The sequence below is a fragment of the Staphylococcus sp. aM genome, from assembly GCF_052975125.1.
Genome location: NZ_CP121447.1, coordinates 1,153,430 through 1,211,100 on the forward strand (window position 1 = coordinate 1,153,430; position 57,671 = coordinate 1,211,100).

Sequence of the window (57,671 nt, forward strand, 5' to 3'; positions counted from 1 at the left end):
GACATGGAGTGCATTAATTCTTCAAGATTTATAATAATTGAGGTGCAAATTAAATGTCAGATATCATCCCATTCCCATTATCTGAGAAAAAGCTAAAAGAAGATATTAGAAAAGCTGAATTAAAACAAGACTTTGACAAAATGTATGAATTATTTGAACAATTTGAAAGCCAGTTTGAGTTAGATGAAGCACTCTCAATTAAAAAGTGCGATATGCTATATCAAATGGGAGCATTTTTGGAATTGAGAGAAGAAGCTATCATTTTGCTTAAACAAGGTTTAAACAAGTACGATGAGTTAATGATATTTTATGTTAAAAGTTTAAATGGCTTAGAACAGTACTATGAATCAGTAGAAGTGATTAATCAAATTATTGATGAAGTACGAGATCATAAAACCAGAATGGAATTATTCCCGTTAAAAGAATACGCACAATCTAAACTAGATTCAAATCGAGAACAATTGACTCATTCATTAGCTCAATTCAATCAATTAAATACAAGAGAACAAACGCATGTTCTACTTCAACTCATCGATAATGGGCATTATGATTTCAAAGAAACAATTCATTATTTATTAAGTCATGCTAATGTAGAAAATAACATTATAAGTTTGATGTTAGAATACTTAAGATTTGCACAGTCTGAAACTAGCGTCACAATTACCAAATATGGTACAACAGTTGACATTATTCCTAAAGATTTAAGTGGGCTAGAACACACGACTTTAAAATCGATTGTATTGCCAAAAGTGATTGAGAATCTTGAAAATGGCGCCATACATATTGTTGATGAAGCAAGCCATATCATGAATAATCATTCTATATTGCTATATCCCCTTAATATTGAAACGCTATTTCCAATAGAAGATTGGATTGTCGCGTATGATGTTTATTTTAAATCAATGTTAGGTATAGATGATAGTATTGCGAAACAAGAAATTTTATCATATATCTATCAATTAGATAAGCAATGATAACCCCAATTTCTTGCAAATAATGCATAAATCGTTTAACGTAAATTTTAATTGAAATTAGTAATAAATAATTTCGCAAACGTTGCAATTTCAATGTTTGTGTACACAAATGACCTATGCTATAATAGGGAAGTTGAAAAAATAAAATAGTTATTCATGGAGGTATTTATACATGACAGCAACTTGGGAAAAAAAGGAAGGTAACGAAGGATTATTAACTGTTACTGTTCCATCAGAAAAAGTAGATAAAGCATTAGATCAAGCATTTAAAAAAGTAGTTAAACAAATTAATGTACCTGGATTCCGTAAAGGTAAAGTGCCTCGTCCAATTTTTGAACAACGCTTTGGCGTTGAAGCATTATATCAAGATGCAGTAGACATTTTATTACCAGAAGCTTACGGTGAAGCTATTGATGAAACTGGTATTAATCCAGTTGCTCAACCAGAAGTTAACGTAACTCAAATTGAAAAAGGTAAAGATTTCATTTTTGAAGCTACTGTAACTGTTGAACCAGAAGTTAAATTAGGTGACTACAAAGGTTTAGAAATTGAAAAACAAGATTCTGAACTAACAGATGAAGAATTAGAAGAATCAATTAACCATAGTTTAGGCCACATGGCTGAAATGGTAGTCAAAAAAGAAGACGGCGCTGTTGAAAATGGCGACACAGTTAATATTGATTTCAGTGGTTCAGTTGATGGTGAAGAATTCGAAGGTGGACAAGCTGAAGGTTACGACTTAGAAGTTGGTTCAGGTTCATTCATCCCAGGTTTTGAAGAACAATTAGAAGGCATGAAAACTGGAGAAGAAAAAGACGTTGTTGTTACATTCCCAGAAGAGTATCATGCTGAAGAATTAGCTGGAAAAGAAGCTACTTTCAAAACAAAAGTAAATGAAATCAAATATAAAGATGTTCCAGAATTAAATGATGAAATTGCTAATGAGTTAGATGCAGAAGCTAATTCAGTTGATGAATATAAAGAAAACTTACGTAAACGTCTTGCTGAACAAAAAGCGACTGAAGCTGAAAACACTGAAAAAGAAGAAGCAATTAAAAAAGCAACAGACAATGCTACAATCGACATTCCTCAAGCAATGATCGATACTGAATTAGATCGTATGGTTCAAGAATTTGGTCAAAGAATCCAACAACAAGGGTTAGATTTACAAACATATTTCCAAATTTCTGGACAAGATGAGTCTCAATTAAGAGAACAAATGAAAGACGATGCAGAACAACGTGTTAAAACAAACTTAACATTAACTGCTATTGCTGATGCTGAAAATATCGAAGTTTCAGACGAAGATATTGATAAAGAACTTGAAAAAATGAGTGAACAATTCAACATTTCAGTTGAAGATATCAAAAACACATTAGGTAATACTGATATCGTTAAAAATGATGTTCGCATCCAAAAAGTTATCGATTTATTAAAAGACAATGCTAAATTAGTAGAAGGTAGCAAAGAAGACTAATACTATTCTATTAAGCGATATTCAATTTGATATTGTATTGTTTTAATAACATTGATAGGTAGGATGAATAAGATATATTATCTTGTGGGGTGGGGCCATGAGTTCAATCTGTTATAGTTTGAATTCAGTCCCACTCCTTCCTATTTTCAAGCAAATCAATTGAAATGTTATTATGTTGCATTATAGAATGCTATCTAGTATAGTCTTTATGGAATAGGGGTGTAAAAAAGAATGTTCAAATTCAATGAAGATGAAGAAAATTTAAAATGCTCTTTCTGTGGTAAAGATCAAGATCAAGTTAAGAAATTAGTTGCAGGAAGTGGCGTATATATTTGTAATGAGTGTATTGAATTATGCTCAGAAATCGTTGAAGAAGAGTTAGCACAAAATTCTTCAGAGGAATTAACTGAATTACCAACTCCTAAAGAAATTATGGATCATTTGAATGAATATGTTATCGGTCAAGAAAAAGCTAAAAAAGCTTTATCTGTAGCTGTTTATAATCACTATAAACGTATTCAACAATTAGGTCCTAATGAAGATGATGTAGAATTACAAAAAAGTAACATTGCATTAATCGGACCAACAGGTAGTGGTAAGACATTATTAGCACAAACATTAGCTAAAACATTAAATGTACCATTTGCAATCGCAGATGCTACAAGTTTAACAGAAGCTGGCTATGTTGGTGATGACGTAGAAAATATCTTATTACGTTTAATTCAAGCGGCAGATTTTGATATTGATAAAGCTGAAAAAGGTATTATTTATGTAGATGAAATTGATAAGATTGCAAGAAAATCTGAAAATACATCTATAACACGTGATGTTTCAGGTGAAGGTGTGCAACAAGCATTACTTAAAATATTAGAAGGTACTACTGCAAGTGTGCCTCCTCAAGGTGGACGTAAACATCCAAACCAAGAATTGATACAAATTGATACAACAAATATTTTATTCATCCTTGGTGGTGCCTTTGATGGAATTGATGAAGTTATCAAACGTCGTTTAGGTGAGAAAGTCATTGGTTTCGCTAGTAATGAAGCTGATAAATATGATGAAGAAGCGTTATTAGAGCAAATTAGACCAGAAGATTTACAATCTTACGGATTGATTCCTGAGTTTATTGGACGTGTACCAATTGTTGCTAATTTAGAAACTTTAGATGTAGATGCGCTTAAAAATATTTTAACGCAACCTAAAAATGCGCTAGTTAAACAATATACTAAAATGTTAGAACTCGATAACGTCGAGTTAGTATTTAGTGAGGAAGCATTGTCTGCTATTAGTGAAAAAGCTATTGCACGTAAGACAGGTGCTAGAGGACTTCGTTCTATTATTGAAGAAGCGCTAATTGATATAATGTATGATGTACCTTCATCAGAAGATGTAACTAAGGTAGTGATTACAGAACAAACGATCAATGATGAAGTCGAACCTGAATTATATGATTCAGAAGGTAATTTAATCAATGATAGTAAAACATCTGCATAATTTAATATTTATGGTACAGAGCCACATGTTATTGTGGCTCTTTTTTTATGTATTTATCATTCAACATTTGTATTTCTTAAAACTAGGATGACATAGAGATAAAAGTAATGGTAAAGTGTTAATGTGAGAAATAAGAAAAGTGAGGATCACCAATGAAAATTAATCCTAATAATATAGATTTAATTATAAGTGCTGTACAAGAAGCACAATATCCAGAAACAGATGTACCTGAAGTAGCATTAAGTGGTCGTTCAAATGTTGGTAAATCATCATTTATCAATAGTATGATTGGGCGAAAAAACATGGCTCGTACTTCACAACAACCGGGTAAAACACAGACGTTGAATTTCTTTAATATTGATGACCAATTAGTATTTGTAGATGTACCAGGTTATGGTTATGCTAAAGTAAGTAAAGTTCAACGAGAAAAGTTTGGAAAAATGATCGAAGAGTATTTAACAACACGTCAAAAATTACAATTGGTCATTCAACTCGTTGATTTGAGACATAATCCAACTGAAGATGATGTACTTATGTATAATTATTTAAAACATTTTGATATTCCAACTTTAATCATTTGTACCAAAGAAGATAAAATACCAAAAGGGAAAGTACAAAAGCATTTAAATAATATCAAAAACAAATTAGATTTAGAAGAAGGAGATACTATAGTTAGCTATTCTTCTATAAAAAATAATAAACAACAACAAATATGGGATTTGATAGAGTCTTATTTATAATCATTTTAATTATTCATAATAATTTTTCTGATATTCTAGACTAAATCTTCATATATAAATTCAAATTTAACAAATTTGACAAAAAATTGAAGTTAGATTAGAATCTTTCTAATTTATTTGAGCAATGAACTTAATAATCAATGCAAATGTGTTATACTAAGGTTATTGTAAGTATATGGAGGGCGTTATAAATGCATTTTATTGCAATAAGCATAAATCATCGAACTGCTAATGTAGCACTAAGAGAGCAAGTTGCTTTTAGAGATGATGCCTTACGATTAGCCCATGAAGATTTATATGAAACTAAAGCCATCTTAGAAAACGTCATCTTATCTACATGTAATCGTACCGAAGTATACGCCGTTGTTGATCAAATTCATACCGGACGTTATTACGTTCAAAGATTTTTAGCACGTAAATTTGGATTTGAAGTAGATGACATTAAAGACATGTCAGAAGTCAAAGTGGGGGACGAAGCTGTAGAACATCTATTGCGCGTCACTTCTGGTTTAGATTCCATTGTACTTGGAGAAACACAAATACTTGGGCAAATGCGCGACGCATTTTTCTTAGCTCAAGAAACGGGTACAACTGGTACTATCTTTAATCATTTATTTAAACAGGCAATTACTTTTGCTAAAAGAGCACATAGTGAAACAGATATTGCAGATAATGCAGTTAGTGTTTCATATGCTGCAGTTGAATTAGCTAAAAAGGTATTCGGAAAACTAAAATATAAACAAGCTGTCATTATTGGTGCAGGGGAAATGAGTGAATTATCACTCTTAAATCTGTTAGGGTCAGGTATTACAAATATAACAATTGTTAATAGAACAGTAGGTAAAGCTAAAGTATTAGCTGAAAAACATCAAGTTAAATTTGATTCACTAGATGCATTACCAGTTTTATTACAACAAGCTGATATTGTAATTAGTTCTACAAGTTCAGAGTCGTATATTATTACTAATGATTTAGTTGAATCTATAGCTAATCAACGAAAATTAGACGCTTTATTATTAGTTGATATTGCAGTTCCAAGAGATATTGAGCCTGGTATTGATGCAATCAACAATATATTTAATTACGATGTTGATGACTTGAAAGGTTTGGTTGATGCGAATTTAAGAGAGCGTCAATTAGCAGCACAAACAATTGCTGATCAAATACCTAGTGAAATAGATACTCATAATGATTGGGTAAATATGTTAGGTGTTGTACCAGTCATTAGAGCTTTACGTGAAAAAGCAATGAATATTCAATCTGAAACAATGGATAGTATTGATAGAAAATTACCAGATTTATCAGAGAGAGAAAGAAAGATTATTTCTAAACATACTAAAAGTATAATCAATCAAATGTTAAAAGACCCTATTAAGCAGGCTAAAGAATTAAGTAGTGATAAGAAAAGTAACGAAAAATTAGAGCTCTTTCAAAGCATTTTTGACATAGAAGCTGATAACCCTTATGAACAAGCGAGACAACACAAAGAAAATAAAGCTAAGGAAATTTCAGCACGTCGAATTTTTAGTTTTGAATAAGCATATTAATATGGTGATGATATGCAAGAAAACCTGTTTATTCGATTTCATGAAATAATATTAATCATTTATCTAATTAGCATTGTTTGCTATTTTCTAGATTTTGTGCGTAAAAGTCATCAAATTAGAGTTTTGGGTATATATACATTGGGGATTGTTTGGGTTTTACAAACAATCTCTTTATCTGTTTTTATTATACAAACGAAACACGCACCATTAGGATCGCTATTTGATGTATTTTTCTCACTGACATGGATTATTATATCTTTATCACTCATTTTGAATGTGATAAAAACTTTGAATTTTTCTGTGTTCTTTTTAAATTTAATTGGTTTTGTATTAATGGCAATGAACACATTTCAACCTGACCGTTATCATAGCCAAGTACAACAAGTGGCAGTTATTAATGAATTGTTACTTGTCCATATTGGTTTAGCAATTTTGAGCTATGCATTCTTTGCTTTAGCATTCGTAAATTGTTTACTTTATATCATTCAATATCGTAATTTAAAAGAGAAGAATTTTGATCAGAAATATTTTAGAATAGCTAGCGTAGCTACTTTAGAAGCTATTGTTTTTTTTACCACTTTGGCAGGATGGATTATACTAATTTTTAGTATTATTCTAGGTGCACAATGGGGTGTATTTTCAGTAGGTCAGCGCATATTTATTGATCCTAAGGTTATTTTTTCTACCGTCATTACGTTATTGTATGGTATTTATTTAATATTTAGAGTGAAAAAGATTATCAATCAAAAGAACCTAATATATTTTAATATTATTTTATTCTGTTTATGTATGTTCAACCTATTTTTCACTACCCATTTTTCGTAAAATGGCTTGTAAAATTATTTATAGGTTGGATAAGAGAACGAGTGTTTTTCTAGGAGGCAGCAGAACATGCGCAAGTTAGTAGTTGGATCAAGAAGAAGTAAACTAGCTTTAACTCAGAGCCAACAATTTATTGATAAATTGAAACAGGTACGTCCAGAATTGGATATTGAGATTAAAGAAATAGTTACGAAAGGCGATCGAATAGTAGATAAGCAATTATCTAAAGTCGGCGGAAAAGGTTTATTTGTTAAAGAAATTCAAAACGAATTGTTTGAAAAACAAATTGATATGGCTATTCATTCTTTAAAAGATGTACCTAGTGTGATACCTGAAGGACTAACATTGGGTTGTATTCCTGATAGAGAGGTTCCTTTTGATGCTTATATTTCCAAAAATCATACACCTTTAAGAGAATTACCTGAAGGCAGTATTATTGGAACAAGCTCTTTAAGAAGAGGGGCTCAAATTTTATCTAAGTATCCTCATTTAGAAATCAAATGGATACGAGGTAATATTGATACGAGATTACAAAAGCTTGAAACAGAAGACTATGATGCCATTATTTTAGCAGCAGCTGGTTTAAGACGAATGGGTTGGTCTGACGATATTGTAACAACCTATTTAGATAAAGATGTTTTACTTCCAGCTATTGGTCAAGGTGCACTTGGCATTGAGTGCAGAAGTGATGATAAAGAATTATTAGACCTATTGCAAGAAGTTCATAATAAAGATGTTGAAAAATGCGTTACTGCAGAAAGAACATTTTTAGCCGAAATGGATGGAAGTTGCCAAGTACCAATTGGTGGATATGCAACTATTAATAGCCAACAACAAATTGAATTTACTGGGCTAATTATGACACCTGACGGTACAGAACGATATGAACATACAGCTATTGGCGAATCTCCAACAGAATTAGGTAAAGAAGTGAGTCGTGTTCTAAAAGAACAAGGCGCTTATGAAATTATTAGAAAATTAAATGAAGAACAATAATCTTCGAGGTGACTTTTTAAAATGAAACCAGTTGTAGTTATGACACAAACAAGTGAAATTCAAAGTGATTTGGTTACAATTATTCACAAACCATTTATAGATATAAAACCACTTGAATTTGATTTGCGTTTGTTAAAAGATAACTATGACTGGCTTATTTTTTCGTCTAAAAATGCAGTTAAATATTTTTTGCCTTATCTATATTTGGTAAATTACAAAAAAATCGCAGTTGTTGGTGTAAAAACTGCTCAATATTGTCGTGAATTAAAAATCCCTGTAGATTTAATTCCACAGGATTACTCACAAGAAGGATTAATTAGTGAATTTCAAAAATATAATCAAAATATCCTCATACCTTCTAGTAAACAAGCACGTCCATTATTAAAAGAAACATTAGCTCGAAATAATGATGTTGTTAAAATTGATTTGTACGAGCCAGTACCACATTATCAACATATAAATGAAGTTAAATCATTAATTTTTAATCAAGAAATTGATGCTTTAACATTTTCAAGTTCATCTTCAGTACGTTATTATTTTAATGAAGACCCAATACCTAAGTTTGATCACTATTTTGCAATTGGCAAGCAAACGGCAAATACGATACATTCATATAATCAACCAGTCATTGTTGCAGATAAACAAACTTTAGAGGCATTGATAGATAAAGTAGTAGAAAGTAGGGACTAAAATGAAATTTGATAGACATAGAAGACTACGTTCTTCTCAAACAATGAGAGATATGGTTCGCGAAACACATGTAAGAAAAGAAGATTTAATTTACCCAATTTTTGTAGTTGAAAAAGATGATATTAAAACTGAAATTAAGTCATTACCAGGTGTATATCAAATCAGTTTAAATTTATTACACGAAGAAATAAAAGAAGCGTATGACCTAGGTATTAGAGCAATTATGTTCTTTGGTGTGCCAAACGATAAAGATGATGTTGGTTCTGGTGCATATGATCATAATGGCGTTGTACAAGAAGCAACACGTATTGCTAAAAAAATGTATAGTGACTTATTAATTGTTGCTGATACATGTCTATGTGAATATACAGATCACGGGCATTGCGGTGTCATTGACGATCACACACATGATGTAGACAATGATAAATCATTACCATTACTTGTTAAAACTGCAATTTCTCAAGTTGAGGCGGGTGCAGATATTATTGCACCAAGTAATATGATGGATGGATTTGTTGCTGAAATTAGACAAGGACTAGATGATGCTGGTTATCAAAATGTACCAATTATGAGTTATGGTATTAAATATGCATCAAGTTTCTTTGGACCATTCAGAGACGCTGCTGATTCAGCCCCTTCATTTGGCGACCGTAAAACATATCAAATGGATCCTGCTAATCGTTTAGAGGCATTGAGAGAACTTGAAAGTGACTTAAAAGAGGGATGTGACATGATGATTGTTAAACCTGCTTTAAGTTATTTAGATATAGTTAGAGATGTTAAAAATCATACTAATGTGCCTGTTGTTGCATACAATGTAAGTGGCGAATATAGTATGACTAAAGCCGCTGCCTTAAATGGATGGATCGATGAAGAAAAGATTGTTATGGAACAAATGGTTTCAATGAAACGTGCTGGAGCAGATATGATTATTACTTATTTTGCTAAAGATATTTGTCAATATCTAGATAAATAACAAAGAGATTAATTATGAGGAGGCAACATTTATGGGATATGAAAAATCAATAAAAGCAATGGAAATTGCTGAAGATTTAATGCCTGGCGGTGTAAATAGTCCAGTGCGTGCTTTTAAATCTGTGGATACACCTGCAATTTTTATGGATCATGCAGAAGGTTCGAAAATATATGATATTGACGGTAATGAATACATTGATTATGTTTTAAGTTGGGGACCGCTTATTTTAGGTCATAAAAATAAACAAGTTATCGAAAATCTTCACAAAGCAGTAGATAACGGCACTAGTTTTGGTGCTTCTACACTACAAGAAAATAAACTAGCTCAATTGGTTATTGATAGAGTACCTTCTATTGAGAAAGTTAGGATGGTATCTTCAGGTACGGAAGCTACATTAGATACATTAAGATTAGCGCGCGGTTATACTGGACGCAATAAAATTGTTAAATTTGAAGGTTGTTATCACGGTCATAGTGACTCATTATTAATTAAGGCTGGATCTGGAGTAGCAACATTAGGTTTACCCGATTCACCAGGTGTACCAGAAGGTATTGCAAAAAATACCATTACTGTACCATATAATGATTTAGATTCATTACGTCTAGCATTTGAAAAATATGGGGATGATATTTCTGGAGTTATAGTTGAACCAGTTGCTGGTAATATGGGTGTAGTTCCTCCCGTAGAAGGCTTTTTACAAGGATTAAGAGATATTACTAATGAATATGGTTCATTGTTAATATTTGATGAAGTTATGACTGGTTTTAGAGTTGGTTATAACTGTGCGCAGGGCTATTTTGGAGTGACACCAGATTTAACTTGTTTAGGTAAAGTTATAGGTGGAGGTTTACCTGTCGGAGCGTTTGGTGGTAAAAAAGAGATCATGGATCACATCGCACCAGTAGGAAATATTTATCAAGCAGGTACTTTATCAGGTAATCCATTAGCAATGACAAGTGGTTATGAAACACTAAGTCAATTAACACCTGAATCATATGACTATTTTAATGAACTAGGAGATTTACTTGAAAAAGGGCTTAAAGAAGTCTTTGCTAAGCATCAGGTACCTATAACAGTAAATAGAGCTGGATCAATGATAGGTTATTTCTTAAATGAAGGTCCTGTGACTAATTTTGAACAAGCCAATAAAAGTGATTTGAAATTATTTAGTGAGATGTATAGAGAAATGGCAAAAGAAGGTGTATTCCTGCCACCATCTCAATTTGAAGGGACTTTCTTATCAACAGCACATACTAAAGAAGATATTGAAAAAACAATACAAGCATTTGATAATTCATTAAGTCGTATTGTAAAATAAAAGGAAAATTAATTACATTTTTAGCCTGGGATATTATACCCAGGCTATTAATATATAATGAAATTATTTGAATGAGTATGTTTGAAATAACTGAGTTTTTACCATTTCACACATTTATAAAAGGTAGTGTGCGTATGAAGATAATAAATAGAAATAACCTAATTATATTAGCATTATCCATTATCATAAGTTTGCTATTAAAGATATCACATATATTATTACCTTTTATGTTTGGCCCCATTATAGCAGCTATTTTATGTATAAAAGTACTTAAATTAGATATTAAATGGCCGTTTTGGATTAGCCAAATTGGTCTGATTTGTTTAGGTGTTCAAATAGGAACTACATTTACTAGAACTGTTATAAAAGATATTCAAGCAAGTTGGTTAACAATTATTCTTGTTTCAGTTCTTTTGCTCGTGTTAGCACTTTTAATCGCATTATTATTTAAGAAAATAGCAGACGTAAATACCGAAACAGCCATTCTAAGTGTAATACCTGGTGCTTTAAGCCAAATGTTAGTTATGGCAGAGGAAGATAAAAATGCTAATATTTTAGTTGTGAGTTTAACACAAACATCTAGAATTATATTCGTTGTGATTTTAGTGCCATTAATTTCATATTTTTTCCAAAATAATCAAAGTAGTGGAGAAACTATAGTTAAAGCAAAACCTTTAACTGATGTTTTAAATATTTGGCAATTTATATTTATTGTATTGGCAATCGTTGTAGTTTATTGGATAATGGCTAAGATAAATTTTCCAACAAAACAATTATTGGCACCAATTGTGGTTCTAATCATCTGGAATATTACGACTGATGTGACATTTGCATTAGATAATTGGTTACTAGCAACAGCACAAGTGGTGTATATGATTCGAATAGGCCTACAAATAGCTCGTTTGCTTTCAGACTTGAAAGGTAGAATAGCCGTAGCGATTGCGTTTCAAAATATTATGCTTATATTAAGTGCTTTCATAATGGTTTGTATCTTACATTTCTTTACACATGATTCAATCAATGAGTTGTTTTTAGGTGCAGCGCCAGGAGGCATGAGCCAAATTGTATTAGTTGCAATTGAAACAGGAGCAGATGTGGCTATGATATCTAGTTATCATATATTTAGAATCTTCTTTATATTATTTTTAATCGCTCCATTAATTAATTATTTCTTGAAATATAGATCAAAGCGATCGTAAAAAAGTTTAATAGAATTAATAAAAAAGGCGTATATCAAAAGCTTATTTTGTAAGCTAAGATATACGTCTTTAAAGTTTAATCATGTTTAGGTTTTTGAGGACAATCTTGCAAATGTGAATCATATAATCCAGCTGCCTCTAAAAATGAAAATACTGTTACTGGACCTAGGAATTTAAAACCATACTTTTTTAAATCTTTGGACAATGCTTTAGCACGATCATCAACCGTAATACGATCTTCAGGCTTTACATATCCCATGTCGATGGGTTTACCATTCACATAAGACCATAAAAACGTACTAAAGCTACCGTAATCCTTCTCAATTTCTAAATAACCTTTCGCTTGTGCAATAATAGCTTCTAATTTCTTTCTATGATGAACAATATTGGGAAATGTCATTAAGTTGTCGACATCTTGATCGGTCATTGCCGCTACCTTTTTAGGATCGAATTGATAAAATGCCTCTTCATAAGCGGATTTCTTCTTTAGTATCGTAAGCCAAGATAGACCAGCATGTTGAGATTCTAATGCCAATAGTTTAAATAAATCTTTACTATCATACATAGGTTGACCCCAAACTTGATCATGATATTCTATATAAATTGGATCTTTGGTACCGAAGGCACAAGGGTTCATAAAATTCCTCCTAATAGATTGACTTATGTGAATTTCCATTATACTATAATTAAGTAAATGAATATAATATTTGGGAAGAGTATGTTTTAATTACTTTTTAGAGAGTGTATGGTTGGTGAAAATACATAGTAATTACTACTGAAGGTAGCCCACTTAGTCCTTTTGCTGAATGAACGAAGTAAAGAGTAGGCAGAAGCGTGTTTGAGCGTTAATCAAATTCTAGAGTGCTCGAAAGTAGAAGGTTGATTTATTTACAATCTAACTACTTTCTTGAATATAGGTGGTACCACGGAACATCCGTCCTATGTATATAGGATGGGTGTTTTTTATTTTTTTGAGGAGGATTTACTTTATGGAAATGAAACCGAAATATAATCCACGCGAAGTAGAAGCGGGAAGATATGATGAATGGGTAAAAAATGGTTATTTCAAACCATCAGAAGATAGTAATAAAGAAACATATACAATCGTTATTCCACCACCAAATGTAACAGGTAAATTACATTTAGGCCATGCTTGGGATACAACATTACAAGATATTATTACTCGTATGAAGCGTATGCAAGGTTATGATACTTTATATCTACCTGGTATGGATCATGCTGGTATTGCTACACAAGCTAAAGTAGAAGCTAAACTAAATGAACAAGGTATTTCACGTCATGATATTGGTCGTGAAAAATTCTTAGAACAAGCTTGGGATTGGAAAGAAGAATATGCAAGCTTCATCCGTAAACAATGGGCTAAATTAGGATTAGGATTAGATTATAGTAGAGAACGTTTTACTTTGGATGACGGTTTAAGTAAAGCTGTTAAAAAAGTGTTTGTTGACCTTTATAACAAAGGCATTATTTATAGAGGCGAACGTATCATCAACTGGGATCCTCAAGCTCGTACCGCTTTATCTGATATAGAAGTGATTCATGAAGATGTACAAGGTGCATTTTATCACTTTAAATACCCATATGCTGATGGGGATGGATATATTGAAATCGCTACAACACGTCCAGAAACGATGTTAGGTGATACAGCTATTGTTGTTAACCCGAATGACGAGAGATATAAAGACGTAATTGGCAAAAAGGTTATATTACCAATAGTTGGTAGAGAATTACCAATATTAGCTGATGAATACGTAGATATCGAATTTGGTTCTGGTGCTATGAAAGTAACGCCAGCTCATGACCCTAATGACTTTGAAATTGGTCAACGTCATCAATTAGAAAATATTATAGTAATGGATGAAAAAGGACACATGAATCATCATGCTGGTAAATATGAAGGCCTTGAGCGTTTTGAATGTCGTAAACAGTTAGTTGAAGACTTAAAAGAACAAGATTTAGTCATTAAGATTGAGGAACATATGCATTCTGTTGGTCACTCTGAACGTTCTGGTGCAGTAGTAGAACCATATTTATCTACACAATGGTTTGTTAAAATGAAACCTTTAGCCAAACGTGCTTTAGATAATCAAAAAACAGATGATCGTATTGATTTTTATCCACCTCGATTTGAAAATACATTTAATCGTTGGATGGAAGAAATTAGAGATTGGACTATTTCAAGACAGCTTTGGTGGGGCCATCAAATTCCTGCATGGTATCACAATGAAACTGGAGAAGTTTATGTAGGAGAAAATGCACCAGAAGATATTGAAAATTGGACTCAAGATGAAGATGTTTTAGATACTTGGTTTTCTAGTGCATTATGGCCATTCTCAACTTTAGGTTGGCCAGACGTTGAAGCAGAAGATTTTAAACGTCATTTCCCAACTAATGCATTAGTGACAGGTTATGACATTATTTTCTTCTGGGTTGCACGTATGATTTTCCAAGGGTTAGAGTTCACAGACCGTAGACCATTTAATGATGTATTGTTACATGGCTTAGTTAGAGCAGAAGACGGTAGAAAAATGAGTAAATCATTAGGCAATGGTGTAGATCCTATGGATGTTATTGATGAATATGGTGCAGATAGTTTAAGATACTTCCTTGCCACAGGTTCTGCACCAGGTCAAGATTTACGTTATTCAACTGAAAAGGTTGAATCAGTATGGAATTTCATTAATAAAATATGGAATGCCGCAAGATTTAGTTTAATGAATATTGGTGAAGACTTTAAAGTTGAAGATATTGATTTATCAGGAAATTTATCTTTAGCAGATAAATGGATATTAACGCGTCTAAATGAAACAATCGCTACAGTTACAGATTTAAGTGATAAATATGAGTTTGGTGAAGTAGGTCGAGCGTTATATAATTTCATTTGGGATGAATTCTGCGATTGGTATATTGAAATGAGTAAGATACCTATGAATGGCGAAGATGAAGATCAAAAACAAACGACACGTTCTGTATTAAGTTATGTGTTAGATCGCATTATGAGAATGCTACATCCATTTATGCCATTTGTTACAGAAAAAATTTGGCAAAGCTTACCTCATGATGGAGAAACAATTGTTCAAGCATCTTGGCCAACTGTAAATGAGGAACTCATGTTTGATGATAGTAAGCAAACGATGCAACAATTAGTTGAAATTATAAAATCAATAAGACAATCTCGATTAGAAGTAAATACACCACTATCTAAAGCTATTCCAATTATGATTCAGGCTAAAGATAATAATATTCAATCTACACTAACAGAAAATGCTGACTATATAGAAAGATTCTGTCATCCAAGTGAATTGACAATCAATGTTGATATCGACATCCCAGAGAAAGCAATGACGTCTGTTGTATTAGCGGGTAAAGTCATCTTACCTTTAGAAGGTTTAATTGATATGGATAAAGAGATTGCACGTTTAGAAAAAGAATTAGATAAACTACAAAGTGAATTAGATCGCGTCGATAAAAAATTGGCCAATGAAAACTTTGTCAATAAAGCACCTGAAAAAATTATTAATGAAGAAAAAGAAAAGCAAAAGCATTACCAAGAAAAATATGATGGTGTAAAAGCAAGAATTGAACAATTAAAAGCATAGGAGTATGTATCATGAATTACCTAGATAGCTTGTATTGGATACATGAAAGAACTAAGTTTGGCATCAAACCAGGCGTTAAACGTGTGGAATGGATGCTTGAAAAACTAAATAACCCACAACAACGTATTAAAGGCATACACGTAGGCGGTACAAATGGAAAAGGATCGACAGTGGCATATTTAAGAGCAGCTTTGGTTGAAAATAACTATGAAGTTGGTACTTTTACATCTCCATTTATTGAAACTTTTAATGAACGTATTAGTTTAAATGGATATCCTATTTCAAATGATGAAATTATTGAGTTAGTTACTCGTGTTAAACCAATAAGTGAAGCGTTAGAAGTTGAAACAGAGTTAGGCAATGCAACTGAATTTGAAATTATTACTACAATGATGTTTTTATACTTTGGTGAAGTACACCCAGTTGATTTTGTTATTGTTGAAGCGGGTTTAGGTATTAAAAACGATTCAACCAATGTATTTAATCCAATTATGTCTATTTTAACGAGCATAGGTTTAGATCATACTGACATCTTAGGCAACACTTATTTAGATATAGCCAAAGACAAGGGAGATATCATTAAACCTAATACACCAGTAATTTATTCTGTGAAAAATGAAGATGCATTAAAATATATTAGAGACTATGCAGTTGAACAAAATGCAACACCTATTGAGCTTGATAGAGAAATTATTGTAGTTTCTCAAGATGATGAATTTACTTATAGATATAAAGATTACGAACTTGAAACAATTATTTTAAATATGTTGGGTGAACATCAAAAAGAAAATGCATCATTAGCTATAACGGCATTAATTGAATTAAATGAATCAGGAATCATAGAACTTGATTTTAATAAAATGATTGATGGTATTGAATCAGTCAATTGGATCGGTAGAATTGAACAAGTTAAAGAACATCCATTAATGATTATTGATGGTGCGCATAATAATGAAAGTGTAGATGCTTTGATTGATACTATTAAACAATATTATGGTCGTGATCAAATTGATATTTTATTCTCAGCGATTAAAGGAAAACCAATTTGTGATATGTTAAACAAATTAGAAGACATTGCATCTCACTTTTATATCACCGATTTTGATTTTCCCAAAGCTTTATCAAAAGAAGAAATTGCTGAAAATATCAATAGAAATAATGTTGAGCTAATAGATGATTATGTAGAATTTTTAGAGAATTATGATGGAAAAGGTTTAATTATTACAGGTAGCTTATATTTTATAAGCGAAGTTAAATCTAAAACAAAATTTGATTAAAATATAATTTTTATATAAATAAAGCCAAGGTTTCTAAATTTTATAGAAATCTTGGCTTCTTTATTAATTTTGGATCGAGGTACAACCATTTTTATATAAAATTGATAATATGTTTTTGTTTTATTATTGTGATATAATCTTTTTGAAAGGAGTAGTCATGTTGATTTACACATATGTATCCTCAGTACTATTTAGCTTCTTATATCAGCTTTCAACTAATGATAATTTTAATAAAAGATACCTAATATTAAGGTCCCAATGTGATTTTTGTCAAAGTAAATTAAAATATTATGATTTAATTCCAATTATAAGCTTCCTTATTTTAAAAGGTAAGTCGAGATGTTGTAAGCAATCATTAAACTATAGTTACTTGATAGGTGAGTTACTTGCATTACTACCAATCTTGCTTGTCTATTACCAACTAATCAATATTAATCCTCAACTTTATTTAATTTCCTTTCTGTTTTTATTAGTTATGTCAATCAATGATATAGAAGATTATTCTATTAATTTATATTTTTTAATTATCTTCACAACTGTTTTATTATTTACGACTCAGATTTTCCTAAATACTTTTATCCTTACATTTATAATTAGTCACTTATTCTATATATTTATGAATCATTATATTGGCTATGGAGATATTCTTCTATTTAATATTCTATCTTTATTCTTATCAATGAACTTCATGTTTTACCTTATTCTTTTCACTTTTATGATAGGTGGTTTGATAACCATAATCATTAAAACCTTTTTTAATCACAACATTAAATATATCCCTCTTATTCCATTTATCTTTTTATCGTTTATTTTTGTTTCTAGTTTTTATCCTTATTTAATCGAACTATTTGGAGGTGTTCCTTTTTGAGAATCAAAGAAATGGCTAATTCAGAGAAACCGCGTGAGCGATTAGTAAATAATGGTGCTGCATCATTATCCAACTCAGAATTGTTAGCAATACTTATTAATACAGGTAGAAAGGGCTGCTCTAGTATTGAAATTGCAAATGAATTATTAAGTGGTATAAAATCGTTGAAAGAATTGAAAAAGTTCTCAATCAACGATTTAATCAAAGTCAAAGGTATTGGTTATCATAAAGCTATAACCTTAAAAGCTGCATTTGAGATAGGGGAGCGAATAAATAGTGTATCTCAACACGAAGTAATTAAAATTACTTGTCCTGCAGATGTTGCAGATTTAATGATGTCGAAGCTTAAAGATTTACAACAAGAACATTTTTATGTTCTTTTATTGAATTCCAAAAATATTGTTATTAAACAAAAATGTATTTTTGTAGGAACACTAAATAGTTCTATTATTCACCCTAGAGAAATTTTTAATGTTGCAATTAAAGAATCATGTAATTCAATGATAGTGGTTCATAATCACCCGTCTGGTGATGTTACACCTTCTGAAGAAGATATTAATACAACTATTAGATTAAGAGATTGTGGAATGATTTTAGGTATTAATGTATTGGACCATATTATTATTGGAGATAATCAGTTTACGAGTTTAGTAGAATGTGGTTACTTTGATAATGAATAGTTTAAATCTAGAATAAATAGAAATGGAATAGTATAATAGATAAAAAGAGACACCAGGAGGTCATTAAATTGACTATATTTCTTATTATTGGGGTACTTATTCCAATTGTTTTTATCATGCGATTAAATGCTAAAAATCAAAAAATGACAATAAAACTATTTTTATACACAATAGGATTGTCTATATTAGGTATTGTAGTGACAACTGTCATCGGAACGATAGTAGCTCATTCACATTCATCAATTGGTTTAGTTGTAATAGGTTCAATTATTGTAGGTGCTATTTGGGGTATTTTATTAGGTTTAAGTTACATTTGCTTTAGATTTTTATCTACTACATTTAAAAAGTGATTTTACTTAAAAAAGCTATGAGGAATTAATGCAATGTTGTGCATTGATTCTCATAGCTTTTAAATTATTGAATATATGCGATTAATTTATCATAGTTATCCATTAACCAAATAATGCCTTGATAAGCAAGATAAATACATAATAGTATTATACCTGCAGATATTAAAAAGCGGATGATTGATATACCTACTCTAAACAATAAAATAACAAGTAATACAATTAATATAATCGATAATAAACTCATTATGGAAAACCTCCTAACGACACGAAACTCATATTAATATTATACTCAAATTGATAGTTAAATACATCCGTCTATAGGTACATCTAGGATACTTCCTTAGACCTATATATTTTTTACTAATAATTTAATATAATGACTTAAATGGTAAAGGAGGATATATTATGAGGTTCATATTCAGTATAATAAAAAATATTATAGCAGTTATAGCTATTTTAATCATTATCTATATCGCGTTAAAGTATGCGCCTTTTTTAAGGGACCAAGAGTGGAATCCAATTAGTAATCCTCCAAATCAGACTGAGCAAAATATGGATAACCCAAATAATAATACAAAACAACCGCAACATGGTAAAAGATATTCAATAGAAGACAATGATATAATCAAGAACGTACCTACAAGTCAAATCAAAAATGTATTTAATATGATCAATAAAAAAGAATTTATGTCAGTATCAGGAATCGGAAGAATGGGATATAATGATGAATATTTAGCTGGTCAAAGAGGCGATGAATTTATTATTTATAAATTCGGTTCTGATTCAATTCGAGTATATAATAATGAGTTTGAAATGCAACAAGATTTACATGAGTTGGGACAAAATATTGAATTAAAAAATGAACAGGCATTTGAAAATAATTAGTTTCTCATGTTTGAAATCCTTTTTCAAATAAGTTAGCCTTTATATAGAGAGTAAAAAGATAAAGGTTGGTGTGGACAATGGTTGAAAAATCAAAAGAAAAGCGTGCCAACGAACAAGCTAAAGCTCAAAACCTATTTGCACGTTGGAGAAAAGAAGAGACGCTTTATAGCGAAGATGAGAAAAAAGAAAGAAAAAAACAAGAAAAACAACAAAAAGAGAATAAATAACGTGATACATTTAAGACTACTAACTTATGACAAGTTGGTAGTTTTTTAATTATTCTTCAAAATATTAGTGGATGATTCACACATTAAAATTGTTAAAATGCAGGTAGTTTTCTTCAATAGTGAGTGATTATAATATAAAATGATTTTATTAAGCGTTAGTGCTTTATTTCATTTCAGCAGTAATATAGAATAGTGAGGAAGAATAAATTTTAAAGTTTTATAAGAGGTGTTCTGGGTGCTTAAATTTTTCAAAAATAACAAACTCATTGTTGTTTTATGTGCAATTATTGTTTTTATTGCATTAATTGGTTTGTCTATTCGCTCTCAATCTCAATCACCTCCCGAGCAATATGTAGGAGATTCTGTTTCATTTGGTCAACGAGTGATGAGTTATCCTGTAAATTTTGTTACTGGAGCAATTGGTAATATTTTTAATATGGGTGAATCGAAAGAAACTAAAAACAAAGTCAAACAATTAGAAGCTAAAAATCAACGATTAGAGGCTGAAAACAAGAAGTATAAAAAGGAATTAGATATGAAAGATATATCTAAATATGATCCGATTTCTACTACTGTTATAGCAAGAAATCCAGACCAATGGATGAATACTATAGTCATTGATAAAGGTTCTAAAGCTGGTATCAAAAATAATATGGCTGTCATGACATCTGAAGGATTAATTGGAAGAACTACTAAAGTAAATCAATTTTCTTCACAAGTGGATTTAATTTCTACGAATACAAGAGCAGGTAAATTATCAGTTAATATACAGCATAAATCTAAAAATGTATTTGGATTAATAGATCATTATGATGCGAAAAATGAAGAATTAGTTATTAGCGATATCAATAATAAAGATAGTATTTCCAAAGGCGATAAAGTTGTAACGAGTGGTTTAGCAGATCAACTTCCAAGCAGTTTATACATAGGTGAAGTGACAAGTGTAGAGAATGATCAATATGGTTTAGCTAAGGAAGTAAGAGTGAAAACAGGTGCAGATTTATCAGATTTAAATCATGTATATGTTGCTAAGCGAGACGCTGCTTCACTTCCTAAAGATGAAAGCGGGGATAACTAATGCGAGGAATATATTATTTCTTGATTGGTATTCTACTTTTTTATATTGATACTATTATTGGTTTAGTCATTCCTATGCACTTCGGTAAAATTGATGTCATTTTTGTACCACACTTAACTTTAATGTATTTATTAATTTTAACCATTTATCGCAGTTTTGGTGTGGCTTTAATATTAGCAATATTTTTTGGTTTAATAACTGATTTATATTTTGGAAGTATTTATGGTCTGTACATGTTTGGTTATATATTAGCTGTAGTGGTTATGGATAGATTTTTTAAAATATTCTATAAGGATAAAGTCATGATATTTATTATTATTTTGGTAAGTACTCTCTTAATAGAAATATACGTGGCATTAATTTATGGATTAATTGGATTTATACAATTTAATCTGTTAGAGTTCTTATTACTTAGATTATTACCAACGTTTATCCTCAATATAATCCTATTAACAATTCTATATCCTATCATGTTAAAATTTTTGAGGAAAATACAAATCAAGATTGACAGTAGGATATAAGTAATGGTAAGATGCAGTAGTTGAGTAGTTTCAGGCTACATACAACCGCTCAAACATAGGTCAAAGTACAAATTGTATTTTAATTAATGATAATTTTAATTAAAATGCCGATATGTCACCTATATATGGCGTGACTTATAATATAGGAGGTGCAAAGTATGTTTGCTATTATTGAAACAGGTGGAAAACAAATCAAAGTAGAAGAAGGACAAGAAATTTACGTTGAAAAATTAGACGTAAACGAAGGTGATTCTTTCACATTTGATAAAGTATTATTTGTAGGTGGAGATTCAGTTAAAGTTGGTGCGCCAACAGTTGAAGGTGCTACTGTTACTGCAACTGTTAATAAAAACGGTCGTGGTAAAAAAATCACTGTATTCACATACAAACGTCGTAAGGACTCTAAACGTAAAAAAGGCCATCGTCAACCATATACAAAATTAACTATCGATAAAATTAACGTGTAATAATGATTACTGTTGATATTACAGTTAATGATGAAGGCAAAGTAACAGATGTCGTTATGGATGGTCATGCTAATCACGGTGAATATGGTCATGACATAGTCTGTGCTGGTGCCTCAGCCGTATTATTTGGTAGTGTTAATGCAATTATGGGATTGACGTCAGAAAAACCGGATATCGATTATAGTGATGACGGCGGTCATTTTCATATAAGAAGTGTTGATACAAATAACGATGAAGCTCAATTAATTCTTAAAGCAATGCTTGTATCTTTACAAACTATTGAAGAAGAATATAATGAAAATATCAGATTAAATTATAAGTGAGGTGTATCCCGATGTTAAAATTAAACTTACAGTTCTTCGCATCTAAAAAAGGGGTAAGTTCTACAAAAAACGGACGTGACTCTGAATCTAAACGTTTAGGTGCTAAACGTGCTGACGGTCAATACGTAACAGGTGGTTCAATTCTTTATCGCCAACGTGGTACTAAAATTTACCCTGGTGAAAATGTAGGTCGTGGTGGCGATGATACATTATTCGCTAAAATCGACGGCGTTGTTAAATTTGAACGCAAAGGTCGCGACAAAAAACAAGTTTCTGTATATGCAGTAGCTGAATAATTTTGTCTAGTTAACACCAGAAGTGAAGGCTTCTGGTGTTTTCTTTTGTTTAAAATCTTATTCTAAAGGAAACAAATTATCAGATTGAATCAAGTAGATACCTTAAGATTCAATTTAAGAATTAAAATTTTTCTACAAATGGACTTAATGATATAATTAAACAGATCATGAATACAAAAATGAGTAAAAGAGGTGAGATATATGTTTGTCGATCAAGTGAAAATATCTCTTAAAGCAGGAGATGGTGGTAATGGTATTACCGCATACAGAAGAGAAAAATATGTACCATTCGGTGGACCAGCTGGTGGCGATGGTGGTAAAGGTGCATCAGTAATATTTGAAGTAGATGAAGGTCTACGTACATTATTAGATTTTAGATATCAAACGCACTTTAAAGCTAAAAAAGGAGAAAATGGGCAAAGTAGTAACATGCATGGAAGAAATGCAGAAGACTTAGTATTAAAAGTACCACCCGGCACAATTGTTAAAAGTGTTGAAACTGAAGAAGTCCTTGCAGACTTAGTTGAAGATGGTCAACGCGCTATAGTAGCAAAAGGTGGTCGTGGAGGTCGTGGTAACTCACGTTTTGCGACACCTAGAAACCCTGCACCAGACTTCAGTGAAAATGGTGAGCCAGGTGAAGAAATCGATGTCACACTTGAATTAAAATTATTAGCGGATGTAGGTTTAGTAGGTTTTCCTAGTGTAGGTAAATCAACTTTATTATCAATCGTTTCTAAAGCTAAACCTAAAATTGGAGCGTATCATTTTACAACAATCAAACCAAATTTAGGAGTAGTTTCTACACCCGATAATAGAAGTTTTGTTATGGCTGACTTACCAGGTTTAATTGAAGGTGCATCAGACGGCGTAGGTTTAGGCCATCAATTTTTACGACATGTTGAACGTACAAAAGTAATTGTACATATGATTGATATGAGTGGTTCAGAAGGGCGTGATCCTATCGATGATTATCACGTCATTAATAAAGAATTAGTGGCATATAAGCAACGTTTAGAAGATCGACCACAAATTATAGTAGCAAATAAAATGGATATGCCAGATGCAGAAGAGAATTTAGAATTATTCAAGGAAGAAATCGGTGACGACCATATTATTATTCCGTTATCTGCAGTGTCAAGAGATAATATTGATCAATTATTATATACAATTGCTGATCAACTTGAAAAAGTAAAAGACATTGATTTCTCTGTTGAAGAAGATGAAAATGTTGGTGTTAACCGTGTTGTATACAAACACACACCATCTCAAGATACATTCACAATTACAAGAGATGATGATGGTGCATATGTTGTGAGTGGTAATGCAATCGAAAGAACATTCAAGATGACAGACTTTAATAGTGATCCAGCGGTACGTCGTTTCGCAAGACAAATGCGTTCAATGGGTATTGATGATGCCTTAAGAGCTAGAGGCTGTAGCAACGGAGATATCGTAAGAATTCTTGGTGGAGAATTCGAATTTATAGAATAGGAGTGTGAAAGATGGACAATAAAGAATATAAGAAGTTTTATCTTATACGTGAAGATGTTTTACCTGAATCTGTAATTAAAACATTAAAAATAAAAGATGCATTAAAAAATAATTCTGAGTTGTCCATCTATGAGGCCGTAAAACAATACGGCTTGTCAAGAAGCGCTTTTTATAAATATAGAGAAACTATATTTCCTGTAGATGAAAAATTATTAGACCATCGTGAATTCACTTTAATTCTATATGTCAATGATATTGTAGGTATGTTGGCTCAAGTATTAAATACAATTTCTCAATTACATTTATCTGTACTTACAATACATCAAAGTGTACCGATGAATGATAAAGCAACGATTACCTTATCGTTAAATGCTTCATCTTCTGATTTAATGATAGATGATGTAGTAATTGCCTTAAGAGAAATTGAACATGTGTCTAAAGTAGAGTTAATAAGCATGAGTATGTAAATGAGGATGTGCTAAAATGTACGCGTATATTAAAGGTAAGCTAACACAATTGTTTCCTACACACGTCGTGGTAGACGTTAATGGTGTTGGATACGAAATTCAGACACCTAATTCATATCGTTTTCAAAAATATTTGGATAAAGAAGTTCAAATATTTACATCATTAATTGTTAGAGAAGATGCACAACTACTTTATGGTTTTATTAATGAAGAAGAAAAAGATATGTTTTTAAGTTTAATTAAAGTTACGGGAATAGGACCAAAGTCAGCATTGGCTATACTTGCAACAAGTACACCAAATGAAGTAAAACAAGCCATTGAGAATGAAAACGATGCATATCTAACTAAATTCCCAGGTATCGGTAAGAAAACTGCACGACAAATAGTACTAGATTTAAAAGGCAAAGTTCAAATTACGGAAGAAAATACTGACACACTTTTAAATGTTATGAATGAATCAAATGCCAATGAATCTATGATTAAGGAAGCGATGTTAGCTTTAGAAGCATTAGGTTATTCAAAACGTGAGTTATCTAAAGTTGAAAAGGTTCTAAAACAATCCAATATGGAATCAGTGGATGAAGCTGTTAAAATCGGATTACAAACATTAGTGTCATAATAACCTAACATCAAAATGAAAGGGGGAGATATTATGGATGAAAGAATGGTCGATCAATCTGCACATAATGAAGAATCTGACTTCGAATTATCTTTACGACCTACTAAATTAAAGCAGTATATCGGTCAATCTTCTATTAAAAGTAATTTAGAAGTATTCATTAAAGCAGCTAAACTGAGAGAAGAACCTTTAGATCACGTTCTCTTATATGGTCCCCCAGGGTTAGGTAAAACAACATTATCTAATATTATAGCCAATGAAATGGACGTTAATATTAGAACAGTATCTGGACCTTCATTAGAACGTCCTGGAGATTTAGCAGCAATTTTATCTGGATTACAACCAGGAGATGTATTGTTCATTGATGAAATACATCGTTTAAGTAGTGTTGTTGAAGAAGTATTATATCCTGCGATGGAAGATTTTTTCTTAGATATTATTATAGGTAAAGGTGATGAAGCACGAAGTATTCGTATTGATTTACCACCTTTTACACTTGTTGGTGCTACAACACGAGCAGGCAGTTTAACTGGCCCTTTAAGAGATCGATTTGGCGTCCACTTACGATTGGAATATTATAATGAAGCAGATTTAAAAGAAATTATTATAAGAACTGCGGAAGTACTAGGAACTGGTATAGATGAAGAAAGTGCTATAGAATTAGCAAAACGTTCTAGAGGAACGCCACGTGTAGCGAATCGTTTATTAAAAAGAGTGAGAGACTTTCAACAAGTTAATGAAGATGATCAAATTTATATTGAAACTACGAAGCGCGCATTAAAACTATTACAAGTAGACGATTATGGTTTAGATTATATTGATCATAAGATGATGAATTGTATATTGAATCAATATAAAGGTGGTCCTGTTGGACTTGATACCATTGCCGTGTCAATTGGTGAAGAACGTGTAACTATTGAAGACGTTTATGAACCTTTCTTGATTCAAAAAGGTTTCTTAGAACGTACACCTCGAGGAAGAAAAGCGACACCGTTAGCGCATGAACATTTTGGCAATTCTAATGAAATGAGGGAGTAAGTTGAATATTGAAGATTTTGACTATGATTTACCTGAATCTCTAATCGCGCAAACACCTTTAAAAAATAGAGACCAAAGTAGATTGTTAGTATTAAATAGAAAAAATGGAAATATGGAACATCTACATTTTAAAGATGTTATTAATTATTTTAATCCTGGTGATACGTTAGTTTTAAACGATACTAGAGTAATGCCAGCAAGACTTTTTGGATTAAAAGAAGAAACTGGCGCTAAAGTTGAGATGCTTATGTTAACTCAAATTGAAGGTAATGACTGGGAAGTATTGTTAAAGCCGGCTAAACGTATTAAAGTTGGAAATCAATTGAACTTCGGTGATGGAAAAATAATCGCTGAATGTATTGAGGAGTTAGATCAAGGCGGTAGAATTATGCGCTTGCACTATGAGGGTATACTCCAAGAACGACTTGATGAACTAGGTGAGATGCCATTACCACCATATATTAAAGAAAGATTAGACGATCCTGATCGTTATCAAACTGTTTATGCTAAAGAAAGTGGATCTGCTGCAGCACCAACTGCAGGACTACATTTTACAGATGAACTTCTAGAGTCAATTAAAGCTAAAGGCGTGAATATCGCTTTTATTACATTACATGTTGGTCTTGGTACATTTAGACCAGTAAGTGTAGATAATATTGATGATCATGAGATGCATAGTGAATATTATCAAATGATGCAAGAAACTGCAGATTTATTAAATAAGACAAGAAAAAATGGTCATCGAATTATTTCAGTAGGTACGACATCAACCAGAACACTAGAGACAATACGCAGAGATCATTCGGAATTTGTTGAAAAAAGTGGTTGGACAGATATCTTTATCTATCCAGGTTTTGAATATAAAGCTATCGATGGCTTGATTACTAACTTCCATCTTCCTAAGTCAACGTTAGTAATGTTAGTGTCAGCGTTTAGTAGCAGAGAATATATTTTAAATGCATATCAAAAAGCTGTTGAAATGGAGTATAGATTCTTTAGTTTTGGAGATGCAATGTTAATTATATAAAAGAATGTGAGGATTATAAATATGCCTGCAGTAACATATGAACATATTAAAACTTGTAAACAATCAGGTGCACGTTTAGGAATTGTACATACACCACATGGTTCGTTTGAAACACCAATGTTTATGCCGGTTGGAACTAAAGCAACTGTTAAAACAATGAGTCCTGAAGAATTGCGTCAGATTGAGGCTAAGATCATTTTGGGAAATACATATCATTTGTGGTTGCAACCTGGAAATGATATTATCAAACACGCTGGGGGACTGCATAAATTCATGAATTGGAACGGACCCATTCTAACCGATTCTGGAGGATTTCAAGTATTTAGTTTAAGTAATCTACGTAAAATCTCAGAAGAAGGTGTCGAATTTAGACATCATACGAATGGTTCAAAATTATTTTTAAGTCCAGAGAAATCAATGGAAATACAAAATGATTTAGGTTCAGACATTATGATGGCATTTGATGAATGTCCACCTATGCCATCTGAATATAAGTATGTCAAAGATTCAATTGAGAGAACAACTCGTTGGGCAGAAAGATGTTTAAAAGCGCATGCCCGTCCTGAAGATCAAGCGTTGTTTGGCATTATTCAAGGTGGCGAATATAAAGATTTACGTGAACAAAGTGCGAAAGAGCTTGTTGAGTTAGATTTTCCTGGATATGCAATTGGTGGACTTTCAGTAGGAGAGCCTAAACCTGTAATGTACGAAATGGTTGAACATACTGAACAATTTATGCCGAAAGATAAACCTAGATATTTAATGGGTGTCGGATCTCCCGATGCATTAATCGAATGTAGTATCCGAGGCATGGATATGTTTGATTGTGTATTACCTACTCGTATTGCTAGAAATGGTACATGTATGACTTCTAATGGACGTTTAGTAATCAAAAATGCCAAGTTTGCGGATGATTTAAGACCATTAGATGAAAATTGTGATTGCTATACATGTAAAAATTATTCTAGAGCATACATTAGACACTTGATCAAAGCAGAAGAAACCTTTGGTATCCGTCTTACTACTATTCATAATTTACATTTTCTGCTAAAATTAATGGAAGATATTAGACAAGCCATTCGAGAAGATAGACTTTTAGACTTTAAAGCTGAATTCTTCGAACAGTATGGATTAAATGTAGATAACCCTAAAAACTTTTAAAGAGGAGAATGTAACATGCAATTTACATCATTGATATTACCGATCTTATTGTTGGTTCTAATGTATTTCTTCTTAATTAGACCACAACAAAAACGTGCCAAAGAGCATCGTGAAATGATTAGTCGTGTAGAAGCTGGTCAAAAAATCACTACAATTGGTGGTATTAAAGGTACAGTTAAAGCAGTTGATGAAACAACAGTAGTTGTTACTGTTAATGGTCACGGCACAGAAATGACTTTTGAAAAACCAGCTATTAAACAAGTAGACCCTTCATAGTAGTATGTTATTGAAGCCTGAGGCATTATTGTCTCAGGCTTCAATTATATTTACCTGTAGCTAAATAAACGTGACTAGATAACTTTAAGTTAAAATATATTCTTCTTTATCAAATTGAGAATTGTTTCCAGTAATTAAATAATGCTAGTGATGACTTAGTATCAGTATTTTTGTTATAGTTTTGTATTAATTTAATTGAAAAAGTTATCAATAATTTCACTATAAAGTGTAGTATGTTAATATAGATAGGTCATAGGAGTTATTCATTTGACTCCGACTTGCAAATATAAGGATTAATCGAGTATTCTAGTATCATAAGTAAATAATGAGGTGTTCATGTGAAGAAAAGTAGTAGATTGATTGCATTCTTACTACTGGTGATCCTTCTGTTCGCAGGTATGGGTCTTACATATAAGAATGTGATTAAGAATGTTAACTTAGGCCTTGATTTACAGGGTGGATTCGAAGTGCTTTATCAAGTTGATCCGTTACATAAAGGTGACAAAATTGATAAAAATGCGTTGCAATCTACAGCGCAAACACTAGAAAATCGTGTTAACGTTTTAGGTGTTTCTGAACCTAAAATCCAAGTTGAAGATCCAAATAGAATTAGGGTTCAACTTGCTGGTGTGAAAGATCAGAAAGAGGCAAGAAAGATTTTATCATCACAAGCTAATTTAACCATTCGTGATGCGGATGACAAAGTTAAATTAAGTGGTGCTGATATTAAACAAGGATCAGCGAAACAAGAATTTAAACAGAATACGAATGATCCTACAGTTACATTTAAAGTAAAAGATAAAAATAAATTTAAAAAAGTAACTGAAGAAATATCTAAAAAGCAAAATAATGTTATGGTCGTTTGGTTAGATTTCAAAAAAGGCGACAGCTATAAGAAAGAAACCGACAAGAAAGATCCTAAGTTTGTATCTGCGGCAAATGTTGATCAACCAATCAATTCAGATAGCGTAGAAATTTCTGGTGGATTCCATGGTCAAGAAGGCGTTAAAAAAGCAAAACAAATTGCTGAATTATTAAACGCAGGTTCTTTACCAGTAGATCTTAAAGAAATTTATTCAAACTCAGTTGGTGCTGAATTTGGTCAAGATGCACTTGATAAAACAATCTTTGCATCAGTTTTAGGTGTAGCAGTAATCTATCTATTTATGTTAGGTTTCTACAGATTACCAGGACTTGTAGCCATCATTGCATTAACAACATATATATATCTAACACTTGTAGCCTTTAACTTTATTTCAGGTGTACTTACACTACCTGGTTTAGCTGCCTTAGTGTTAGGTGTAGGTATGGCAGTAGATGCCAATATTATTATGTATGAACGGATTAAAGATGAGTTGAGAATTGGTAGGACACTTAAACAGGCATATTCTAAAGCCAATAAAAGTTCTTTCTTAACTATCTTTGACTCTAACTTAACAACCGTGATTGCTGCTGCAGTACTGTTCTTCTTTGGTGAAAGTTCAGTAAAAGGTTTCGCAACAATGTTGTTATTAGGTATTTTAATGATATTTGTAACTGCAGTGTTCTTATCTAGATTACTATTATCATTATTAGTTTATTCCAATTTATTTAAGAAAAAATATTGGTTATTTGGTGTTAAAAAATCAGATAGACATGATATTAGTGAAGGTAAAGATGTCCATGACTTAAAAACATCATTTGAAAAATGGAATTTCGTTAAACTAGCTAAGCCGTTAATTTCATTAAGTATTTTGATTGTAGTAGTAGGACTAGTTATTCTTTACATTTTCAAATTGAATTTAGGTATAGATTTCTCTGCTGGTACGCGAGTAGACTTACAATCTAAAGAATCACTTTCTCAATCTAAAGTTGAAAAAGTAGTGAAAGATGTTGGATTAGAACCAGATCAAATTCAAATAAATGGTTCAGGTAATAAAAATGCTACTGTTCAGTTTAAACAAGATTTATCACAAGCTAAAGATAATCAATTAAGTGATAAAATGAAATCTGAATTTGGTAACTCACCACAAATTAATACAGTTTCACCATTAATTGGACAAGAATTAGCTAAAAACGCAATGCTTGCGTTAGTATATGCAGCGCTGGGTATTATTATCTATGTATCATTACGTTTCGAATGGAGAATGGGATTATCCTCTGTCTTAGCTTTATTACACGACGTATTCATTATAGTCGCTGTGTTCAGTTTACTTCGATTAGAAGTTGATTTAACGTTTATCGCTGCTATCTTAACTATTGTTGGTTATTCTATTAACGATACCATCGTTACATTTGACCGAGTTCGGGAAAACTTGCATAAGATAAAAGTGATTACATCAACTGAACAAATTGATGACATCGTTAACAGATCAATTAGACAAACAATGACACGTTCTATTAATACAGTTTTAACAGTTGTTGTCGTTGTTGTTGCAATTCTATTATTTGGGGCACCAACAATCTTCAACTTCTCATTAGCTTTATTAATCGGTTTAATTTCAGGCGTGTTCTCTTCAATCTTTATAGCCGTCCCATTATGGGGAATTATGAAGAAACGTCAATTGAAAAAATCATCTAATCACAAATTAGTTGTATTTAAAGAGAAAAAATCAAATGACGAAAAAATCGTAGTTTAATAACCTAAAGGTTGAGCATTGATGTTGTAATGTCTTTAAAAGATTTTGCAGCAAAGTGCTCAACCTTTTTATTTTTTTCGATTTTCGATATAATGGCATTTGGAAATGAGGAAGGTTACTTATGATTAAATCTAAATATAATTGGAATTTGAATAACCCAACTGAATATATATCTGATAGTATTGCACAACGTTTAAAATTATCTCCTATTATCAAAAAGATATTAGAAAGTAAAAATATTATTGAAGAAGAAGATATACAACGTACTTTAAATGGCGTAGATATTAATCATGATAGTTCTTTACTTAGCGACATTGATAAAGCAATAGAACGTATAAATCAGGCAATTGATAAAAACGAGCGTATTTTAGTTTATGGCGATTATGATGCTGATGGTGTGACATCAACGACAATATTAGTACATACATTACAAAAATTAGGAGCCCAAGTTGGATGGTATATCCCGAACCGTTTTACAGAAGGTTATGGACCAAACGAATTGGCCTTTCAAAATGCATATGATGAAGGGGTTTCATTAATCATTACTGTGGATAATGGCATACAAGGGCATGCTGAAATTAAAATGGCTCAAGATTTAGGTGTAGATGTCATCGTCACTGATCACCACGAAATAGGCAGAACATTACCTGAAGCGTATGCAATCGTACACCCAATGCATCCAGAATTTGATTATCCTTTTAAATATTTGTGTGGTGCTGGTGTAGCCTATAAATTAGCACAAGCATTATTAGAAAATGTGCCTAATTATTTTAAAGCATATGCAGCTATAGGAACGATTGCAGATTTAGTATCTTTAACTGATGAAAATCGTTCGATTGTACAACATGGTTTAAAAGTTATGAATGATAGTTGTCCAGTACCCGTTAAAGCTTTACTAAATCAAGCTAGTTATAACGATGAAATTACCGAAGAAACAATAGGTTTTATTATAGGCCCTAGATTAAATGCAGTTGGACGCTTGGAAGATGCCTCTTTAGCTGCTGAATTATTAATGTCTGATAGCGAAGATGAAGCTGAATTTTTAGCAGAACAGGTTGAGCATTTCAACCAAGAGCGTAAAGATATCGTAGCTCAAATTACTGAAGAAGCATTGGCAATGGCTGAGAATTATGTTTCTCAAGGACATCAATTTCTACTATTAGCCAAAGAAGATTGGCATGAAGGCGTATTAGGGATTGTAGCTTCGAAAATAGTAGAGACATATAGTTTACCAACATTAATTTTAAATATTGATTATGAACAGAATCATGCCAAAGGTTCTGCTAGATCAATTGAACAAGTTTCTATGTTTGAAATTTTAAATGCACATCAAGATTTAATTAGTAAATTCGGTGGACACCATATGGCAGCTGGAATGACTATGGATATTGATAATGTAGAGGCATTACGAGATGGATTAAATGAATGGATGGCAAGACTAAGTGAAACGACCTCACTTGAACCTAGTAAAAAAATAGATGTGTTATTGGATGAATCCGATATTACGATCAAAAATATTAAAGACATTCAGAAATTAAGACCATTTGGCACAGATTTTAATTCACCATTATTTGAAATTCAAAATATGACTATTAATTCATTAAAGGCCATAGGTAAAGAACAAAATCATTTGAAGATGACGTTAGGTGATTCTACTTTACCAGCTTTATTTTGGCAAAATGGTGCATATGCAACACAATTAGATAACGGTCAAACGGTAAACTTAATAGGTAACTTGCAAATCAATGAATGGAATGGTAATCAAACGCCGCAGTTCATTGTTCAAGATATAGCTATGGATACAATGCAAATATTAGATTATCGAAGTAAAAGTAAGAACACAAATTTCTTAAATAATGATCAATCAACAGCTTTTGTCATTCATTCAAAAGTTCATAAATCAAATGACAATGAGTTCTACTATGGAGAAGTTATACCTGTTGAATATGATAAAATAGTATTTAGAGATTTACCGAATACACTTGATGAATTAAAAAGTACATTACAACAAACACAAATATCTCAAATTTATCTTGTATTTCAACATAAAATGTCTATTTATTTTGAAGGTATGCCAAGTATCAGTTTATTTAAACAATGTTATAAAGCATTAATTAATAAAAAGGAAACGAATTTAGCAACTGAAGGTATGATGTTGTGTGACTTTCTCAATATTAAAGCGAATTCATTAAAATTTATGCTAAAAGTATTTTTAGAATTAGGATTTATTAACGAAGATGATGGTATAATAACGATTGCGAGTCAACCAAGTAAACAAGATATTGAAACAAGTCAATTGTATCAGGCTAGATTGTCTAGAATAGAGGTCGAAAAGCTTTTATTATATGATGATTTCAATCATTTAAAATTATGGATTAAAACTCAATTGGGATATAGTAATTAGGAGGAAATAATAAGATGGATTTAAAACAATATGTTTCTGAGGTACAAGACTGGCCAAAACCAGGGGTTAGCTTTAAAGATATCACTACAATTATGGACAATGCTGAAGCATACGGCTATGCTACAGACCAAATTGTTGAATATGCAAGAGAAAAAGATGTTGACGTAGTTGTAGGACCAGAAGCACGAGGATTTATTATTGGTTGCCCAGTAGCTTATTCTATGGGCATAGGGTTCGCACCTGTACGTAAAGAAGGTAAATTACCTCGTGAAGTTATTAGATACGAATATAATTTAGAATATGGCACTAATGTTTTAACAATGCATAAAGATGCTATTAAACCTGGTCAACGTGTTTTAATTACGGACGATTTATTAGCGACAGGTGGGACAATTGAAGCGGCAATTAAACTCGTTGAAAAGTTAGGCGGTATCGTTGTAGGCATTGCTTTTATTATTGAATTGAAATATTTAAATGGAATTGAAAAGATAAAAGACTATGATGTGATGAGTTTAATTTCTTATGATGAATAATTTTCAAAACCAAATTAACTAATAAAAATAAGTCATGATGAGCTAGTTCTCAAAACTAATTAACAATAATGTTGTTAATACAGTTTAAATAGAGAACTAGTTTTTATTTACAAAAAAATAGTATTGATAGAGTTACAATCTAATTGTGATTCATTTATTTATTCCAAAAATTGTAGTATCATGTAACTAATATTTAATTTTAATTCATCAATGTTAGCTTATCAGAGACATTAAAATTTGATAAACTATATACAATTAAAATTGATTTCACATTGAAACATCTATCAATTTTGTAATAATACAGGGTGTATAAGCTAATAAAATGCTAATAAGTGTCTATAAACCTTCTAAAATAATGGGTGTAATACATAACGGAAGTAAATAAATTAAAACGTGTAATTATAATCAATGAGTGGGGTGTCATATATTGAACAACGAGTATCCTTATAGTGCTGACGAGGTACTTTACAAAGCAAAGTCCTATTTAAGTGAAAGTGAATATCAATATGTTTTAAAGAGTTATCATATTGCATATGAAGCTCACCAAGGACAATTTAGGAAGAATGGTTTGCCATATATCATGCATCCAATTCAAGTAGCTGGAATTCTAACTGAGATGCGTTTAGACGGACCCACAATCGTTGCAGGCTTTTTACATGATGTCATAGAAGATACAGCATATACATTTGATGATGTTAAAAATATGTTTAACGAGGAAGTAGCAAGAATCGTAGACGGTGTTACTAAACTTAAAAAAGTAAAATATCGTTCGAAAGAAGAACAACAAGCTGAAAATCATCGTAAATTATTTATAGCTATTGCTAAAGATGTCCGTGTTATTTTAGTTAAATTAGCTGACCGATTACATAATATGAGAACATTAAAAGCTATGCCAAGAGAGAAACAAATACGTATTTCTAAAGAAACGTTAGAAATATATGCACCTTTAGCACATAGACTTGGTATCAATACTATAAAATGGGAATTAGAAGACACGGCTTTAAGATATATTGATAGTGTGCAATATTTCCGTATTGTTAATTTGATGAAGAAAAAGAGAAGTGAACGTGAAGCTTATATTGACAATGCTATTGGCCAGATAGAAACTGAAATGGATAAAATGAATATTGTTGGCGAAATAAATGGTCGACCTAAACACATCTATAGTATTTATAGAAAAATGATGAAACAAAAAAAGCAGTTTGATCAAATATTTGATTTACTTGCTATCCGAATCATCGTTAATACAATCAATGATTGTTATGCGATATTAGGTTTGGTACATACATTATGGAAACCGATGCCAGGTCGTTTTAAAGACTATATTGCAATGCCGAAACAAAATATGTATCAATCTCTCCATACAACAGTTGTAGGTCCAAATGGGGATCCACTTGAAATTCAAATACGTACGTATGAAATGCATGAAATTGCAGAACATGGTGTAGCTGCGCACTGGGCTTATAAAGAAGGCAAAACTGTAAACGAAAAAACACAAGATTTCCAAAATAAATTAAATTGGTTAAAAGACTTAGCTGAAACAGATCATACGTCCTCAGATGCACAAGAATTTATGGAATCACTCAAATACGATTTACAAAGTGATAAAGTATATGCATTTACACCAGCGAGTGATGTCATAGAGTTACCGTATGGTGCTGTACCTATTGATTTTGCATATGCTATCCATAGTGAAGTAGGTAATAAAATGATAGGGGCTAAAGTCAACGGGAAAATAGTGCCTATTGACTATATATTACAAACCGGTGATATCATTGAAATAAGAACAAGTAAACATTCATACGGACCAAGTAGAGATTGGTTAAAAATCGTTAAATCATCTAGTGCGAAAAGTAAAATTAAAAGTTTCTTTAAAAAGCAAGATCGATCTTCAAATATTGAAAAAGGTAAATTTATGGTTGAAGCTGAAATTAAAGAGCAAGGTTTTAGAGTTGACGATATTCTTACCGAAAAAAATATCGATGTAGTGAATGAAAAATATCATTTTGCTAATGAAGATGATTTATATGCTGCTGTTGGTTTCGGTGGTGTTACGGCTATTCAAATCGTTAATAAGTTAACAGAGCGTCAAAGAATTTTGGATAAGCAAAAGGCTTTAAATGAAGCACAGGAAGTGACAAAATCAGTTCCAATCAAAGAAGATATTATTACTGATAGTGGTGTATACGTAGAAGGTTTAGAAAATGTACTGATTAAACTATCAAAATGTTGTAATCCTATACCTGGTGATGATATTGTAGGTTATATCACCAAAGGTCATGGTATAAAAGTACATAGAACCGATTGTCCTAATATAAAAAATGAGACAGAACGCTTAATATCGGTTGAATGGGTGAAATCTAAAGACTCAACACAACGTTATCAAGTCGATTTAGAAGTCACTGCATATGATCGTAATGGACTATTAAATGAAGTCCTACAAGCTGTAAATTCAACAGCAGGAAGTCTAATTAAAGTATCAGGTCGATCCGATATCGATAAAAATGCTGTCATTAATATTAGTGTCATGGTAAAAAATGTAAACGATGTATACCGTGTAGTTGAAAAAATCAAACAGTTAGGTGATGTATATACTGTTACAAGAGTTTGGAACTAGAACTTAAGAGGTGCAAAGAAAAATGAGAGTAGTTGTACAAAGAGTTTCAGAAGCTTCTGTTTCAAATAACAACATTCACAATGCTATTCAAAAAGGCTATTGTTTACTAGTAGGTGTCGGTAAAAATTCTACAGAAGCTGATGTACAAGCAGTAGCTAAAAAAATCGCGAATGCAAGATTATTTGAAGACGAAAATGACAAATTGAACTATAATATTCAACAAATTGAAGGAGAAATATTATCAATTTCTCAATTTACATTGTACGCCGATGTAAAAAAAGGTAATCGCCCTGGTTTTTCTGATTCAATGCCACCTGAGGCAGCAGATGAATTATATGAATCGTTTAACGAAGCACTTCGATCATATGGTTTGAATGTTAAAACAGGTGAATTTGGTACACATATGAATGTAGACATTCATAATGATGGTCCTGTAACAATCATTTATGAGAGTCAGGATGGCAAAATGATATGAATAAAGTAAATACATGGTTAACCAAACATGGTCTTATGAATCGACTTACATTGATCGTAGTTATTTGTTTCGTACTATTTCTCATATTATTATTTATGTTTTTAAATTATAATGATGAAGATAATGGTACAATCACGATAACAGAAAACGCAGAGTTGAGAACTGGACCTAATGCAGCTTATCCTGTTATTTATAAGATTGAAAAGGGAGATACTTTCGAGAAGATTGATAAATCTGGTAAGTGGATCGAAGTAAAGAATAAAGCTGGAGATGAAAAAGGTTGGGTTGCTGGTTGGCACACAAACTTAAATATCCATGCTGAGAATTCTAAGAAATCCGCTCCTTTAAAAGGTAAAACAATTGTACTTGATCCTGGTCACGGTGGACGTGATCAGGGTGCTTCAAGTAATACGTCCTCAAAGAGTTTAGAAAAAGTATATACATTAAAAACTGCTAAAGAGTTAAAGACTTTACTTGAAAAAGAAGGTGCTCATGTTAAAATGACGCGTTCTAATGATACATATGTGTCTTTGGATGATAGGAATATCAAAGGAGACGCTTTTATAAGCATACATAATGACTCACTAGATTCCCCAAATGCGAATGGTGTAACTGTGTATTGGTTACAAGATAATCAAGAAGCATTAGCACAAACGCTTAGCAGTAGCATCCAAAAGAAATCCCTCCTAACAAATAAAGAAGCCAGACAACAAAATTATCAAGTCTTGAGACAAACGAATATACCAGCAGTATTATTAGAACTTGGTTATATTAGTAATCCAACAGATGAAGGAATGGTACGAGACCAACTACATAGACAAGTTGTGGAGGAAGCTATCGTTGATGGCTTAAAACAATATTTCTCATCATAGAACTTGCAAATCAAATGAAAACTCGTTATCATTATAATTGAATTATAAATAGTAAACCGATTGTATTCTTGAAAGAATAAATGAAAGAGGTAGTATATTTTAATATACGTAGAAATGTAATCCATGAGGCTGAAAGATTACGCTGAGTAGTTTATTACTTTGAACACAAGAAGAGGTGCTTTATTCAAAAGTAAAGCCGGCTAACGTACGTTAAACGTTTTGAGTGGATTTGTGACGTTAATTATGTCCAAATCAATTAGGGTGGCAACACGGATTTTCGTCCCTTGTATAGTATTTAATGCTATGCAAGGGCTTTTTTATTCACATTTTTAAAATGAAAAAGAGATGAAAAGCCTTGAGTATTAGTAAAGGAGATAAAATATGATAAAAATTCCAAGAGGAACGCAAGATATATTACCAGAAGATTCAATCAAGTGGCGTTACATTGAAAATAAATTAGATCAATTAATGGAAATTTACAATTATCAAGAAATACGAACACCTATCTTTGAGAGTACTGAACTTTTTGCTAGAGGTGTTGGTGATTCTACAGATGTAGTTCAAAAGGAAATGTATACATTTAAGGATAAAGGCGATCGTAGTCTGACATTAAGACCAGAGGGTACTGCTAGTGTAGTTCGATCTTATATCGAACATAAAATGCAGGGAAATCCAAATCAACCAGTAAAGTTATATTATAATGGGCCAATGTTTAGATATGAACGTAAACAAAAAGGTAGATATCGTCAATTTAATCAATTTGGTGTTGAAGCTATTGGTTCTGAAAACCCAAGCATTGATGCTGAAATATTAGCGATGGTAATGCATATCTATCAATCATTTGGGCTAAAACACTTAAAATTAGTGATTAATAGTATTGGAGATAGTGATTCTCGTAAAGAATACAATAAAGCATTGGTTAAACACTTTGAACCAGTGATTGATAATTTCTGCCAAGATTGTCAGTCTAGACTACACACTAATCCGATGAGAATTTTAGATTGTAAAGTCGATAGAGACAAAGAAGCTGTCAAAAATGCACCACGTATTACGGACTTCTTAAACGAAGATTCTAAAGCATACTACGAACAAGTAAAACAACATTTAGATGATTTAGAAATTCCATATGTAGAAGATCCTAATCTTGTTCGTGGATTAGATTATTACACACATACTGCATTTGAATTAATGATGGATAATCCAAATTACGATGGTGCAATAACAACCTTGTGTGGTGGTGGTCGTTATAATGGTCTACTTGAACTGTTAGATGGACCTAGCCAAACAGGTATCGGTTTTGCATTAAGTATCGAAAGATTATTGTTAGCTTTAGAAGAAGAAGGTATTGAATTAGATATTAAAAATGACTTTGACCTATTTATCGTTACTATGGGAGAAAAAGCGGATCGTTATGCAGTTAAATTACTTAACGAATTACGTAAAAATGGCGTAAAAGCTGATAAAGATTATCTTAATAGAAAAATTAAAGGTCAAATGAAACAAGCAGATCGTCTAAATGCAAACTATACAATCGTAATTGGTGATCAAGAATTAGAAAACAATCAAATTGATATTAAAAATATGGAAACTGGTGAATCTGAATCAATTCAATTAGATCAAATAGTTGATTATTTTCACAAATAGAGAGGAAGTTTTGAAATGAGTAAAAGAACGACATACTGTGGTTTAGTCACAGAAGATTTATTAAATGAAAAAGTAACGTTAAAAGGTTGGGTACACAACAGACGTGACTTAGGCGGATTAATTTTCATCGATTTAAGAGATAGAGAAGGTATTGTACAAATTGTTTTTAATCCTGATTTTTCACAAGAAGCATTAAATATTGCTGAAACTGTAAGATCTGAATATATTGTTGAAGTTCAAGGTGTAGTAACTAAACGTGATGCTGAAACAGTTAATCCTAAAATTAAAACAGGGCAAGTAGAAGTGCAAGTTTCAAATATTGAAATTATCAATAAATCAGAAACACCACCATTTTCAATAAATGAAGAAAATACAAATGTAGATGAAAATATAAGATTAAAATATAGATATTTAGATTTACGTCGCCAAGAACTAGCACAAACATTCAAAATGAGACATCAAACAACACGTTCAATTCGACAATATTTAGATGACAATGGATTTTATGATATTGAAACGCCAGTATTAACTAAATCAACGCCAGAAGGTGCAAGAGACTATTTAGTACCTTCACGTGTTCATGATGGTGAATTTTATGCATTGCCACAATCACCACAATTATTTAAACAATTGCTAATGATTAGTGGATTTGATAAATACTATCAAATCGTTAAATGTTTCCGTGATGAAGACTTACGTGCTGATCGTCAACCAGAATTTACTCAAGTCGATATTGAAATGAGCTTTGTAGACCAAGAAGATGTTATGGCAATGGGTGAAGAAATGTTACGCAAAGTCGTTAAAGATGTAAAAGGTATCGATGTACCTGGTCCATTCCCACGAATGACTTATGCTGAAGCAATGAGTCGTTATGGTTCTGACAAACCTGATACACGTTTTGACATGGAATTGATTAACGTATCTCAATTAGGTCATGAAATGGACTTTAAAGTATTCAAAGATACAGTTGAAAATAATGGAGAAATTAAAGCAATCGTAGCTAAAGGTGCTGCAGATCAATATACACGTAAAGACATGGATGCGTTAACTGAATTTGTAAATATATATGGAGCTAAAGGTTTAGCATGGGTTAAGGTTACTGATGAAGGTTTAACTGGTCCAATTGCTCGCTTCTTTGAAGATAAAGATGCAGAACAATTAAAATCATTAACAGAGGCATCAGCTGGGGATTTAGTAATGTTTGTTGCTGATAAACCAGAAGTCGTAGCACAAAGTTTAGGCGCATTACGTATTAAACTAGCTAAAGAATTAGGCTTAATTGATGAATCTAAATTAAACTTCTTATGGGTAACAGATTGGCCATTATTAGAATATGATGATGAAAGTAAACGCTATGTAGCTGCACATCATCCATTCACATCACCTAAAAAAGAAGATATTGATAAATTAGATTCAGAGCCTGAAAATGCACAAGCGAATGCCTATGATATCGTATTAAATGGTTATGAATTAGGTGGGGGCTCAATCAGAATGCATAATGGTGAATTACAAGAAAAAATGTTTGAAGTACTAGGATTTACTAAAGAACAAGCACAAGAACAATTTGGTTTCTTATTAGATGCGTTCAAATATGGTGCACCACCACATGGCGGTATCGCATTAGGATTAGATAGATTAGTTATGTTATTAACTAATCGTACAAACTTAAGAGATACAATTGCATTCCCTAAAACTGCATCAGCTACTTGTTTGTTAACTGATGCGCCAGGTGAAGTTTCTGAAAAACAATTAGAAGAATTATCGTTAAGAATTAGACATTAATTAACTCGTAACTTTAATTTCTTGCGATTATGTCTAAATGTTGTCTGAATAAAAAGGAATTAAAATATACAAAGTTGTTTAATTCCTTTCTTTCGAAGTTTATGGTATTATAATGACATAAGATAGTCATCTGTGATGTTCGTATGTTTGCTTTTTATTTGGGCCTAACACTCTTTGATCAGGGAGCCCAATAGGTTTTCATGCAGCGCACACGCCTCAATAGGAGGACTTGCAAAACATGAAACAGGGCACCCACCTGTATATAGCAGGCCGAATGATCAAGCTATTTATAACTACGGCATCTACGGACTCTATCGGTACGCAAGACTTAGGTCTTGCGTATTTTTATTTTTAAATTAAAATAATACTTAAAATACATATTGATTTGGATTGTTTAGTTAAAGGAGATTAAAATGAAACATCAATTTTCTAGAAATGAGTTAGCAATCGGACAAGAGGGACTTGATTTATTAAAAAATAAAACTGTAGCTGTGTTAGGTGTCGGTGGCGTTGGATCTTTTGCTGCTGAAGCATTAGCTAGAACGAATATAGGTCATATCATTTTAATAGATAAAGACGATGTTGATATTACAAATGTTAACCGTCAAATCCATGCCTTAACTTCTACTATCGGACAAAGTAAAGTGACGTTAATGGAAGAAAGAATAAAACAAATTAATCCAGACTGTAAAGTAACGCCATTACATATGTTTTATACTGAAGAGACATACGAAGAGATATTTAATAACTATGATATTGATTATTTTATCGATGCGAGTGATACCATTATTTATAAAGTACATTTAATGAAAGAATGCTTAGAACGTGGTATCGATATGATTTCCAGTATGGGGGCAGCTAATAAAATAGATCCTACTCGATTCCAAATTGCTGATATCTCAAAAACGCATACTGATCCAATGGCTAAGGTCATTCGTAATAGATTAAAACGTGTAGGTATTCGAAAAGGGGTTAAAGTTGTATTTTCAGATGAAAGTCCAATTGTAATTAGAGAAGATGTAAAAGAAACAGTAGGCGACAAAAATGCTATTAATAGAAAAGGACAAATGCCACCATCTTCCAATGCATATGTACCAAGTGTAGTTGGATTAATTTGTTCAAGTTATGTCATCAATGATATTCTAAAAGACATTCCGATTCGTCGTATTAAAGATAAAGGCCAATAATTAAGTTTTAAAAAAAAGATAGCTTGTCTATAATGTAATTGCTACATATAGGCAAGCTATCTTTTAATTTATTTAGACTTATTCAATAGATTCTCATAAATGGTTTTAAATTGTTGTTCACTTTTAGATGTCGTTTTAGGTTCATAATATATTCGATTTTTAAGTATATCAGGTAAATATTGTTGAACTACATGACCATTGTCATAATTGTGTGGATATTTATAACCAATAGCACGGCCTAATTCTTTAGCACCAGCATAGTGGCCATCTTTTAAATAGTCCGGTATTTGTCCTACTTTGCCTTGTCTTATGTCACTTAATGCTTTATCAATAGCTGAAATGCCTGAATTCGATTTAGGTGATAAGCATAATTCAATAACTGCTTGGCTTAATGGAATTCGTGCTTCAGGAAAACCTAATCTTTCAGCAGATTGAATTGCAGCTAAAGTACGTTGTCCTGCATTTGGTGAAGCTAAACCTACATCCTCATAACTAATTACGAGTAATCGTCTGACTATTGTTGGTAAATCACCAGCTTCTATCAATCTGGCTAGATAATGCAGTGCTGCATTGACATCACTGCCTCGAATAGACTTTTGAAAAGCACTCATGACATCATAATGCATATCTCCATCTTTATCACTAACGAATGCCCCTTTTTGCAAGCAATCTTTAGCATCTTGCAATGTAATGTGACGTTGCCCATCTTCTTCAGATGCACTTAAAACTGCAAGTTCTAAAGCATTTAAAGCACTTCTAACATCACCTTGACTCTGAGTTGAGAAATAAGTCATAGCATCATCATCAACTTTAGGTGAATATGCATTAAGACCTCGATCTTCGTCTTCTAAAGCACGATTAAGTGCTAATCTAATATCGTCATTATCCAAAGGAAACAATTCAAAAATTTGAGCTCTTGACCGAATAGCTGGGTTAATTGCATGATAAGGATTAGAAGTTGTTGCACCAATTAAGACAATTTTTCCATTTTCTAAATGGGGCAATAAAAAGTCTTGTTTCGCTTTATCTAATCGGTGAATTTCATCTAATAACAAAATCACTTGTCCAGACATTTTTGCTTCATCGACTACCATTTGCATATCTTTTTTTGTATTCGTTACAGCATTGAGTTGTCTAAATTTATATTGAGTACTACCTGCAATGGCTTTAGCAATACTTGTTTTACCTATACCAGGTGGCCCATAAAATATCATAGAAGAAAGTCTTTTAGTTTCTACCATTCTTCTAATAATACCTTTTGGACCAACCAAATGTTGTTGTGAAATGATTTCATCTATATTTATTGGTCTCATCCTAGACGCTAAAGGTTCAGTATTCACATTTGTCACACCTTTCTTATATTATCTTAACGTAAAAAATGATAGAATGGGAATATATAATTCGAATTAAGTGAGGTTATACAATGAAAATATCAACAAAAGGGAGATATGGCTTAACTTTAATGATTTCTCTTGCTAAAAGAGAAGGCCAGGGTTGCGTATCATTAAAAACAATAGCTGAAGAAAATAATTTAAGTGATTTATATTTAGAACAACTTGTTGGACCCTTAAGAAATGCTGGATTAATTCGAAGCGTTCGAGGCGCAAAAGGTGGGTACCAATTAAGATTACCTGCTGAAGAAATTACAGCTGGTGATATTATCAGATTATTAGAAGGACCCATTACCTTCGTAGAAAGTATCGAGTCAGAACCACCTGCTCAAAAACAATTATGGTTAAGAATGAGAGATGCAGTCAGAGACGTACTCGACAACACAACACTACAATACCTAGCAGAATACAAAGAAACAGACCAAAACCTAGACGGATACATGTTTTATATATAGGGACCCAGCAAAGAGAAATTGGGAATCCAATTTCAACAAGCAATGCAAGTTGGGCAAGGGCCCCAACATTGAAAAATTGGTTCCCCAATTTTTACGGACCATGCAAGTTGGGCGGCCCCTTCATAGAGGTTTTCGAAAAGAAAACCTACAAACAATGTAGGAAGGGCAAGGGACCCAACATTGAAAAATTGGTTCCCCAACTTTTACGGACCATGCAAGTTGGGCGGCCCCTTTATAGAGGTTTTATACAAAAGGATTATAAATTTATGAAAAAGTATGGATTAATTTCCATATTTTTTTAATTTAATAGATTGATTAGTTTACCTACTCAAATCCTACAATCAAGCGTTTGATACGTGCGATACGTAAATTCTAAATTGCTTTTAGTACAAAGTTTCTAAATTTTATTTGATACATATGTTTAGTTCCTTGACCAAGTGGTATGAATAGAATATACATCATAACAATTGTTGAATTAATCTTATTCATAAAGTGATTGATGTAATAAAGTTAAAATTAAAGTTTTAACAAATACAAATTAGTTTTAAATCTGAAAGGAGCTTATATTTATGGGATTCATGGATAAAGCAAAAGACGCAGCAGAAAAATTCAAAAACAGTGATAATGAGCAAGTAAACAAAGCTAAAGATACAATTAACGAGTATACTGATACTGGTAAAGGCGACAAAGATAAAAAAGAAGATAAAGACGATAAATAATCGTTTTCTTATAAGTAAAGGGGTAGTGCAATAGCGCTACCTCTTTTTTTTATATATTAAAAATACTGAAACGCCAATATCACGTTTCAGTATAATTGAATTAAATAAATTATAGTGTATCGATAATATGTTTGAATTTTTGATATGACTCATGTTGCTTTTGTTGATCAAAAATATAGCTTACACCCATGATTTCATCGATATCTCCATAATAATCAATAAAATCTTTAATTTTTTGTTTAACTGTACTTTCAGAACCAATCATTGATGAGTTGATTCGTTGCTTCGCCATCTCCAATTCCCTAGGCGTTAACACTTGATCTAATTTATCTGTTGGTGGTTGTACTGGTTGCATTTTGCCTCTTGTAATACTTACCATTACTTGAGCCATTGAACTAGCTAAATATTCTGCTTCTTCATCAGTGTCTGCAACGATAACATTTAAGCCTATAATAACATAAGGTTCACTTAATACCTCTGAAGGTTCAAATAACTCTTTATATATTTGTATGGCTTCTTTCATTTGTTGTGGTGCAAAATGTCCAGCAAAAACATATGGTAAACCTCTTCTAGCAGCCACATGTGCCGAATCAGTTGAAGAACCTAATATATATAACGGAACTTGTTTATTCACAGCTGGATAGGCACGTACATAACTTTGTTGATTTGCAGGTCCAAAATATTGTTGTAATTGATCTACTTCATCTGGAAATTGATAAACACCATTATGTTGGTCTCTACGCAATGCACTTGCAGTCATCATATCTGTACCTGGTGCTCTTCCTAAACCTAAATCTACTCGATTAGGAAATAAAGTAGCCATTGTACCAAATTGTTCTGCTACTATAAGAGGGGCGTGATTTGGCAACATTATTCCACCAGAACCAACTTTAATCGTTTTTGTATGTTCTAGAGTATGTTGAACTAATAATGCAGTCGCAGAACTTACTAAATTAGGTGCATTATGGTGCTCGGCAATCCAATATCTTTCATAACCTACTTGTTCTAAATGTTGTGCTAAATCAATCATGTCATTTAAAGCGTCGCTATCATCTTGTCCTTCTCTAATAGGTACTAAATTTAATGCTGATACTTTAAGTTTATTCATAGCAAAATTTCCTCCATAGTAAAAATAGTATATGAAGTATAACAATGATTACTACAATAAAATATTAAATTGCTCATTACACATAACAAAACTACTATTCAATTTATGACAAAATGCTAGTTAAGTATATAATTCAAGATTTAGACTAATACATATTATCAACTATAGCAATAAAATGTTAAAATTATACTAACTATATTTGTCAAACAGATAGGTAGAAAAATACGTTTCTAGGTGCTATTATAGGAACATTGATAATTTTGTGAGGAGTGTCAAACATGGAAGTTTATGCAGATTATGCTGCAACAACACCAGTTAAATCTGAAGTTGTAGAGGTGATGATGGATATATACCAATCACATTATGGTAACCCATCTTCAATACATTCAATTGGAAGAGACGCACGTAAATATTTAGATGAATCTCGTAGAACTGTGGCTAAATGTTTAGGAGCTAAACCATCAGAAGTCATCTTTACTAGTGGTGCTACTGAATCTAACAATACAGCGATAAAAGGTTTAGTTAAAGCTAATGAACATATTGGAAATCATTTAATCACTACTAAAATAGAACATCATTCTGTATTGCATGTGTTTGAGCAATTAGAACGTGAAGGTTATGATGTAACATACCTAGATGTAGATGATACGGGTGCTATTGATTTAGATCAATTAGAAGAAGTTATTACAGATAAAACGATTCTTGTTTCTATCATGTTTGTGAACAATGAGGTCGGAACGGTTCAACAAATGTATGATATTGAAGATATTGTTACCTCAACGAATGCATTATTCCATGTTGATGCAGTGCAAGCCATTGGTCATTTAGATATAGATTTTGATGATTTTAAATTTGACACAATGAGCGTCACTGGTCATAAATTTGGCGGTCCTAAGGGCGTTGGTGCCTTACTGGTAAGAGAAAATACACCAATCCAATTTACTCAACTTGGTGGTGAACAAGAAACAAAACGTCGTGCAGGAACAGAAAACTTAGCCCAGATTGTTGGCTTTGCTAAGGCGATTGAATTAGCTCAACAACATAGGGATGAAAATAATATACATTTAATGAATTTAAAAGAATTATTTTTAGTGAGTTTGCAAGAACGTGCTATTCCATTTGAGCTTAATGGTTCAATGGTCGATACAACAGGTCATATCATTAATTTATATTTTCCATTTATTGATGTGGAAACAATGTTAACACTGCTCGATTTAAGTCAAATCTATGTATCTTCTGGTTCTGCTTGTACAGCGGGATCAACGACACCTTCACATGTGTTAGCAGCTATGTATGAAGATGAAGAAAGAGCTAAACATTCAGTGAGATTTAGTTTTAATGAAATGACTACAGAACAAGAAGTTAAATATATAGTTGCAGAAATTCATAAAATATATCATAAATTTAAGGAGGAATAGTCGTGACAAATCAAGATACGCGTGTAGTCGTAGGTATGTCAGGTGGTGTCGATAGTTCAGTAACAGCCCATCTATTAAAAGAGCAAGGCTATGATGTGATTGGCATTTTTATGAAAAATTGGGATGATACTGATGAAAACGGCGTTTGTACAGCTACAGAAGATTATAATGATGTTATAGCTGTTTGTAACCAAATTGGTATTCCATATTACGCAGTTAACTTCGAACAAGAATATTGGGATAAGGTATTTACTTACTTTCTAGACGAATATAAAAAAGGTCGTACACCAAATCCAGACGTCATGTGTAATAAAGAAATTAAATTTAAAGCATTTTTAGAACATGCTTTAAAATTAGGTGCTGATTACGTAGCAACAGGACATTATGCACGTATCAGAAGACATGAAGACGGTCATGTTGAAATGTTGAGAGGCATTGATAACAATAAAGACCAAACGTATTTTTTAAATCAACTTTCACAACAGCAACTTTCTAAAGTCATGTTCCCAATTGGTGATATTGACAAAAAACGTGTTCGTCAAATTGCTGAAGAACAGGATCTAGCTACAGCTAAGAAAAAAGATTCAACAGGTATTTGCTTTATTGGAGAAAGAAACTTTAAGACGTTTTTATCACAATATCTCCCAGCACAATCAGGTGATATGGTCACACTTGATGGTAAAAAAATGGGTGTGCATAGTGGCTTAATGTATTACACAATCGGCCAAAGACATGGTTTAGGTATTGGTGGAGATGGAGATCCATGGTTTGTAGTAGGTAAAAATTTAGAAGATAATGTGTTATATGTTGAACAAGGATTCCATCATGACGCATTATATAGTGACTATTTAATTGCCTCAGATGTATCATTTGTAAATGAACAAGATGTTGATTTAGAGAAAGGCTTTTATTGTACTGCTAAATTTAGATATCGCCAAAAAGATACTAAAGTTTTTGTTCAAAGAGAGAATAATGAAGCAATCAGAGTCACATTTGATGAACCAGTTAGAGCGATTACACCTGGTCAAGCAGTTGTGTTTTATAATGATGAGGTATGTCTTGGAGGCGCAACTATTGATGACGTTTATAAAAATTCTGGTCAATTAAGCTATGTAGTATAAAGTTTTGCCGTTAATTCATGGACGTGGTTTTAGGATTAACGGCAATTTTTTTAATTATATATACAAATAGTATGTACGTTACTTAGTATACTTTTAAAAATTCATACATATCATGATAAAATATATTTAAACTAATTTTGAACGGTAATTATCAGTTTTAACTAAGAAAGAACCAATAGTTATTTAACGATGATATAAGGAGTTGTCTCATTAAATATGATTGATCAAAAAACGATATATCAATTTATCAAAGAGGGTCAGTTAGAAGAAGCGTTAAAGGCTTTATTTGATAATATTGAAGAAGACCCAACAGTCACAGAAAATTATATTAATGCTGGAATAGTATTAGCAGATGCAGTCGAAATTGAAAAATCTGAACGCTTTTTCCAAAAAGCGATAACAATTGACCCTGAAAATGGCGCCATTTATTATAATTTAGGAAATGTCTATTATAATCAAGATCGATTTAAAGAAGCGATTAAATTATATCAACAAGCCATGAAGTACAATATAGAACCAGTTGATTGCAATTACATGATAGGAATGTCTTTTAACCAATTAAATGCGCATAAAGAAGCATTACCATTTTTAATGACTGCAGCAGAAAAAGATCACCAACAAGATACAGAAGTACAGTTTCAATATGGGTTGGTATTATGTCAATTAGAAATGTTTGATCAAGCTATTAAACAATTAAAAAAAGTACTATCAATCGATTCAAATCATGTTGACGCAATATATAACTTAGGACTTGCTACATATATGAAAAATGAGGACGTAGATGAAGCAATCGAATATTTCAACCAAGCGATTAAGATTGATTCTGGTCACTTATTGAGTCAACACGCATTAAAAACGTTTACAGCAATTAAAGAAGAGGAGTAATACAATGACTGACCCTACACTATTTGATTATTCAATGATTAAAGGTACTGTCGAAACTATTTTATTTCAAAATAGTGATAATTTTTATACTGTTTTAAAAGTGGATACAATTGAGACTAATGAATCATTTGATACGATGCCAACAGTAGTAGGGTTTCTTCCCAATGTTGTCGAAGGGGACGTTTATACGTTTAAGGGTCAAACAGTAGAACATCCTCGTTATGGGAAACAACTAAAAGCAGAAACATTTGAAAAAGAATTACCACAGACTAAAGATGCGATCATCAGTTATTTATCCAGTGATTTATTCAAAGGTATCGGTAAAAAAACTGCGCAAAATATAGTGAATACTTTAGGAGAAAATGCAATAAACGATATTTTGAATGATGCAAGTGTGCTTGAAAAAGTTCCAAGTTTACCTAAGAAGAAACAAAAACAAATTGCTGAACAAATCGCTTCTAATCAAGAATCAGAGAAAGTAATGATTCGATTACATGATTTAGGTTTCGGCCCTAAATTAGCAAGTTCAATTTATCAATATTATGGTGCAGAAACATTAAATGTTCTAGATAAAAACCCTTACCAACTTGTGTATGACATCAAGGGAATTGGCTTTAGTAAAGCAGACCAACTAGCACAAAAAATAGGTATTCAATTTGATGCACCTGAACGAATAAAGGCAGGTTTGTTATTTACATTAGAAGAAGAATGTATTAAACAAGGTCATACATATATGCCTCATGATCAAATCATTGAAGCAACATACAACGTCTTAACGCAAAATAGTAATCATGATGATAATCAAATAAAACAAGAACACATTCATCGAATGTTATTAGAGCTAAATGAAGAGAAAAGAATCATAGTTGATAATGAAAAAGTATCTATACCAAGTTTATATTATTCAGAATTGAAAAGTGTTCAAAATTTATACCGAATCAAAACGCATACTAGCAAGTTGAAAGAGATAGAACAATCTGATTTACAAATTCATATTGGTGAAATAGAAACGAGCAATGAAGTAAGCTATGCAGAATCACAAAAGGAAGCTTTACAGACAGCTATCAATTCTAAAGTAATGTTATTGACAGGTGGTCCTGGTACAGGTAAAACTACTGTGATCAAAGGGATTGTTGAATTGTATGCAGAAGTTCATGGAATTTCTTTAGATTATGATGATTATCAGGAAGACGATTATCCTGTAGTTTTAGCAGCACCAACCGGTCGTGCATCGAAAAGATTACAAGAGTCAACTGGATTAGAGGCTATGACGATACATCGATTGATTGGTTGGAATCAAGACACACAACCAGAAGATATACTGGATAATGAAATTAATGCACGTCTCATCATTATTGATGAGATGTCTATGGTAGATACTTGGCTATTTCACCAATTTCTGAGTGCCGTACCTTTAGATGCTCAAATTATTCTAGTGGGTGATGAAGATCAATTACCTTCTGTAGGCCCTGGTCAGGTGTTTAAAGATTTAATTGATTCTAAAACCATACCAAGAGTCAATTTAACAGAAGTTTATCGCCAACAAGATGGATCTAGTATTATTGAACTAGCTCATCGAATGAAACTGGGACAACCTATTGATATTACACAACGATTTCATGATCGAAGTTTTATCAATTGTGGTACAGATCAAATTCCAACAGTTGTCGAGAAAGTAGTTAATAGTGCTGTTAATAAAGGCTATGATATGAGCGATATCCAAGTGCTTGCCCCAATGTATAAAGGGAATGCAGGTATTAAACGATTAAACCAAATATTACAAACCATCTTAAATCCAAAAGAAAAAGATACTAGAGAAATTGAGTTTGGTGATGTCGTATTTAGAAAAGGCGATAAAGTATTACAATTAGTTAACCGTCCGAATGATAATATATTTAACGGCGATATTGGTGTGATTGTCGGTATATTTTGGGCTAAGGAAAATGCTTTAAATAAAGATGTCTTAGTCGTTGATTTTGAAGGAAATGAAATAACATTTACGCGCCAAGATTTACTCGAATTAACACATGCATATTGTACTTCTATTCATAAATCACAAGGTTCAGAGTTTCCGATTGTGATTATGCCTATAGTTAAACAATATTTTAGAATGTTGCAGCGTCCAATATTATATACAGGATTAACACGTGCGAAACAATCTTTAGTTCTATTAGGTGATCCACAGGCATTTGATATTGGTTTAAATACAAATGGACAGAAAAGATTAACACAATTATACGATATACTGAGCCAATACTTTAAAGAAAGTAAAATAGAAGACCATGAGAATGCAAATCTTCAAGACCAACATCAAGATATTCAAGTTGTAAACTTTGAGGATAAGCAAAGTAATGTAAAAGATCAAACTACATCCGATACATCAATGAGTATTGAATTATCTGAAGACACAATTTATCAAATTGATCCTATGATAAATATGGGAGAAATGTCCCCATATGACTTTGCTAAACGTTGACAATTGAAACCAATAAAATTAAAATAAACTTAAGTTCGCATAAAGATGAGTAGACAATTTTTAATATTAAGAGATGTACTGGTTGGTGAAAAGTACAATTAAAATTGTTGAACGCTACTTTGTGTCAATTTAATCATGAGACTAAAGTGATAAGAAACGGTTAGCATAATATAATCCTTTATTCTGGATTATCAAATTGCTATTTTCTATAAATGCAGTATTGATACTAACCCAACATCTTATAACTAGGGTGGTACCGCGACAACGTTCGTCCCTTTTTGAGGATGAGCGTTTTTTGTTTACATTTAAACAATAGAAACAGTTATACATTATTTGCTATTAGCTCATAAATTAAATTCAGGGAGTGTAAGTGGATGAAAAATTTAAAAGCAAGTGAAATTAGACAAAAGTATTTAGATTTCTTCGTTGAAAAAGGGCATATGGTTGAACCATCAGCACCATTAGTACCTATCGATGATGATAGTTTACTATGGATAAACTCAGGTGTTGCTACGTTAAAAAAATATTTTGATGGTAGAGAAACACCAAAAAAACCAAGAATTGTTAACTCACAAAAAGCGATTCGTACAAATGATATCGAAAATGTTGGTTTTACAGCAAGACACCATACTTTCTTTGAAATGTTAGGTAATTTCTCAATTGGTGACTATTTTAAAAACGAAGCGATAGAATTTGCATGGGAATTCTTAACTAGTGAAAAATGGATGGGTATGGAACCAGAAAAGTTATATGTAACGATTCATCCAGAAGATGTAGAAGCATATAAAATTTGGAATGAGAAAATTGGCTTAGAAGAAAGTCGTATTATAAGAATAGAAGGTAACTTCTGGGATATCGGTGAAGGACCTTCAGGACCCAATACTGAAATATTCTATGATCGTGGTGCAGACTTCGGTAAAGATGATCCAGAGGAAGAAATGTATCCTGGCGGTGAGAATGAACGTTACTTAGAAGTTTGGAATTTAGTATTCAGTGAATTTAATCATAATAAAGACCACTCATATACACCATTACCTAATAAAAATATTGATACTGGCATGGGATTAGAACGTATGACGTCTATCTCACAAAATGTACGTACTAACTATGAAACAGATTTATTTATGCCAATTATTAATGAGGTTGAACAAGTTTCTGGTAAAACATATCTGCAAAATATTGATCAAGATGTAGCGTTTAAAGTTATTGCTGATCACATTAGAACAATTTCATTTGCGATAGCGGATGGCGCATTACCTGCAAATGAAGGACGCGGATATGTATTACGTCGATTATTAAGAAGAGCTGTTCGTTTCAGTCAAACATTGGGAATTAATGAACCATTTATGTATAAATTAGTTGATATTGTTGCTGAAATTATGGAACCATATTATCCAAATGTGAAAGAGAAAAGTGAATTCATTAAACGTGTAATCAAATCTGAAGAGGAAAGATTCCATGAAACACTTGAAGAAGGTTTAGCAATTTTAAATGGCTTCATTAGTCAAGCTAAAGAAGGAAATCAAGAAATCAATGGTAAAGATGCGTTTAAACTTTATGATACTTATGGTTTCCCAATCGAACTTACTGAAGAATTAGCAACTCAAGAAGGTTTAACAGTTGATATGACAACTTTTGAAGCGGAGATGCAACAACAACGAGATAGAGCACGTCAAGCACGTCAAAATTCACAATCAATGCAAGTTCAAAGTGAAGTATTAAAGAACATTACTACTGAAAGTCATTTTGTTGGTTATAATACAACAGATTATCAAACAGAATTGATTCATTTAATTCAAAATGGTGAAGAAGTTGATAAAGCGGATACTGGAGAAACGATTTACTTTATGCTAAAAGATACACCATTTTATGCAGTAAGTGGTGGACAAGTTGCTGATAAAGGTACCGTAAGCAATGATCATTTTGAAATTGCTGTAACTGAGGTAACTAAAGCACCAAATGGTCAAAACTTGCACAAAGGTACAATACAATTTGGACAAGTTACTAAAGGAGCTGAAGTAGATGCTAGTGTCAATAAAGACGAGCGTCGTTCTATTCAAAAAAATCATAGCGCGACACATTTATTACATGCAGCATTAAAAGAAGTTTTAGGCGATCATGTTAATCAAGCAGGCTCATTAGTCGAACCTAATCGTTTGAGATTTGACTTCTCACATTTTGGTCAAATGACTCAAGATGAAATCAACCAAGTTGAAAGACGTGTTAATGAAGAGATTTGGAGAGGTATTGACGTTCGAATTCAAGAAATGAATATTGATGAAGCAAAAGCAATGGGTGCGATGGCTTTATTCGGTGAAAAATACGGCGATGTTGTAAGAGTAGTAAATATGGCTCCATTTTCTATTGAATTATGTGGTGGTATTCACGTAGAGAATACAGCGGAAATAGGATTATTCAAAATAGTAAGTGAATCTGGTACTGGTGCTGGAGTAAGACGTATAGAAGCCTTAACTGGTAAAGCAGCATTCTTATACCTAGAACATATTCAAGAACAATTTAACTTAGTTAAAGATTTAGTTAAAGTCAAAACTGATGATCAAGTTGTAGATAAGATCACACAAATTCAAGATGAAGAAAAATCATTAATTAAACAATTAGAGCAAAGAGATAAAGAAATTACATCACTTAAAATGGGCAATATTGAAGAACAAGTTGAAACAATTAATGGGTTAAAAGTATTAGCAACAGAAGTAGATGTGCCAAATGCTAAGGCAATTCGCTCAACAATGGATGACTTTAAGTCTAAATTACAAGATACTGTGATTATTCTTGCAAGTAACGTAGATGGTAAAGTATCTATCATTGCTACTGTGCCGAAAGACCAAACTGACAAAATTAAAGCTGGTGACATTATTAAAAATATGGCACCAATTGTAGGTGGTAAAGGTGGTGGCCGTCCAGATATGGCACAAGGTGGCGGAACACAACCAGAGAACATCACAGAATCATTACGCTTTATTAAAGATTACATTAAAAATATATAATTTAATCATAACTTCGTGTAGAATAAAATAGAATCAATTTATGAATTGAAGGAGTGACGATATGGAAAACTTTGATAAAACAATGAAATTCAAATATGAAGATATTCCAGAAGAAGATGTCAAATCAGTATTAGAAAATGTCCACCGAACTTTAGAAGAAAGAGGCTATAATGCCGTCAATCAAATCGTAGGATATCTACTATCAGGCGATCCGGCCTATATTCCACGTCAAAATGAAGCTAGAAATCAAATACGTCACATTGACAGAGATGTGATTATGGAAGAACTTGTTTCAAATTATTTATCTGAGTCTAAAGAATAACTATATATGTTAAAACATAAAATACTCGGATTAGACGTAGGTAGCAAAACTGTAGGTATAGCGATTAGTGATTTAATGGGTTGGACTGCTCAAGGTTTAGACACACTCCGTATCGATGAAAATAATAATGAATTAGGTATCGATCAACTCGTAGACATCATTAAGAAACATGGCGTTGGTACAGTAGTTATCGGATTACCTAAAAACATGAACAATTCTATTGGATTTCGTGGAGAAGCTTCGTTACAATACAAAGAGAAACTACAAGAAGCGTTACCATCTATAGAAATTATTATGTGGGACGAGCGATTAAGTACAATGGCTGCTGAAAAGTCATTACTTGAAGCAGATGTTTCAAGGCAAAAAAGAAAAAAAGTAATAGATAAAATGGCCGCAGTATTTATATTACAAGGCTATTTAGATTCTATTTCATAAAGGAGAAATAAAATGACTGAACATAATCACGATACAGAATTAAATATTAATAATGAAGAGGAACTTTTAACATTATATGATGAAGAAGGAAATGAAGTACTTTATCGTAAAATGTTAGAATTCTATCACCCTGAATTTAAAAAAGAATATGTTGTGTTAGCCGAAGAAGGTGCACAAACAGATGAAGATGATATGATTGAACTAGTACCAATGATTAATGAACCTGATGAATCAGGTGATGGTGGTAAATTAGTTCCAATCGAAACAGACGAAGAATGGGACATGATTGAAGAAGTAGTTAATACTGAAATTGATGAATAAGTACTAGAATAATAAAGTTAAAATACGCCTTATGTGAAGACATCAACATGTCAAAGCATAAGGCGTTTTTATCATTAATAAACTTATTCTAAAATTTTAACTTTGAGTCGTACCATTAAGATTTATACTTATAATCACGCTGAAATTATGGTAAAATATTTAGAGTTAAATATTATATGCATCGTTTTAATATACAACGGTTATATATTTGTGCGTTGTTGTAATCAGTCAAATTCATTGATTTATACTTTAAATCAATACATAGGCTGATTTATTTTTATTGCCTTATAAATTTGTAGTTATTTTACACAAAGGAAGTCGTTTTATAATGAATACAAATCATTCATATATTCTTAATCTGCATAAAATTAATGACAATCATATAGAAGCCTTAAGAGAATATGCAGTTAATCATCAAGTACCTATCGTCGATCGAAATACATTAGAAATGATTAAACAAATCATTCGTATAAATCATACAACTCGTATTCTTGAAATTGGTACAGCAATTGGATATAGCGCCATGCAATTCGCTTCAGTATCGGACGATATTCAAGTAACTACAATCGAAAGAAATTCAGAAATGATACATCAAGCTAAATCAAATATTTCAAATAATCATTATTCTCATCGAATACGTCTTATTGAGGGAGATGCTTTAGAGCAATTCGATAAAATTAAAGATCAAACATTCGATATGTTATTTATCGATGCAGCAAAAGCACAATCAAAGAAATTTTTTGAGTTATACACTCCCTTACTTAGAGAAGGTGGCATTGTCATTACTGATAATGTACTTTACCATGGCTTTGTTTCAGACATAGATATTGTAAGATCAAGAAACGTACGACAAATGGTAAAAAAAGTTCAACAATTTAATGAGTGGTTAATGCAACAAGATGGCTATACAACAAACTTTTTAAATATGGATGATGGATTAGCAATTTCAATAAAAGGAGAATGACTATGCCAGAAT

56 protein-coding genes, 1 other RNA gene and 2 other annotated features (2 of these 59 running past the window's edge) are annotated in these 57,671 nt (G+C 32.0%); of the genes, 53 read left to right on the top strand and 4 right to left on the bottom strand.

Going from position 1 to position 57,671, the window contains the following annotated elements:
- The 12 genes from P7F85_RS05715 to P7F85_RS05770 all read left to right on the top strand — a co-directional run.
- Nucleotides 1-34, top strand: partial view of an NUDIX domain-containing protein gene (locus P7F85_RS05715; RefSeq protein WP_002467531.1) — the end only. It extends 575 nt beyond the left edge of the window; the window shows 34 of its 609 coding nt (coding positions 576-609); its start codon lies off the left edge, out of view; it ends in the stop codon at nucleotides 32-34.
- 19 nt (nucleotides 35-53) lie between these two features.
- Complete coding sequence (locus P7F85_RS05720; protein WP_002467530.1) at nucleotides 54-974, top strand: hypothetical protein; 921 nt, start codon at nucleotides 54-56, stop codon at nucleotides 972-974.
- 172 nt (nucleotides 975-1,146) lie between these two features.
- Entirely contained in the window at nucleotides 1,147-2,451 is a 1,305-nt protein-coding gene (tig, locus tag P7F85_RS05725; RefSeq protein WP_015364922.1) for a trigger factor, read from the top strand.
- Between the two features lie 231 nt (nucleotides 2,452-2,682).
- On the top strand, nucleotides 2,683-3,945 hold the full coding sequence (gene clpX / locus P7F85_RS05730; RefSeq protein WP_002451774.1) for an ATP-dependent Clp protease ATP-binding subunit ClpX: 1,263 nt from the start codon (nucleotides 2,683-2,685) through the stop codon (nucleotides 3,943-3,945).
- A 152-nt stretch (nucleotides 3,946-4,097) separates the two neighbouring features.
- A complete protein-coding gene (gene yihA, locus P7F85_RS05735) occupies nucleotides 4,098-4,685 on the top strand; it encodes a ribosome biogenesis GTP-binding protein YihA/YsxC (protein WP_002467202.1) in 588 nt (195 codons plus the stop codon).
- A gap of 191 nt (nucleotides 4,686-4,876) precedes the next feature.
- Nucleotides 4,877-6,223, top strand: coding sequence for a glutamyl-tRNA reductase (gene hemA / locus P7F85_RS05740; RefSeq protein ID WP_019235945.1), 1,347 nt, complete (start codon nucleotides 4,877-4,879; stop codon nucleotides 6,221-6,223).
- 21 nt (nucleotides 6,224-6,244) lie between these two features.
- A complete protein-coding gene (gene ccsA, locus P7F85_RS05745) occupies nucleotides 6,245-7,057 on the top strand; it encodes a cytochrome c biogenesis protein (RefSeq protein ID WP_002467200.1) in 813 nt (270 codons plus the stop codon).
- 66 nt (nucleotides 7,058-7,123) lie between these two features.
- On the top strand, nucleotides 7,124-8,050 hold the full coding sequence (gene hemC / locus P7F85_RS05750) for a hydroxymethylbilane synthase (protein WP_015364925.1): 927 nt from the start codon (nucleotides 7,124-7,126) through the stop codon (nucleotides 8,048-8,050).
- A gap of 21 nt (nucleotides 8,051-8,071) precedes the next feature.
- Entirely contained in the window at nucleotides 8,072-8,740 is a 669-nt protein-coding gene (locus P7F85_RS05755) for a uroporphyrinogen-III synthase (RefSeq protein ID WP_015364926.1), read from the top strand.
- Nucleotide 8,741: 1 nt separating this feature from the next.
- Nucleotides 8,742-9,716, top strand: coding sequence for a porphobilinogen synthase (gene hemB / locus P7F85_RS05760; RefSeq protein ID WP_002467140.1), 975 nt, complete (start codon nucleotides 8,742-8,744; stop codon nucleotides 9,714-9,716).
- 31 nt (nucleotides 9,717-9,747) lie between these two features.
- Nucleotides 9,748-11,034: a glutamate-1-semialdehyde 2,1-aminomutase gene (gene hemL, locus P7F85_RS05765; RefSeq protein ID WP_031464006.1), complete on the top strand. Its 1,287-nt coding sequence runs from the start codon at nucleotides 9,748-9,750 to the stop codon at nucleotides 11,032-11,034.
- 134 nt (nucleotides 11,035-11,168) lie between these two features.
- Nucleotides 11,169-12,233 carry an AbrB family transcriptional regulator gene (locus P7F85_RS05770; RefSeq protein WP_002467135.1) on the top strand — a complete coding sequence of 355 codons (1,065 nt, stop codon included), beginning with the start codon at nucleotides 11,169-11,171 and terminating at the stop codon, nucleotides 12,231-12,233.
- A 76-nt stretch (nucleotides 12,234-12,309) separates the two neighbouring features.
- Here the strand turns inward: P7F85_RS05770 and P7F85_RS05775 are convergent, their stop codons facing one another.
- Complete coding sequence (locus tag P7F85_RS05775) at nucleotides 12,310-12,870, bottom strand: DNA-3-methyladenine glycosylase I (protein WP_002467137.1); 561 nt, start codon at nucleotides 12,868-12,870, stop codon at nucleotides 12,310-12,312.
- 57 nt (nucleotides 12,871-12,927) lie between these two features.
- Nucleotides 12,928-13,178 (top strand) — a binding site (T-box leader).
- A 44-nt stretch (nucleotides 13,179-13,222) separates the two neighbouring features.
- Between P7F85_RS05775 and P7F85_RS05780 the strand changes: the two genes are divergently transcribed.
- From P7F85_RS05780 to P7F85_RS05800, 5 genes are all read left to right on the top strand, one after another.
- On the top strand, nucleotides 13,223-15,853 hold the full coding sequence (locus P7F85_RS05780) for a valine--tRNA ligase (protein WP_447158576.1): 2,631 nt from the start codon (nucleotides 13,223-13,225) through the stop codon (nucleotides 15,851-15,853).
- 11 nt (nucleotides 15,854-15,864) lie between these two features.
- On the top strand, nucleotides 15,865-17,130 hold the full coding sequence (locus P7F85_RS05785) for a bifunctional folylpolyglutamate synthase/dihydrofolate synthase (RefSeq protein ID WP_002467417.1): 1,266 nt from the start codon (nucleotides 15,865-15,867) through the stop codon (nucleotides 17,128-17,130).
- Nucleotides 17,131-17,287: 157 nt separating this feature from the next.
- A complete protein-coding gene (locus P7F85_RS05790; RefSeq protein ID WP_002467423.1) occupies nucleotides 17,288-17,998 on the top strand; it encodes a prepilin peptidase in 711 nt (236 codons plus the stop codon).
- On the top strand, nucleotides 17,995-18,678 hold the full coding sequence (radC, locus tag P7F85_RS05795; protein WP_002467425.1) for a RadC family protein: 684 nt from the start codon (nucleotides 17,995-17,997) through the stop codon (nucleotides 18,676-18,678). Before P7F85_RS05790 ends, radC begins: the two co-directional genes overlap by 4 nt.
- A gap of 68 nt (nucleotides 18,679-18,746) precedes the next feature.
- Complete coding sequence (locus P7F85_RS05800) at nucleotides 18,747-19,028, top strand: hypothetical protein (RefSeq protein ID WP_002467418.1); 282 nt, start codon at nucleotides 18,747-18,749, stop codon at nucleotides 19,026-19,028.
- 64 nt (nucleotides 19,029-19,092) lie between these two features.
- On the opposite strand, the gene P7F85_RS05805 is transcribed toward P7F85_RS05800, so the two are convergent.
- Nucleotides 19,093-19,272, bottom strand: a complete 180-nt coding sequence (locus P7F85_RS05805; protein ID WP_002467420.1) for a hypothetical protein — start codon at nucleotides 19,270-19,272, stop codon at nucleotides 19,093-19,095.
- A gap of 161 nt (nucleotides 19,273-19,433) precedes the next feature.
- Here P7F85_RS05805 and P7F85_RS05810 point away from each other — a divergent pair, with 161 nt between their 5' ends.
- From P7F85_RS05810 to P7F85_RS05925, 24 genes are all read left to right on the top strand, one after another.
- Nucleotides 19,434-19,913 carry a DUF4930 family protein gene (locus P7F85_RS05810; RefSeq protein ID WP_002467424.1) on the top strand — a complete coding sequence of 160 codons (480 nt, stop codon included), beginning with the start codon at nucleotides 19,434-19,436 and terminating at the stop codon, nucleotides 19,911-19,913.
- A 77-nt stretch (nucleotides 19,914-19,990) separates the two neighbouring features.
- Entirely contained in the window at nucleotides 19,991-20,140 is a 150-nt protein-coding gene (locus P7F85_RS05815; RefSeq protein ID WP_002467422.1) for a hypothetical protein, read from the top strand.
- Nucleotides 20,141-20,375: 235 nt separating this feature from the next.
- Nucleotides 20,376-21,218 (top strand): rod shape-determining protein MreC, encoded by an 843-nt coding sequence (gene mreC / locus P7F85_RS05820; protein WP_015364930.1) that lies wholly within the window; start codon nucleotides 20,376-20,378, stop codon nucleotides 21,216-21,218.
- A complete protein-coding gene (gene mreD / locus P7F85_RS05825; protein ID WP_002466557.1) occupies nucleotides 21,218-21,739 on the top strand; it encodes a rod shape-determining protein MreD in 522 nt (173 codons plus the stop codon). The genes mreC and mreD overlap by 1 nt, the downstream gene beginning before the upstream one ends.
- A gap of 33 nt (nucleotides 21,740-21,772) precedes the next feature.
- Nucleotides 21,773-21,885 (top strand) — a sequence feature (ribosomal protein L21 leader region).
- 12 nt (nucleotides 21,886-21,897) lie between these two features.
- Nucleotides 21,898-22,206: a 50S ribosomal protein L21 gene (rplU, locus tag P7F85_RS05830; RefSeq protein WP_015364931.1), complete on the top strand. Its 309-nt coding sequence runs from the start codon at nucleotides 21,898-21,900 to the stop codon at nucleotides 22,204-22,206.
- Nucleotides 22,207-22,208: 2 nt separating this feature from the next.
- On the top strand, nucleotides 22,209-22,529 hold the full coding sequence (locus P7F85_RS05835) for a ribosomal-processing cysteine protease Prp (RefSeq protein ID WP_002466559.1): 321 nt from the start codon (nucleotides 22,209-22,211) through the stop codon (nucleotides 22,527-22,529).
- 11 nt (nucleotides 22,530-22,540) lie between these two features.
- Complete coding sequence (rpmA, locus tag P7F85_RS05840; RefSeq protein WP_002451796.1) at nucleotides 22,541-22,825, top strand: 50S ribosomal protein L27; 285 nt, start codon at nucleotides 22,541-22,543, stop codon at nucleotides 22,823-22,825.
- 201 nt (nucleotides 22,826-23,026) lie between these two features.
- Nucleotides 23,027-24,319 (top strand): GTPase ObgE, encoded by a 1,293-nt coding sequence (gene obgE, locus P7F85_RS05845; protein ID WP_015364933.1) that lies wholly within the window; start codon nucleotides 23,027-23,029, stop codon nucleotides 24,317-24,319.
- An 11-nt stretch (nucleotides 24,320-24,330) separates the two neighbouring features.
- Complete coding sequence (locus P7F85_RS05850; RefSeq protein WP_002467506.1) at nucleotides 24,331-24,786, top strand: ACT domain-containing protein; 456 nt, start codon at nucleotides 24,331-24,333, stop codon at nucleotides 24,784-24,786.
- A 16-nt stretch (nucleotides 24,787-24,802) separates the two neighbouring features.
- Nucleotides 24,803-25,405, top strand: coding sequence for a Holliday junction branch migration protein RuvA (gene ruvA, locus P7F85_RS05855; protein ID WP_002467509.1), 603 nt, complete (start codon nucleotides 24,803-24,805; stop codon nucleotides 25,403-25,405).
- A gap of 33 nt (nucleotides 25,406-25,438) precedes the next feature.
- Entirely contained in the window at nucleotides 25,439-26,443 is a 1,005-nt protein-coding gene (gene ruvB / locus P7F85_RS05860) for a Holliday junction branch migration DNA helicase RuvB (RefSeq protein WP_002467511.1), read from the top strand.
- Nucleotide 26,444: 1 nt separating this feature from the next.
- Nucleotides 26,445-27,470 carry a tRNA preQ1(34) S-adenosylmethionine ribosyltransferase-isomerase QueA gene (gene queA, locus P7F85_RS05865; protein WP_002467507.1) on the top strand — a complete coding sequence of 342 codons (1,026 nt, stop codon included), beginning with the start codon at nucleotides 26,445-26,447 and terminating at the stop codon, nucleotides 27,468-27,470.
- Nucleotides 27,471-27,491: 21 nt separating this feature from the next.
- Nucleotides 27,492-28,631, top strand: coding sequence for a tRNA guanosine(34) transglycosylase Tgt (tgt, locus tag P7F85_RS05870; RefSeq protein WP_002451802.1), 1,140 nt, complete (start codon nucleotides 27,492-27,494; stop codon nucleotides 28,629-28,631).
- 15 nt (nucleotides 28,632-28,646) lie between these two features.
- Entirely contained in the window at nucleotides 28,647-28,907 is a 261-nt protein-coding gene (gene yajC / locus P7F85_RS05875; protein WP_002451803.1) for a preprotein translocase subunit YajC, read from the top strand.
- A 338-nt stretch (nucleotides 28,908-29,245) separates the two neighbouring features.
- Nucleotides 29,246-31,525 (top strand): protein translocase subunit SecDF, encoded by a 2,280-nt coding sequence (gene secDF / locus P7F85_RS05880; RefSeq protein ID WP_046464399.1) that lies wholly within the window; start codon nucleotides 29,246-29,248, stop codon nucleotides 31,523-31,525.
- A 121-nt stretch (nucleotides 31,526-31,646) separates the two neighbouring features.
- On the top strand, nucleotides 31,647-33,929 hold the full coding sequence (gene recJ / locus P7F85_RS05885; protein ID WP_015364936.1) for a single-stranded-DNA-specific exonuclease RecJ: 2,283 nt from the start codon (nucleotides 31,647-31,649) through the stop codon (nucleotides 33,927-33,929).
- Nucleotides 33,930-33,943: 14 nt separating this feature from the next.
- The gene (locus tag P7F85_RS05890) at nucleotides 33,944-34,462 is read left to right on the top strand and encodes an adenine phosphoribosyltransferase (protein ID WP_447158577.1); all 519 of its coding nucleotides are present in this window, start codon (nucleotides 33,944-33,946) and stop codon (nucleotides 34,460-34,462) included.
- Nucleotides 34,463-34,889: 427 nt separating this feature from the next.
- Nucleotides 34,890-37,079 (top strand): RelA/SpoT family protein, encoded by a 2,190-nt coding sequence (locus P7F85_RS05895; protein WP_002467515.1) that lies wholly within the window; start codon nucleotides 34,890-34,892, stop codon nucleotides 37,077-37,079.
- Nucleotides 37,080-37,101: 22 nt separating this feature from the next.
- A complete protein-coding gene (gene dtd / locus P7F85_RS05900) occupies nucleotides 37,102-37,554 on the top strand; it encodes a D-aminoacyl-tRNA deacylase (protein ID WP_002467513.1) in 453 nt (150 codons plus the stop codon).
- Nucleotides 37,551-38,426, top strand: coding sequence for an N-acetylmuramoyl-L-alanine amidase (locus tag P7F85_RS05905; protein WP_002467524.1), 876 nt, complete (start codon nucleotides 37,551-37,553; stop codon nucleotides 38,424-38,426). The genes dtd and P7F85_RS05905 overlap by 4 nt, the downstream gene beginning before the upstream one ends.
- Nucleotides 38,427-38,807: 381 nt before the next feature.
- On the top strand, nucleotides 38,808-40,070 hold the full coding sequence (gene hisS, locus P7F85_RS05910) for a histidine--tRNA ligase (RefSeq protein WP_002467521.1): 1,263 nt from the start codon (nucleotides 38,808-38,810) through the stop codon (nucleotides 40,068-40,070).
- Nucleotides 40,071-40,085: 15 nt separating this feature from the next.
- Nucleotides 40,086-41,852 (top strand): aspartate--tRNA ligase, encoded by a 1,767-nt coding sequence (gene aspS / locus P7F85_RS05915; protein ID WP_002467516.1) that lies wholly within the window; start codon nucleotides 40,086-40,088, stop codon nucleotides 41,850-41,852.
- A gap of 124 nt (nucleotides 41,853-41,976) precedes the next feature.
- A non-coding RNA gene (gene ssrS, locus P7F85_RS05920) (6S RNA) lies at nucleotides 41,977-42,167 on the top strand.
- A 98-nt stretch (nucleotides 42,168-42,265) separates the two neighbouring features.
- On the top strand, nucleotides 42,266-43,039 hold the full coding sequence (locus tag P7F85_RS05925; protein WP_015364938.1) for a tRNA threonylcarbamoyladenosine dehydratase: 774 nt from the start codon (nucleotides 42,266-42,268) through the stop codon (nucleotides 43,037-43,039).
- A gap of 68 nt (nucleotides 43,040-43,107) precedes the next feature.
- On the opposite strand, the gene P7F85_RS05930 is transcribed toward P7F85_RS05925, so the two are convergent.
- A complete protein-coding gene (locus P7F85_RS05930) occupies nucleotides 43,108-44,379 on the bottom strand; it encodes a replication-associated recombination protein A (protein ID WP_002467523.1) in 1,272 nt (423 codons plus the stop codon).
- 83 nt (nucleotides 44,380-44,462) lie between these two features.
- On the opposite strand from P7F85_RS05930, the gene cymR reads away from it, so the two are divergent.
- Together cymR and P7F85_RS05940 are read left to right on the top strand one after the other, a co-directional pair.
- Entirely contained in the window at nucleotides 44,463-44,885 is a 423-nt protein-coding gene (gene cymR / locus P7F85_RS05935) for a cysteine metabolism transcriptional regulator CymR (protein WP_002467514.1), read from the top strand.
- 569 nt (nucleotides 44,886-45,454) lie between these two features.
- The gene (locus P7F85_RS05940; protein ID WP_002451815.1) at nucleotides 45,455-45,604 is read left to right on the top strand and encodes an SAS049 family protein; all 150 of its coding nucleotides are present in this window, start codon (nucleotides 45,455-45,457) and stop codon (nucleotides 45,602-45,604) included.
- Between the two features lie 109 nt (nucleotides 45,605-45,713).
- Here the strand turns inward: P7F85_RS05940 and P7F85_RS05945 are convergent, their stop codons facing one another.
- Nucleotides 45,714-46,712 carry an LLM class flavin-dependent oxidoreductase gene (locus P7F85_RS05945; protein ID WP_015364940.1) on the bottom strand — a complete coding sequence of 333 codons (999 nt, stop codon included), beginning with the start codon at nucleotides 46,710-46,712 and terminating at the stop codon, nucleotides 45,714-45,716.
- Nucleotides 46,713-46,990: 278 nt separating this feature from the next.
- Between P7F85_RS05945 and P7F85_RS05950 the strand changes: the two genes are divergently transcribed.
- The 10 genes from P7F85_RS05950 to P7F85_RS05995 all read left to right on the top strand — a co-directional run.
- On the top strand, nucleotides 46,991-48,130 hold the full coding sequence (locus P7F85_RS05950; protein WP_015364941.1) for a cysteine desulfurase family protein: 1,140 nt from the start codon (nucleotides 46,991-46,993) through the stop codon (nucleotides 48,128-48,130).
- A gap of 2 nt (nucleotides 48,131-48,132) precedes the next feature.
- Nucleotides 48,133-49,251 carry a tRNA 2-thiouridine(34) synthase MnmA gene (mnmA, locus tag P7F85_RS05955; protein ID WP_015364942.1) on the top strand — a complete coding sequence of 373 codons (1,119 nt, stop codon included), beginning with the start codon at nucleotides 48,133-48,135 and terminating at the stop codon, nucleotides 49,249-49,251.
- A 216-nt stretch (nucleotides 49,252-49,467) separates the two neighbouring features.
- Nucleotides 49,468-50,136 (top strand): tetratricopeptide repeat protein, encoded by a 669-nt coding sequence (locus tag P7F85_RS05960; protein WP_046464398.1) that lies wholly within the window; start codon nucleotides 49,468-49,470, stop codon nucleotides 50,134-50,136.
- 4 nt (nucleotides 50,137-50,140) lie between these two features.
- The gene (gene recD2, locus P7F85_RS05965) at nucleotides 50,141-52,612 is read left to right on the top strand and encodes an SF1B family DNA helicase RecD2 (protein WP_002466734.1); all 2,472 of its coding nucleotides are present in this window, start codon (nucleotides 50,141-50,143) and stop codon (nucleotides 52,610-52,612) included.
- Nucleotides 52,613-52,986: 374 nt separating this feature from the next.
- Nucleotides 52,987-55,617: an alanine--tRNA ligase gene (gene alaS / locus P7F85_RS05970; RefSeq protein WP_002466736.1), complete on the top strand. Its 2,631-nt coding sequence runs from the start codon at nucleotides 52,987-52,989 to the stop codon at nucleotides 55,615-55,617.
- Nucleotides 55,618-55,678: 61 nt separating this feature from the next.
- Nucleotides 55,679-55,939, top strand: a complete 261-nt coding sequence (locus P7F85_RS05975) for an IreB family regulatory phosphoprotein (protein WP_002451822.1) — start codon at nucleotides 55,679-55,681, stop codon at nucleotides 55,937-55,939.
- A gap of 6 nt (nucleotides 55,940-55,945) precedes the next feature.
- A complete protein-coding gene (ruvX, locus tag P7F85_RS05980) occupies nucleotides 55,946-56,374 on the top strand; it encodes a Holliday junction resolvase RuvX (protein WP_002466731.1) in 429 nt (142 codons plus the stop codon).
- Nucleotides 56,375-56,386: 12 nt separating this feature from the next.
- On the top strand, nucleotides 56,387-56,695 hold the full coding sequence (locus P7F85_RS05985; RefSeq protein ID WP_002466733.1) for a DUF1292 domain-containing protein: 309 nt from the start codon (nucleotides 56,387-56,389) through the stop codon (nucleotides 56,693-56,695).
- A gap of 328 nt (nucleotides 56,696-57,023) precedes the next feature.
- Complete coding sequence (locus P7F85_RS05990; protein WP_015364944.1) at nucleotides 57,024-57,659, top strand: O-methyltransferase; 636 nt, start codon at nucleotides 57,024-57,026, stop codon at nucleotides 57,657-57,659.
- Nucleotides 57,660-57,661: 2 nt separating this feature from the next.
- Nucleotides 57,662-57,671, top strand: partial view of a peptidase U32 family protein gene (locus P7F85_RS05995; protein ID WP_019235934.1) — the beginning only. 914 nt of this gene lie beyond the right edge of the window; 10 of the gene's 924 nt are visible here — the first part of the coding sequence; its start codon is at nucleotides 57,662-57,664; its stop codon lies beyond the right edge, outside the window.

Bases quoted from the DNA above. Each gene is read 5' to 3' on its own strand.
- hemB (WP_002467140.1), top strand. From the start codon at position 8,742: ATGAAATTTGATAGACATAGAAGACTACGTTCTTCTCAAACAATGAGA.
- ruvB (WP_002467511.1), top strand. From the start codon at position 25,439: ATGGATGAAAGAATGGTCGATCAATCTGCACATAATGAAGAATCTGAC.
- yihA (WP_002467202.1), top strand. From the start codon at position 4,098: ATGAAAATTAATCCTAATAATATAGATTTAATTATAAGTGCTGTACAA.
- obgE (WP_015364933.1), top strand. From the start codon at position 23,027: ATGTTTGTCGATCAAGTGAAAATATCTCTTAAAGCAGGAGATGGTGGT.
- P7F85_RS05940 (WP_002451815.1), top strand. From the start codon at position 45,455: ATGGGATTCATGGATAAAGCAAAAGACGCAGCAGAAAAATTCAAAAAC.
- dtd (WP_002467513.1), top strand. From the start codon at position 37,102: ATGAGAGTAGTTGTACAAAGAGTTTCAGAAGCTTCTGTTTCAAATAAC.
- P7F85_RS05790 (WP_002467423.1), top strand. From the start codon at position 17,288: ATGTTGATTTACACATATGTATCCTCAGTACTATTTAGCTTCTTATAT.
- mreD (WP_002466557.1), top strand. From the start codon at position 21,218: ATGCGAGGAATATATTATTTCTTGATTGGTATTCTACTTTTTTATATT.
- P7F85_RS05815 (WP_002467422.1), top strand. From the start codon at position 19,991: ATGGTTGAAAAATCAAAAGAAAAGCGTGCCAACGAACAAGCTAAAGCT.
- P7F85_RS05925 (WP_015364938.1), top strand. From the start codon at position 42,266: ATGAAACATCAATTTTCTAGAAATGAGTTAGCAATCGGACAAGAGGGA.
- ruvX (WP_002466731.1), top strand. From the start codon at position 55,946: ATGTTAAAACATAAAATACTCGGATTAGACGTAGGTAGCAAAACTGTA.
- ruvA (WP_002467509.1), top strand. From the start codon at position 24,803: ATGTACGCGTATATTAAAGGTAAGCTAACACAATTGTTTCCTACACAC.
- P7F85_RS05720 (WP_002467530.1), top strand. From the start codon at position 54: ATGTCAGATATCATCCCATTCCCATTATCTGAGAAAAAGCTAAAAGAA.
- P7F85_RS05835 (WP_002466559.1), top strand. From the start codon at position 22,209: ATGATTACTGTTGATATTACAGTTAATGATGAAGGCAAAGTAACAGAT.
- P7F85_RS05850 (WP_002467506.1), top strand. From the start codon at position 24,331: ATGGACAATAAAGAATATAAGAAGTTTTATCTTATACGTGAAGATGTT.
- ccsA (WP_002467200.1), top strand. From the start codon at position 6,245: ATGCAAGAAAACCTGTTTATTCGATTTCATGAAATAATATTAATCATT.
- P7F85_RS05975 (WP_002451822.1), top strand. From the start codon at position 55,679: ATGGAAAACTTTGATAAAACAATGAAATTCAAATATGAAGATATTCCA.
- P7F85_RS05755 (WP_015364926.1), top strand. From the start codon at position 8,072: ATGAAACCAGTTGTAGTTATGACACAAACAAGTGAAATTCAAAGTGAT.
- yajC (WP_002451803.1), top strand. From the start codon at position 28,647: ATGCAATTTACATCATTGATATTACCGATCTTATTGTTGGTTCTAATG.
- aspS (WP_002467516.1), top strand. From the start codon at position 40,086: ATGAGTAAAAGAACGACATACTGTGGTTTAGTCACAGAAGATTTATTA.
- P7F85_RS05810 (WP_002467424.1), top strand. From the start codon at position 19,434: ATGAGGTTCATATTCAGTATAATAAAAAATATTATAGCAGTTATAGCT.
- P7F85_RS05890 (WP_447158577.1), top strand. From the start codon at position 33,944: ATGGATTTAAAACAATATGTTTCTGAGGTACAAGACTGGCCAAAACCA.
- hisS (WP_002467521.1), top strand. From the start codon at position 38,808: ATGATAAAAATTCCAAGAGGAACGCAAGATATATTACCAGAAGATTCA.
- tig (WP_015364922.1), top strand. From the start codon at position 1,147: ATGACAGCAACTTGGGAAAAAAAGGAAGGTAACGAAGGATTATTAACT.
- tgt (WP_002451802.1), top strand. From the start codon at position 27,492: ATGCCTGCAGTAACATATGAACATATTAAAACTTGTAAACAATCAGGT.
- rpmA (WP_002451796.1), top strand. From the start codon at position 22,541: ATGTTAAAATTAAACTTACAGTTCTTCGCATCTAAAAAAGGGGTAAGT.
- P7F85_RS05785 (WP_002467417.1), top strand. From the start codon at position 15,865: ATGAATTACCTAGATAGCTTGTATTGGATACATGAAAGAACTAAGTTT.
- alaS (WP_002466736.1), top strand. From the start codon at position 52,987: ATGAAAAATTTAAAAGCAAGTGAAATTAGACAAAAGTATTTAGATTTC.
- hemA (WP_019235945.1), top strand. From the start codon at position 4,877: ATGCATTTTATTGCAATAAGCATAAATCATCGAACTGCTAATGTAGCA.
- hemL (WP_031464006.1), top strand. From the start codon at position 9,748: ATGGGATATGAAAAATCAATAAAAGCAATGGAAATTGCTGAAGATTTA.
- cymR (WP_002467514.1), top strand. From the start codon at position 44,463: ATGAAAATATCAACAAAAGGGAGATATGGCTTAACTTTAATGATTTCT.
- P7F85_RS05905 (WP_002467524.1), top strand. From the start codon at position 37,551: ATGAATAAAGTAAATACATGGTTAACCAAACATGGTCTTATGAATCGA.
- P7F85_RS05770 (WP_002467135.1), top strand. From the start codon at position 11,169: ATGAAGATAATAAATAGAAATAACCTAATTATATTAGCATTATCCATT.
- P7F85_RS05985 (WP_002466733.1), top strand. From the start codon at position 56,387: ATGACTGAACATAATCACGATACAGAATTAAATATTAATAATGAAGAG.
- P7F85_RS05775 (WP_002467137.1), bottom strand. From the start codon at position 12,870: ATGAACCCTTGTGCCTTCGGTACCAAAGATCCAATTTATATAGAATAT.
- P7F85_RS05945 (WP_015364940.1), bottom strand. From the start codon at position 46,712: ATGAATAAACTTAAAGTATCAGCATTAAATTTAGTACCTATTAGAGAA.
- P7F85_RS05805 (WP_002467420.1), bottom strand. From the start codon at position 19,272: ATGAGTTTATTATCGATTATATTAATTGTATTACTTGTTATTTTATTG.
- P7F85_RS05990 (WP_015364944.1), top strand. From the start codon at position 57,024: ATGAATACAAATCATTCATATATTCTTAATCTGCATAAAATTAATGAC.
- clpX (WP_002451774.1), top strand. From the start codon at position 2,683: ATGTTCAAATTCAATGAAGATGAAGAAAATTTAAAATGCTCTTTCTGT.
- P7F85_RS05780 (WP_447158576.1), top strand. From the start codon at position 13,223: ATGGAAATGAAACCGAAATATAATCCACGCGAAGTAGAAGCGGGAAGA.
- hemC (WP_015364925.1), top strand. From the start codon at position 7,124: ATGCGCAAGTTAGTAGTTGGATCAAGAAGAAGTAAACTAGCTTTAACT.
- rplU (WP_015364931.1), top strand. From the start codon at position 21,898: ATGTTTGCTATTATTGAAACAGGTGGAAAACAAATCAAAGTAGAAGAA.
- recJ (WP_015364936.1), top strand. From the start codon at position 31,647: ATGATTAAATCTAAATATAATTGGAATTTGAATAACCCAACTGAATAT.
- P7F85_RS05950 (WP_015364941.1), top strand. From the start codon at position 46,991: ATGGAAGTTTATGCAGATTATGCTGCAACAACACCAGTTAAATCTGAA.
- P7F85_RS05960 (WP_046464398.1), top strand. From the start codon at position 49,468: ATGATTGATCAAAAAACGATATATCAATTTATCAAAGAGGGTCAGTTA.
- recD2 (WP_002466734.1), top strand. From the start codon at position 50,141: ATGACTGACCCTACACTATTTGATTATTCAATGATTAAAGGTACTGTC.